Genomic DNA, 40845 nt, shown 5'->3' with positions numbered 1-40845 from the left:
GCACGCCCTCAGACTTACGGTGCCACGGCCATGACCACCGGTCCCGATCGCTCGGGCGCACCGTCTTCCACCTGCGCCGCGCGGCCGGGCTTTCAGGAAAAACCCCCGGACGCCGCATGGCGCTGTACCGTCACCCTCCAATGCCTCACAGGCACGCCCGGCGCACAATGCAAGGAAGCGAAACGAGACACCGGTCCGACAGCGTCTCACCCGCCCCCACGTCGCCGGAGGGAGACCATTTTCCGCGGACCCGGAGGATAAGGTTCTGCGTCTTCCCCTCACACCCCGCGCCGGCCCCGCCTCGCCAGAACACCTCCTGGTGTATCCGAGAGCGGGACAGGCAGATTGTAGGCATGGGGTGAGGAGGCGGGGAAAAATGGAAGGGATTTTTCCCGCCTGTTTTTGCCAAAGCCTTGATTTTCTGTCCCATGCCCTCCTCCACGCCGCCAGACATCTCCCCGCAAGGTGACAAGCGCCACCCGGCCCCTCGCGCCTGCGACGCCGGGACGGGCGTCATGCGCTTCGGAACCGAAAATGGCTTCCCTCGATGGTCAGGAAGTGCACTAATCGGCAATATCATCCTTCATCCTCTGGGAGCGACAACGATGGCCGACATTGCAATCATCGGAGCAGGAGCCATGGGCAGCGGCATCGGCCGCAAGCTGGTCGAAGGCGGTGCGAACGTTCTGACCTATCTCGAAGGCCGCTCGGCCGCGACGCTCGAAAGGGCGAAGGCCGCCGGCATGCAACCTTGCGGCCTCGACAGGATCGTCGATGCCGACATCGTCCTCTCCATCGTCCCGCCTGCCGAAGCCATCGGCGTGGCCGGAAAGTTTGCCGCGGCGGCCAGGGACCGCAAGGAGCCGGTGACCTTCGTGGATTGCAACGCGATCTCCCCGGACACCATGAGGCTGGTGGCGGCGGCCTTCGACGGCAGCGGCGTCGACGTGCTCGACGGGTCGATCATCGGCCTGCCGCCGCAACCGGGCAAGCGCGGCCCCAAACTCTATGTCAGCGGCGACCCGGCGAACCGAAGCGCCTTGCTGGCCGGTCATGGCCTCGACGTGCGCCGCATCGAAGGTCCCGTCGGCGCCGCTTCGGCGCTGAAAATGTGCTATGCCGGCATCAACAAGGGAGTGACCGGCCTCGGCACCGCCATGTTTCTCGCCGCCATCCGCAGCGGCGCGGACCAGAGCCTGAAGCGCGAACTGGAGGAAAGCGCCTCCGATCTCGACCAGAAGCTCTCGTCCGGCATTCCGGACATGTACGCGAAAGCCTATCGCTGGGTGGCGGAAATGGAGGAGATCGCCGCCTTCCTCGGCAAGGACGACCCTGTCGCGCTGATCTTCAAGGGCATGGCCGGCCTCTACCGGAAGATGGCCGAGGACCGGAACGCGGATGGCGAGCTTGCCGCCCAATTGGACGGGCTGCTGGGACGGGAATGAGAAGGAGGAGACGCAATCCCTCCCCCATGGGAGCAGGGCAATTGCATATGGGCGGAATGTTCTGAGACCTCCTGGAATGACGAGACGGGCAGCCTGCTCTTTCTTCCCCCTCGGCGGGGAACCGAAGGACGGGCAAGCCCCGTGGCTCGCCCCGGCAAAGGTGGTCCGAAGGACTGGATGAGGGTGGCGAAGTCAAAATCCAGCGATGCGTTTGCCGCGCGTACACTCCCTTATCGCCTCGCTTTGCCCGGCACGTCTCTCCGCTGGGGAGAAGAGGGGTAGGCCGCGTCCGCTCCGTTCCTCACATGCGATTGCCCTCCCCCATGAGCGGGATGGAAGCATGCCAGCCCTGCTCTTCCCCGGGCTCGGCCTCACTCTGCAGCCAGGAGGGGCTCTTCCTTTTCCTTCTCTTCCGCATCCGCGTTTTCCGCCTTGCGGCGCGAGGCGTGCGCCAGCTCCTGATGGAAACGCCGTTCCTCGTGGACATGCGGCTTCGCGAAGCGGGCAAGCAGAAGATAGGCGACCGGCGTGATGAAGAGCGTGACCAGCACGGCAAAGCCGAGGCCGCCGACGATGACCCAGCCGAGCGCGATACGCGCCTCGGCGCCTGCCCCTCTTGCGAGCACCAGGGGCACGCCGCCGATGATCGTTGCGATCATCGTCATCATCACCGGACGAAGGCGCATCGCGCAGGCGGTCTCGATCGCCTCGCGCACCTCCGCGCCGCGGTCGCGGAGCTGGTTGGCGAATTCCACGATCAGGATGCCGTTCTTCGCCATGACGCCGACGAGCAGGACGAGGCCGATCTGGCTGTAGACGTTGAGGCTCGACCCCGTCAGTACCAGCGCGATCGCGGCGCAGGCAAGGCCGAGCGGGACGGTCGCCATGATGATCAGCGACGACAGCACGCTTTCGAACTGGGCGGCGAGCACCAGGAGGATGATGGCGATCGCAAAGCCGAACGTCATCAGCATGGCGTTCGAGTTCTCGCCGAGCGTCTTGGCTTCCGCCATCGGAATGAGCCGCACGCCGGGCGGCAGGAGCGGCTGGGCAAGCGCCGTCATCCCCTTGACCGCGTCGCCGAGCGCCACGCCGTTGCGAAGGCCCGACGAGATGGACACGGAAGCAAGCTGCTGTTCGCGGTTGAGCTGCGGCGCGACTGCGCCTTCCTTGAGCGTCGCGATGGTGGACATCGGCACCATCTTGCCGTCCGCCGCCTTCAGGAAGATGTTTTCGAGATCGGTAGGGTCGTCGAGCGGCCGGGTCGTGGAGGTCAGCTTGACCGGCAGCGCGTCGCCGTTGACGAAGACGTCGACCACCGAGCGGCCTTCGAGCAGCGACTGCATGGCGGTCGACAGGCCCGCGATCTCGATGCCGAGGTCCGACGCCCGCTCCCGGTCGATCGAGACGGAAAGCTGCGACTGGGTCGGCTCGTTGGTAAGGCGCGGCGTATCGAAGAGCGGGCTCGTCTCCATCTGAGAGACGAGCTTCAGCGCGGTCGATGTCAGGAGGTCATAGTCGTTGCCGACCAGCGCCATTTGCAGGCCGTTGCCGGCGCCGCGGATCTTCAGGCTGTTCGACTGCATCGTGAAGCCGCGCAGCGCCGGCACGCGCGATGTGGCCGCATTCACGTCGGCGGCGATCTGGTCCTGGCTGCGGCTGCGCTCGTCCCAGGGCGCCAGCGTCAGCACCATGAAGCCGCTGTTCTTGTTGCTGCCGAAACCGGAGATCGAGAAGATGTTGGTGATCTCGCCGGAATCGCGCAGCGGCTTGAGGTTCTCCTCGACGCGCTGCATCTGGTCGCGCGTATAGTCAAGGCTGACGCCCTGCGGCGCGGTCAGCCGCAGCATGATCGTCGCGCGGTCCTCGCGCGGCGTCAGCTCGCTCTTGACGAGGCCGAAGACATTGTAGGCCGCGATCGAAAAGATCACGGAAAAGGCGATGACCACCAGCGGCGCATTGAGGCAGAAGCGGAGCGCCACCGCATAGACGCGGGCAAAGGCGCTGCCGAACACGCCGAGCAGCCCGTGCTCCTCCTTGATCGGCTTCGTCAGCATGCGCGAGGCGAGCATCGGGCAGAGCGTCAGCGCCGTGATCGACGACAGCGCCACCGAGAACGCGAGCACGAAGCCGAATTCCTTGAACAGCCCGCCGATCTGGCCGGGCAGGAAGGAGAGCGGAATGAAGACGGCCGCCAGCGTCGCGGTCGTGGCGATGACGGCGAAGAACACTTCCTGCGTGCCGAGCACGGCGGCCGCGCGCGGCCCCATGCCCTCGGCGCGCCTTCGCACGATGTTTTCGAGCACGACGATCGCGTCGTCCACCACGAGACCAGTCGCCAGCACGATCGCCAGAAGCGTCAGGATATTGATCGAGAAGCCGACGAGATAGATCGCCACCAGCGTGCCGATCAGCGCGACCGGCATGGTCAGCGCCGGAATGAGCGTCGCCCGCCAGTCGCGCAGGAAGAGATAGATGACCGCCACGACGACCGTCGCGGAGAGGATGAGCGCGATCTCGACTTCGTGCAGCGCGCCCTGGATGAAGATCGCGTCGTCGCCCGTGACGGCGATGCGCGTCCCCTCGGGCAGCGTCTTCTGCATCTCGTCGACGGCCTTCCTGACGCCTTCGGAAATGTTGAGCGTGTTCGACTGCGCCTGGCGGATGATGCCGAGGCCGACGCCCTGCACGGCGTTGGAGCGCAGCACCGTGCTGCCGTCGTCCGGGCCGAGCGCAACGCTTGCCACGTCCCGCACGCGGACATTCGGGGCGATCAGCACGTTCTCGAAATCCCGCGGCGTCGTCAGGTTCGCCGTGGCGCGCACGACGATGTCCTGGCTGGTGCTCTTCAGCGAGCCGGCCGGCACGTCGAGCGCCGCGCTTTCCAGCGCCTTGGAAACGTCGGCGACCGTCAGCCCGCGCCCGGCGAGCGCCGCCTGGTTGATGTCGACGCGGAACACCTTGTCCTGGTCGCCGTAGAGCTGGACGTCGGCGACGCCCTCCACCGCCGCCAGCCGGTCGGTGATCTCGTTGTCGACGAGTTGGGTCAGGTCCTCCATCGACAATTTCGATGAGGTGACCGCAAGGCGCATGATCGGATCGGAATCGGCATCGGCCTTGATGATGCGCGGCTCGTCGGCATCGTCCGGCAACTGGTTGACAACGCGGCCGACGGCGTCGCGCACGTCGTTGGCGGCATCGGAAAGATCGACCGTGTCGTTGAACTCCATGGTCACCCGGCTGTTGCCGAACTGCGACTGCGAGGAGAGCGCCTTGAGGCCGGAAACGCGCGCCACCGCACCTTCGATGACCTGCGTGACCTCCTGGTCCATCGTCTGCGGCGAGGCGCCGTCATAGGTGGTCTGGACGGTGATGACGGGCTGGTCGACGTCCGGGAGCTCGCGCACTTCCACGCCGGCCAGCGCCGCGAGGCCCGCCACCACGAGCAGCGTGTTCAGAACTGCGGCGAGGATCGGCCTGCGGACGAAGAGCGCGGTGAAGGACTGGCCGGATTTCTCGTCGCCGCCATGATTGGCACCGTTGTGACTGGCGCCGTCATGGCCAAGACCCGGGAGTTCGATCTTCATTGGCTCGCCACCTCCGCCGCGTCCGGCGCGCCCAAGATGCGCACGGGCGCCCCCTCCCTCACGCGCTGCAGGCCTTCCGTCACCACCCTGTCGCCCTCGGCGAGCTGCGCCTCGACGAGAACCGAATCCGGGTTGCGCTGCACGACGCGCACGCGCGCCTTGGCCGACTTGTTGTCCACGACCCGCCAGACATAGGACCCTTCGCCATCCCACTGGACGGCCAACGGGTCCACCGCGGGATATTTCTCGCCGGAAAAGCGCATGCCGACGCTGAACGCCATGCCGGCGCGCAGGAGATCGGACGGATTTTCGACGCGGGCGCGGATGCGCATGGTACGGCTTGCCGGATCGATGCGGTTGTCGATCGCATCCACCTTGCCGGAAAAGACCTGGCCCGGGCGGGCGATAGAGCTCGCCTCGACCGGCTGGCCGGGCTCGATCGCCACCGCGAAACGCTCCGGCGCCCAGAAATCGACGAGGATGGCCGAGCGGTCGTCGAGCGTGACGATGCTGGTCTGGGTCGTGACGTTGTCGCCGATATTGACCGCCACGATGCCGGCGATGCCATCGATCGGGGCGGCGATATCGCGACGCCTCAGATTGAGTTCGGCGGTGGAGAGCGCGAGCTTGGCCGCCTGTTCGGCGATCTGCGCGTCGAGCACGTCGAGGCGCGAGACCGACTGAAGGTTCTTGTAGGAGGCCGACTTCTCCTGCGCGCTCTTCAGGGTCACCTGCGCCTTGTCGCGCTCGATGATCTGCTCGTCGTCGTCGAGACGGGCGAGAACCTGCCCCTTGACGACCTTCTGGCCGGAGGACACCATGATCTCATGGATCGTGCCCGACGCCTGCGGCATGACCACGACGGACTGGATGGCCTCGCTGCTGCCGATGGCCGACAGCCGGTCGTTGACCGTGCCGATCCGGACCGGCTGGACCACCACCGTCGTCGCCCGGTTGCCGCCCTGACCCTGGCCGCGCGGGCCTGCGCCCTGTCCGCTGCCTTGACCACCGCCCTGCCCGCCTGCGGCCTGCGCCTGCTGCCGCTGCCCGCCGGAGGAATTGCCGCCGCCGCCCTGCCCCTCGGCCGCGGGCGTCGCCGCGACCGGACGGATCGCCGCGATGATCTGCCCGGGAACACCATACCTTGCCAGCGTCTCGCCCGCGCCGGGCACCATGAAGGCCCAGAGCCCGAGGGCAAGAACAACGATCGCAAGACAGAGAAGGAACTGTTTCCAAATCCGCATTCAATACTCCGGGCAGGGCAGGCAGGGGGCAAGTCGCGCGGCAAGTATCCTTTTTTGCGTGTGCACAGGCAATGGGAGATTCAGAACCTTACGGAAATGTAACCTCACGAAATCTCACGGGTTTGTTAGGTCGCATGCAGATATGACGCTCGCAGATTGCGGCTTTCTCGCGAAGCAACCCCGCATCCTCCACAATTTGGCCCGCTATTGCGGCGAACCTCGGAATAAAAGAGGAACATTTTCTGGTCTTTCGGGTCCGAATCATTACATTGGCCGCATGAGTGACAGTTTCGACGATATTCCGTTCTTCGACGAGGAACCGGCGCCGCGCAAGGCGCCCGCCCCGCCGCCGGCAGGCAATGGCGGGCTCGGCATTGCCGCGCGCGCCATGGCGGCACGCGACCAGCGCCGGGCGCCCGATTACCTTTCAGGCCTCAATCCCGAGCAGCGCGAGGCGGTGGAAACGCTGGATGGCCCGGTCCTCGTGCTCGCCGGCGCGGGAACCGGCAAGACGCGGGTGCTGACGACACGCATCGCCCATATCCTGGCGACCGGCCGGGCCTTTCCATCGCAGATCCTCGCCGTCACCTTCACCAACAAGGCGGCGCGCGAGATGAAGGAGCGCATCGGCGTGCTCGTCGGCGGCGCGGTGGAAGGCATGCCTTGGCTCGGCACGTTCCACTCGATCGGCGTCAGGCTGCTCCGCCGCCACGCGGAACTCGCCGGACTGCGCTCCGACTTCACCATTCTCGACACCGACGACGTGGTCCGGCTGATCAAGCAGTTGATCCAGGCCGAGGGGCTGGACGACAAGCGCTGGCCGGCCCGCCAGTTCGCCGGCATGATCGACACCTGGAAGAACAAGGGCCTGCTTCCCGCCGACATCCCGGAAGGCGACGCCCGCGCGTTTGCCAACGGCAAGGGCCGCGAACTCTACGCCGCCTACCAGGCGCGGCTGAAGACGCTGAACGCCTGCGATTTCGGCGACCTGCTTCTGCACCCGATCGCGATCTTCCGCCAGAACCCGGATATCCTCAAGGACTACCACGGCAGGTTCCGGTATATCCTCGTCGACGAGTACCAGGACACCAATACTGCCCAGTACATGTGGCTGCGCCTGCTCGCCCAGCGGCCGAAGGGAACGCCCCAGAACGTCTGCTGCGTCGGCGACGACGACCAGTCGATCTATGGCTGGCGCGGCGCGGAAGTGGACAACATCCTGCGCTTCGAGAAGGATTTTCCGGGCGCCAGGGTGATCAAGCTGGAGCGCAACTACCGCTCCACCGAGCATATCCTCGGCGCCGCCGGACACCTGATCGCCCATAACGAAGGCCGCCTCGGCAAGACGCTCTTCACCGACCGGACCGACCCGGAAGACGAGAAGGTAATCGTCCATGCGGCCTGGGATTCGGAAGAAGAGGCCCGCGCTATCGGCGAGGAGATCGAGCGGCTGCAGCGCGGCGATGCCGGCGGCAGGAAACATGCGCTGAACGACATGGCGATCCTGGTGCGCGCCTCCTTCCAGATGCGCGAGTTCGAAGACCGGTTCGTGACGCTCGGCCTCAACTACCGCGTCATCGGCGGCCCGCGTTTCTACGAGCGGCTCGAAATCCGCGATGCCATGGCCTATTTCCGGCTCGTCTGCCAGCCGGCCGACGACCTCGCCTTCGAGCGGATCGTCAACACTCCGAAGCGCGGACTTGGCGATACGACCGTGCGCTACCTGCACGACTATGCCCGCGCCCGCGACATACCGATGCTCGCCGCATCCGCCGAGATCGTCGAGACGGACGAGCTGAAGCCCAAGGCGCGCAAGGCGCTCTTCGACGTGGTGCAGAGTTTCAGGAACTGGCAACAGCAGCTGGAGGCCACGCCGCATACCGAGCTTGCCGAGCAGATCCTCGAAGAATCCGGCTATACGGACATGTGGAAGGCCGACAAGTCGGCGGAAGCGCCGGGCCGGCTGGAAAACCTGAAGGAACTCGTCCGCTCGATGGAGGCCTTCGAGAGCATGCGCGGCTTCCTCGAACACGTCTCGCTGGTCATGGATGCCGAGACCAACGAGAACCTCGATGCCGTCTCGATCATGACGCTGCATTCGGCCAAGGGGCTGGAATTCGACACGGTCTTCCTGCCCGGCTGGGAGGAAGGCCTCTTTCCCCACCAGCGGGCGCTCGACGAGGGAGGGCGCTCCGGACTGGAGGAGGAACGCCGCCTCGCCTATGTGGGCATCACGCGCGCCAAGCACCGCTGCCACATCTGGTTCGTCTCGAATCGCCGCATCCACGGGCTGTGGCAATCCACCATGCCGTCACGCTTCCTCGACGAACTGCCGCAGGCGCATGTGGACGTTGCCGTCGCCGAGAGCAATTACGGCGGTTATGGCGGTGGCCGGGGCGGCTACGGCCAATCGCGCTTCGACAAGGCCGATCCCTTCGCCAATTCCTATTCGACGCCCGGCTGGAAACGCGCGCAGGCCAACAAGACCGACGCCACGCGCGACAACTGGGGCACCCGCTCCGGCCACGCGGTGGAGCGCATCGGTTACGGCGAAAGCGGCCCGCGCGGCCGCACCATCGACGGCGAACTGGTGGCGAAATCCGTGGCCGACAAACCCTCGCAATTCTCCGTCGGAGACCGGGTGTTCCACGTCAAGTTCGGCAACGGCAATATTTCGGCGGTCGAGGGCAACAAGCTGACGATCGATTTCGACCGGGCCGGGCAGAAAAGGGTGCTGGAAGGGTTCGTGGAGCGGGTGTGAACGCCTTGGTTTTTAGCTAAGGCCGCAGTTCAAATCCGCATCCCTGCGAAAAAAGCTGTCCAACGGGGCTCGCAACCACGGATATGCGCGGCATCAGAACCGCGTCGGCCTGCAGATTAAGAATACCACCACAGGTCGCGTCGGATTGGACGCCATTGAAAAACAATACGGAAATCTTTATTTCATAATAATGACTTCCTTTCTTCAATCTCCTGCTTTTTGGATTTAAAACGCTGCCCAGGTCCTGATCTATGATCGATTTATTATCTACGGTTAAACTTAATTCGCTCATAGTCCAATTTACGTTATAGTTGTTCAGACCGAATATGGGATACATCGCGTTTCCCGTAAAAACGGTAAGAAAATCGCTGGACGACGATGAGTCTCCACAAGGATTGCTAACGGAAATATTGTTTCCGGTCCCCGTAATATTGATATTGCAATTTCCATTGTTCGAGATGCCGCCCGTCTGGGCGCGAGCCAAAACCGCCGACATCATTATTGCCGCGAATAATACAATAAATTTATACAGCATTATTTGAACTCAATTTTATTCTGGATGCCGGTGTTGTTAAAATTGCCATTCCCGCTGTTGTTTATATCGCCGGTCGATTGCTTGATGCCACTATCGTCAACCTTGAACGCATCCAGAATGGCCCCTGACATTTTGTCGCTTACGGCGCTCTTGCATTCAACCTGCTTTTCTATCAGCTTCGGAAGATCCGCCTGAAGAACATTCTTGAAGTTCTTGAATTCATATTTTGCGGCTCCCTTGATACCCAAATCCGCCAACTTGGAAACGAGGCCGTTCAACTTCGCCTCTGTTTCACCATCCAGCGTAAGATTGCTGGTTTCTCCAGAAAGGGACATCACACCGCAAATACGGTCCGCATATTCACTGATAATTTGCACTGCTGCGGTGGCGGCTTTCTCTCCCGCGAAAGCAGTACAGGTCGGCGCCAAAGTAATAAGAACTGAAAAGAAGACCGCACGCATATTCCCCCCCATTTAGCCAAGTACTACTAGAAATGACATCTTCCATATGAAATTGCAACGATAGCTCGCACTGCCCGGATTGCATTGCAGCTGAAAAGCCGGCCTTGCCAGCCTCCCTGCGGCAGGATCGGCGTCGGGTGGGGTAGCCAACCGGGGAGCCGAGGTTTTTCCTTGCGAAGCGCCCCTGCCCCGTCTAGCTCTGCGTCAGCAACAAGATGCCAGCACCGGGGGATGAAGGAGCGGCCCATGTTTCTTTCGAACCAGGACGTGATCGAGCTGACCGCGTGGCGGCGCAAGCTGCATGCCATGCCGGAGATTTCCGGCGAGGAGGTCGCGACCGCCGAGGAGGTTCTGGGCTTTCTCGGCGAAACGGGGCCGGACCGGGTCGTTTCCGGGCTCGGCGGTACGGGGGTCGCCGTGGTCTATGACAGCGGCGCGCCCGGCCCGGCGGTGATGTTCCGCGCCGAGCTCGACGCGCTGCCGATCGAGGAGGTGGGCCAGCCCGACCATCGCTCGAAGATTCCCGGCAAGGGCCACATGTGCGGGCATGACGGCCATATGGCCATGCTCGCGGCGCTCGGCCGGCAGTTCGGGCGGCAAAGGCCGAAGCGCGGATGCGCGATCCTGCTTTTCCAGCCGGCGGAAGAGACGGGCGCGGGCGCCGCAGCGGTCATCGCCGACGAAAAATTCGCGGACCTGAAACCGGACTACAGCTTCTCGCTGCACAACATGCCGGGCCTGCCGCTCGGCCATGTCTGGCTGAAGGACGGCATCGCCAACTGCGCCTCGCGCGGGCTGAGGATCACGCTTTCGGGCCGCACCGCGCATGCCTCCATGCCGGAAACCGGCATTTCGCCGGTCCCCGCCGTGGCGAATCTGATGCCGGCGCTGACGGGCCTGGGCAAGGGAAGCATCGCGACGGAGGACCTCGTCCTGGCGACGGTGACGCATGCATCGGTCGGCGAGCCCGCCTTCGGCATCGCTCCCGGCTACGCGGAGGTCTGGGTGACGTTGCGCAGCATGACGGATGCCGGGATGGATTCGCTGGTAGCCGCCGCCGAAGCCCTGGTGCGCGGTGCCGCCTCGGAGGGAGGGCTCGAATATACGCTGGAATACCACGACATCTTCGTCCATTCCGAGAACGACCGGCAGGCCGCCGACCTGCTGCGCGCCGCGATGGACGCCGAAGGCGTCCTGCACGAGCCGGGCGAGACGATGCGCGGCTCGGAGGATTTCGGAAGGTTCGGCTCGGTCTCGAAATCGGCGATGTTCTTCCTCGGTGCCGGCGAGGACATTCCGAACCTTCACAATCCCAACTACGATTTTCCCGACGACCTGATCTCGATCGGCACGCGGATCTTCATGCGCGTCGCGCGGGATATCCTGGGGTGAAAGCTGAATTCTCGACGGAAGGCTTGCCAACCGGACCGAACCGGATGATCGTCACTCCGTCCGTGTAACTGGCGATAAAGATGGGGCACCATCGGGGAGCACGGAACGACAAGCCGCGCGCCTGGGCATCCTAGAGCGCCGGGCGCACTAAGGACGCCTAATTCTTTGAATCTGGAGCATCCTGCGCTCAGGCGATTCCACCTGAACGCAGGATGCTCTGGCAACGAAAGGAGTGCCCCATGCGTACCGATCTCTTTGGCGTCGCAGGCGATCCGGTCGAGATCGTCAACTGGCGGCGCTTGAGCAGCAGGCTGACGACCTCGGGCCAGCCGACCGAAGGCCAGTTGGCCAGTATCAGCAAACTCGCGGTGAGCCATATCGTCAATCTCGGCATTCACAACCATGAAAAGGCCTTGAAGGACGAACGGGCCACGGTGTCCAGCCTCGGCATGACCTATATTCATCTGCCCGTGGATTTCGCGGCTCCGGCCGAAAGCGACTTCGATCGCTTCTGCCAGATCATGGAAGCCACCAGGAACGACCGGATTCATGTGCATTGCATCTTCAATGCCCGCGTTACGGCCTTCCTTTACCGTTATCGGCGCGATGTCCTGAAACTGAACCCGGAAGAAGCTGCCGCGCCCATGGAAACAGTGTGGCGTCCGGGGGGTGTCTGGGCCGTCTTCATCGGCCACAACGGCGACGCCGCGCTGCCGGATCGGTATGCGGGGCGTGATTACTGACCGCGTCGGCGGAACCGGCCGTGCCTGATACGCTTCCATCCTCGCCAGCGAAGCCGGCATAGGCGTCTCTGGCGTCAAAACCGGCCGGATCAGACGTCGTTCCAGATCAGGCGTCGTTGCCGCTGAAGAGCTTGGCGAGGAACCCGCCGCCATTGCCGCGGCCCGGGCGCTTGCCGTCCCATGCGGGCACGATCACCATATGGGTGATCTCGCCGCGCTGGAAAGCCTTGAGGAAGCGGTCGTATTCGGCAAAGGCGACGCAGCCGTGCGAATCGCCGCGCACGCGCAGCAGGAAGCTGTGGGCGAGCAGGCCGGTGCGGCCCTGCGGCGCCTTGCCGTCGACCGGCGTCAGGCGGATCGCGGCCACGCCGTGGAACAGCGATTCACGCATGGAGAGCTTGTAGGTGCCGGGCGGCGTCGGGCCGCGCATCTTCACATGGGTGAACTTGGGATTGTCGCGCAGGCTGCCGATGCCGGAATGAGCCTCGAGCCTGCTGCCGTTCGGCATGTGCACAACCGCGTTGGTGATGTCGTAGACGGCGACCTTGCTGCCGATGCCCGGCCAGTTCGGCGCGGAAGGCGCAGGGGCGGACGGCGTCTCGCGCAGCGGATTGTCGGGCTTGGCGAAGGCCAGCGCGGTGGGCTTGTCATCGTCGGCGGCCCGGCCCGGCTTCTGCGGCGCCACCGCGGCGATGGCGGCAAGCGCAGTCGGCTTGGCCGGCTTCCCGCCGTTTGCCGAGGACGGACGGATGACCGGCAGCGGACCGGCCTTCGGCAGGGCATAGGCAGGGGCTGGCGCCAGCTCCGGGACGAGAGCGGCGGCCTGCTGTCCGCCGGCATCGTCGTCCTCAAGAGCGGTTTCTTCCAGCGCGGCCATCTCGACCGGCTTCATGTCCTTGAGTTCGGCGACCCTCGTCGCCGGCGCGGCGTCCTGGATCAGGTCCGGCATGGCGTCGTCGCCGCGAGGCGCGACGACCACCAGGTTTTCCATCGCGGGGCCGAGCACGGCGCGGATCGCCTGCGCGTCGGGACGGACTTTCTGGAGGGCAGCGAACTGCTGCTCCTTTTCCGTATGACGCGCCGCCTTGGCCATGGCGACGTCGAGCATCTGCTTCACGCTCGACGGGGCCGGCCTGCGGGCTTCGAGGGCGGCCATCTCGGCGCCGGCAAGCCGCTTGCCTTTCGGATCAGCCGGGGAACTGCCGGGCAGGCGGGAGAATTTCGAGACATCGACTTCGCGCCCGGCCAAGACTTCGCGCCCGGCAAGCGTTGCAGCACCCGCCAGCGCGACCGGAGCGGCGAGCGCCGTTTCGAACTTGACGTCGGAGGCGGACTTGACGGCCGTCGCCATGGTCACCACGGAAGCGCCCATCAGGGTCGCGACCGTCAGGCCTATGCCGATTGCGACATTCGCCAGGAGAGGGCGGGATTTCCTGCGGCGCTGCGGCGCTTTACGCACCTGTTTGCCATTCACTGAACCCTGGACAGAACGCGCCATCACTCGTTACCCGAACCGTTACTCACATGGGCGGAACTCGCCTGCGCGAAACCACCGACACAATCCCGGCAAACGCTGAGCAGAGGAAGGAACTGCTCACTGCCGCCAGACGACTGCATGTGAGGATGAACGATTATGGTAACCAATGTCTTTACGCCGCCCCGATTTTGAGTTTCGGTGGTGCACATAAAAGCGCATACCGCCGGAAGTTTAGCCGAAATGCGGCAACGGAATGACCGTTCCCCCAACGCAACAGCGGCAAACAAGCCAGCAACCGTTGCTGTTTAACCATAAAAATCCATGGATTCAAGGCGAATCGTGATTCCGGACGGAGGGCAGCCAATCCGTCGCAGGCACGCTCCCGGGAGAACGATCCCCTCCCCGATCCACGAGGCCGGCGTACCCAACCGTATACCGAAACGCGCGGGCGGGCGGCTTGTCCCCCGATGCCGGAAGATCGCGCGGCGCCGGCATGTTAAGGAACGGTCGCTGGTGATTCGGCGGGTTTCGGGTCTGCGGCATCGCGCCGGACGGACCCGGCAGCGTTTCGATCTTGATCCCGAGGGCCATGCTTGGCATCCTGACGGGAGATGATTTGCGAGGGTGTTCAGATGAAGGCTCTGCTCCTGATCGATATCCAGAACGGCTTCTGCCCCGGCGGCAATCTGCCGGTCGCGCATGGCGACGAGATCGTGCCGGTCGCCAACCGGCTGATCGAGGACGGCGGTTACGACCTGATCGTCGCGTCGCAGGACTGGCATCCGGAAAACCACGGCAGCTTCGCCTCCCGTCATCCCGGCAAGAAACCTTTCGAGATGGGCGAGCTTTCCGGAAGACCGCAGGTCATGTGGCCGGACCACTGTGTACAGGGCACGCCGGACGCGGAATTCCACCCCGATCTCGACATGGAGGCCGTCGACTACATCCAGCAGAAGGGCGAAAACCCGGCCGTCGACAGCTATTCCGCCTTCCGCGATAACGACCAGGCGGCCCTGACGGGCCTCGCCGGCTATCTGAGGGCGCAGCGGGTGACGGAACTGGACGTTTGCGGCCTCGCCACCGACTATTGCGTGAAATTCTCCGCCCTCGACGCCGTCGAGATGCTGCCGGAGGTGAAGGTGCGCTTCATCGAGGACGCCAGCCGCGGCATCGATCCCGAGGGCGTCAGGAATGCGATCGCCGAGATGAAGGCGAAAGGCGTCGGCATTGTCCTGAGCAAGGATATCCTCGCCGATTGAACCGATGGTTCAGCGGAATCGATCGATCCATCAGAGCAATTCGATTGCGTGTCGGAGCGCGGCCCTGTAGGCAGCGTCTCGCGCGTGCATGGATTTCAGTGTCCGGCCGGAGACCTGCTCCAGGCCGGGGTTTCCCGTCACCACCCTCCTGATCGGGACCGGCATCCGTGCCGGGCACTTTTGTTCAAGCCAAGGGGCCGCCCGGCGTCTAGAGCAGGGAATGCCGGAGGACGACATGCCGGAACATCACATCATGCCGGAAGCTCTGCCGTGCCGAAGCACGAGGGGTTTCCGGCCAGACCCGAGGTCCATCCAGGGATGAATCGCAGCGAGTTCAAAGACGGCCTTGGCGGCGGCGGCATCGTCGCCCTCTCCTCCGCCCCCTTCGCGATCCTGTTCGGCGCCGTCGCCGCAGACAACGGCCTGTCCGTGATGGAAGCCGGGTTGATGAGCGCCACCGTCTACGCGGGCGCCAGCCAGCTCGTCGGCATAGAGCTCTTCGGCCAGCATGTCGCGCCCTGGCTGATCGTGCTGTCGGTCTTCGCCGTCAATTTCCGCCACATCCTCTATTCGGCGGCGCTGACGCGGTTCATCGCCCATTACACGCCGGCCCAGAGGTTCCTCACCTTCTTCCTGCTGACCGATCCGCAATTCGCCGAAGCCATCAGGCGCGGGGAAGCCGGCCACGCCGTGAGCTTCGCCTGGTATCTCGGCTTCGGCGGCGCCATCTATTTTCCCTGGCTGTTCTTCAGCATGGTCGGCGCGTTTTTCGGAAGGATGATGGGAGACCCGCGCACGCTCGCGATCGATGTGCTGCTGCCGATCTACTTCCTGGGCCTTGTGATCGGCTTTCGCCGCAGGCCGGGCTTTTATCCGGTCGTGGCGGCAAGCGCGCTCGGCTCCATGCTCGGATATCATTTCGTCGGCTCGCCCTGGCATGTGAGCATCGGCGCCGCCGTCGGCGTCGCCGTGGCCGCCCTGCTTCCCTTGCCGAAGGAACGCGTGCCCGTGACGGCCGCAAGCGAAACGGAGACCTGACATGGCCGATCCGATCTCCATGGACATGGTTTTCCTGATTCTCGCCGCGGCGGTCGCGACCTTCCTCACCCGCATCGGCGGCTACGTGCTGATCACCCGGATGAAGACGATCCCGCCGAGGATGGAGCAGGCCCTGAATGCCGTGCCGGCCGCGGTCCTGACCACGCTGGTCGCGCCGTCCTTCTTCAACGGCGGCTGGGACGTGAAGATCGCCATGCTGGTCGCGCTCGTCGCGGGCCTCCGATATCCCGGGCTGCTGATGCTCGGAGCCGGCTGGGCGACGGCGATGATCTGCCGCCACCTTCTCGGATTCTGACTGGCTCGGATTCTGATCAGGCTCGGGTTCTGGTCAGGCGAGCGGTTCCGTCGCCTGCGCGAGCCAGTCCTTGGTCGCCTGGTCGTCGAGCAACGGCGTCAGCCTGTCACGGACCTCCGCATGATAGCCGTTCAGCCAGGCCAGCTCCTCCGCTGTCAGCAAGGCCGGCAGCACGAGCCGCCGGTCGATGGGGCACCAGGTCAGCGTCTTGAACGAGAGCATCGGCTGGTCGCCGCCCTCGATCTCCTCAGCCGCCTCCACATAGATGAGGTTCTCTATCCGGATGCCGAACGAGCCGGGGCGATAGTAGCCGGGCTCGTTGGAAAGGATCATGCCCGGCAGCAATTCCTGGGTCGCGAGCCGCGAGATGCGTTGCGGCCCCTCGTGCACAGAAAGATAGGAACCGACGCCGTGGCCGGTGCCATGCGCATAGTCGCCGCCCGCCTTCCAGAGCGCGATGCGGGCGAGAGGGTCGAGGTCGCAACCGCGCGTGCCCTTGGGAAAACGCGCCGTGCTGATGGCGATCATGCCCTTCAGCACGAGCGTGAAGAAACGCTTGCGGTCTTCCGGCACGGCGCCCACTGCGACCGTGCGGGTGATATCCGTGGTGCCGTTGACATATTGCGCACCGGAATCGATCAGGAAGAGCTCACCCGCCCCAAGCTTCCGGTTGGTCTCCGTCGTCACGCGGTAGTGGATGACCGCGCCATGCTCACCGGCGCCTGAAATCGTATCGAAAGAAATGTCCCTGAGCGGGTTCTGCATATTCCGGCCGACCCGGACACGGGCCGCCTCCAGAGCCTTGACCGCATCGATCTCGGTGATTGAGCCCGGCGCCTGCCGGTCCAGCCAATGGAGGAATTCGACCATGGCCGCGCCATCCTGCAGATGCGCCTCGGCCGAGCCGCCGAGTTCCTCCCCGTTCTTGCAGGCGCGGGGCAGCCTCGCGGGGTCGGCGGTCTCCACCACCTCCCCGCCGGCGGCGTCAATGGCCCTGGTCAGCGCAAGCGGCGTCAGGTCCGGATCGATCAGGATCTTTCCGCCATTTTTCGAAAGCGCCGCCAGGCGCGTCAGGAGTTCGGACGGCGGCCGCTGCAGCGCAAGCTGGGCCAGATAGGCCTCCGCCTCGATCCCCGTCTTGCGCTTGTCGAGGAAGATTTCGGCCGTGCCTTCGGCGGGAATGATCGCCCGGCTCAGGGGATGGGGCGTATGCGGCACGTCCTCGCCGCGGATATTGAAGATCCACGCGACCGAGGACGGATCGGTGATGAGGACCGCCGCCGCGCCCTTGTCCCTCACCTGGCTTCCGATCTCGGCGATCTTTCCGCTCGCAAGCCTGCCGGCATGTTCCTGCTTCTGGATCGCAACGGCCCCCAGCGGTTCGGCAGGGCGATCGGTCCACAGCGCATCGAGCGGATTCCTCTCGAGCAACACCAGCGAACCGCCGATTTCAGCAAGCGCCTTCTCCAGCCGCCGCACCTCCGCCCCGGCATGCAGCCATGGATCGATCCCGAGGCGAAAACCCTTGGGCGCATGCCGCGTCAGCCACACATGCACAGGCTCGTTGACGAGGTCGCCGCCGGTGAAGACCGTTCCGTCCACCTGTTCCGCGAGCTGGGTGACGTAACGTCCGTCGACGAAGACCACCGCCTCACGCTGCGTGACGAGGGCGATCCCGGCCGACCCGGTGAATCCGGTCAGCCATGCGAGCCTTTCGGCCGAGGCCGGCACGTATTCACCCTGGTATTCGTCGGCACGCGGCACGAGGAACCCGTCGATGCCGAGATCGGCGAACCCGGCCCTCAGCGCGGTGGCGCGCTCGCGGCCGAACTGCGGGGCGGACTTCACTTCGAAAGACTGAAACATAGCTGATGATCCGGACTGGTCTGGCTGCGAGTCATCAACCTAGCCCATCTTCGCCGGCCAATGCCAGCCAAAGCCGAAAACGACCAGCTATTGTGCATTTGCTAACATCGCCTGATGCGGATTGGAGCACTCCATGCAATAGGCGCATAACACCAATGATGGAAGCTCACTCCCTCACCCTCCGGAAGCGATCTATATTGCAACCATCGATGGGCGCCGAACAAGGCCCGTCAGTCGAAGGGATACCGGTATGGCTACCTCTTTTTTCCGTACAGTTCTCAACCGGATGGTTGAAGCCCGTGAACGTCAGGTTGCCCGCTACGTCAACGGCGCCCTGCTGAACCTTGACGACGAAACGCTGAAAGGCCTCGGCACCAGCCGCGAAGAACTGCGCCGCAAGGGCGCGACCAGCTACGTGTTCTGAACGAAGGATCAGGCGGCGATCTCCTCCCTCACCTGCCTGATTTTCAGAATACGTGACCCGCTTGAGCACCTCCTCCTCCCGGCTCGCGGGTAGGCCGGCTCTTCGGAGCCGGTCGCAAGGCGGCACCAAAAGTGCCGCCTTTTTGCTGTCCGCTCCAAAAGCCATGCAGAAGGATCATTGCTGCAACGCAATATCCTTGATGCCAGGCATACAGACCGGACAAAAGCTTCGAACTCCGTGATCGACGCCCAAGTCGTGCGAAACTCGGTCGAGGGAAACCCGCGTCCGGCCTTTTTCGTCCGGCGATCCCGTCAGCCGCGACGCAGGTGGATGGTGACCCAGCCGTTGCGCCAGATCGTGTGGACATGGCGAAGCTTCACGCCGTTATAGGCGGCCAGCACCTTCCAGCGCTGCGCGGCCAGAATGCCCGAGAGAATGACCGAGCCGCCCGGCGCCAGATGCGCGGCAAGCTGCGGCGCCATCTTCATCAACGGCCGGGCCAGGATATTGGCGATGATGAGATCGAACGGCCCCTCCTCGCGAAAGGCCCGCGAATGGAAACCCGGCGCGGTTTCAAGCCGTATCCCCGCAGCGATGCCGTTGCGGCGGACGTTTTCACGGGCGACACGCACCGCGACCGGATCGATATCCGTTCCGAGCACCGGAATATCGCGCAGCTTGCGCGCGGCGATCGCCAGCACGCCGCTTCCGGTCCCAAGATCGAGCGCGCGGCGGACCGTCCGGGCGCGCATCACCTCCTCGATCATCTCCAGGCAGCCCGCCGTGGTGCCGTGATGGCCGGTTCCGAAAGCCTGACCGGCATCGATCTCGATGCCGATATCGTTGGCCTTCACCTTGTCGCGGTCATGCGAGCCATGCACGAGGAACCGCCCGGCCCGCACAGGCTTCAGGCCTTCGAGCGATCTGGCGATCCAGTCGACGTCCGGGATCACCTCCCGCTCGATCGCCGCATCCGGAAAGGCGTGGCGGATGCCTTCGGCGATCCGCTCGCGCACCGCCTCCTCTTCGTCGGCCATCATGTAGACGGAGGCTTCCCAGATATCCCGTTTCTCATCCACCTCGGTGGTGGCGATGGCGAAATCCTCCTCGCCGAAGACCTCCGACAGGATATCAAGGATCTGCGCTGCCCCCTTTTCGGTGGACGTGACGTAAAGGCGGATCTCGCTCAAGGAAATGGTCTCTCAGCTGCCGCTTGCCGCCCTGATGCCGGAACCGGCCTCGGGATGGCGACATGCGAAAATGAACGAAACCGAAGCGCCACCGGACAATCCGGCCGGGTGCCGCGCGCTTCGGTGGCGGGTAGCCGGGAGGATTGCCACAGAAACGGGGGAGGCTTCAACCGCGAAGGTGTCAGCCCTTGATCAGATTTTCGAGCTTCTTGACGGCGACATCGGGATTTTCGCCATAGGCGATCGTGCCGGCGAAACGCCCGCCGTTGGAGAGCAGGAAGACCGAGGCCGTATGGTCCATCGTATAATCGCCGTTCGGGTCCTTCTCGTCGACCGGCACCTTCTTGGCATAGACCTTGAAGCCCTTGATCATCTCGCCGACCTTCGCCGGCGGCCCGGAAATGCCCTTCACCCGGTCGGTGACATTGGAGATGTACTGGCCGAGCAGTTCCGGCGTATCGCGTTCCGGATCGACACTGACGAAGAAGCCGTTGAGCTTCGTGCCGTCCGGATCGACCTTGTGCAGCCAGCCGTTGAGCTCGAAAAGCGTCGTCGGGCACACTTCCGGGCAATGGGTGAAACCGAAGAAGAGCGCGGTCGGCTTTTCCTGGAACGCCTTTTCGGTGATCGCCTGGCCGTTCTGGGCGACGAGCTGGAACGGCACGCCGAACGGCCCCTCGGCCAGTTCCTGCTTGGAGCGCGTCACCTCGAAAGTGAGCCACGCCAGAATGCCGGCAAGCGCCGCCACGGCGATCCAGAGGATGGTACGAAAGGTCTTCATCGGCATTCTCTTCGAATCTGATCCCGGGAACTCGATGTCCCGGTTGCCGGACCGATAACCCCGACCCGGGCGGCTGGCAATTCAAGAAGATGTTTTCTCAGGCGATCGCGCTGATTTGTCCCAGACGCGGCGACAGGTTTCAGAGGCACCAGGAAAGGCCAGTCTCGCCGAGCGAAAGGAGGATCGAAGAGCCGAACCGAAGCCAGCCGTAGAAGGCGGCTCCCGAGACCCCGAGGGCGAGTAGGCCCATGGCGGCGGCAAGAGGCAGATTGTGGCTGGCGCTGGAAGTCCGGTTCATGCCCGGCATTCTATGTCCAGTCGAAATTTTTCGAAAGCCCCCGCAAACGCGGGACAAGATTAGCAGAGGATTAATATCTCTCTGAGAGCTTATGAAAGCGAAAGCGGTTTTACGAGTCGATCCGACGGCCGGTGTCCGGTGCGGCATGCACCCGGGAGGATTCCGGGCATGTCCACGACCCGGCCCCGCCAAGACATGACGTCACCGACAACGGTTCGCCCCTGTTCCTGCATCATCCACCAAAGTCCGCCGGTCGCGTCCGGTGACCAGGGAACCCGAGCAGCATGACAAGCAAGCCGTTCCACAAGACATTTTCTGTGAACCAGCGCCTCTGGACATTGGCTGGCGCGGCATTCGCCGGCATAGGCGCCATGCTGTTCGTCGGGTGGCATGAAGGACGGCAGCTCGACCAGGCGCTCGCCCGGGCAACCGAGGTCCAGCATCTGGTGGACGTCGCGAACGAACTCCGGATCGCCAACCTGCGCCTTGTCCTCGCGGCCATGGATACGATCATCGACGCGGATGAGCGGCAGATCCAGCCCGACCGGCTGCAGGCCATCAACGAGGGGGTCAGGCAACTGTCCGAAGGCGGAGCGGACCTGAAGACGCTCGCCGGCGCTGTGGGAAATCCCACGGTGGTTTCCTCCTATGACGCCGACCTCAAGGAAGTCTCCAGGGCCATCCAGGTCGACCTCAAGAACCTCGTCGAAAACGGCGCGCCCGAAGAGGAATACGCCAGGCTCGACGACGCCATCGACGGCGCGGGCGAACGCCTCACCAAATTGCTGGCCGATCTTGCCAATGCCGGCGACGCGCTTGTCAATGCGCGCGTCCAGGAAGCGAACACGCTCTCGGCAACCTCGCTCTACGTGCAGATCGGCTGCGGCCTGATCGCTCTTGCCGTCATGGCGCTCCTGCAGGCGGTCCACGGCGGAGCGATCCGCCGGGGCGTCGACGGCGTCCGCGCCAGCATGCAGCGGATCATCAACGGCGACTATGCCACGCCCGTCGACGGCACCGACCGCGGCGACGAGATCGGCGAAATGGCGCGCGCAACCGATGTCTTCCGCCTCTCCGCCGTCGAACGCCAGACGCTCGAGACCAGTCTCGAGGATGAGCGCCACCAGAACGAACGTCGCCGCCAGACCCGCGACGAGGAGCAGAAGGCCGACGCCGAGGCGCTTCACTTCGCCGTCGATTCGCTGGGCGAGGCGTTGAACCGTCTCTCCGAAGGCGATCTCTCCGCGATGCTGAGCCGCCCGTTCCGCGACGACCTCGAACGCCTGCGTCACGATTTCAATCGCGTCGTCGACCGGCTGCGCCACATCATGACGGAGGTCTCCAGCAGCTCCAGCTCGATCGGCGCCAACGCCAACCAAATGCGCTCCGCCGCCGACGACCTCGCCAAGCGTACCGAACGACAGGCCGCATCGCTGGAAGAGACCTCGTCCGCCCTCGAACAGATCACCGCAACCGTCCGCAACGCGACGCATCGCGCCGAGGAAGCGAGCGAGATGGTGGGCCATGCCAAGGACTATACGGAACAGTCCGCCGCGGTCGTCCGCGACGCGACGTCCGCCATGGGGCGGATCGAGGATGCCACGGCGGAAATCGGCAAGATCATCAACGTCGTCGACGAGATCGCCTTCCAGACCAACCTTCTGGCGCTGAATGCCGGCGTCGAGGCGGCCCGCGCCGGCGAGGCCGGCAAGGGGTTTGCCGTCGTTGCCCAGGAGGTGCGCGAACTGGCGGGACGCGCAGCAGGCGCCGCCAAGGACATCAAGGCGCTGGTGAGCCGCTCCAACCAGGAGGTCAAGACCGGCGTGGACCTCGTAAAGGCGACAGGCGAGGCGCTGACCCGCATCGGCGACGACGTGCTGAAAATCAACGACCACGTTCACGCGATCTTCACTTCTGCGCGCGAACAATCGACCGGACTGACGGAGATCAACAACGCAATCGGCCAGATGGATCACGCAACCCAGCAGAACGCCGCCATGGTCGAGCAAAGCACCGCCGCAAGCCACTCGCTGGCAAGCGACGCGGAAAGCCTCAACAGGCTGATCAGCCAGTTTCAGATCCGTGGCGGCAATGGCCCGCGCACCGTCGACATGGCGGAAGCCTCCACGTCAGCAAGCCCCTCCCCCGCACTGAACTTGATGAACAAGCTCGCGGGAGCCTTCAGCAATAGCCCGGCCTCCGCCAAAAAGGCCTCGGGCTCCTCAGACAAATGGGAAGAGTTCTGACATGACGAATGCCATCAAGCAGTCCGGCGCCTATCTCGAAATCGTCTCCTTTCATCTCGGAGACCAGGAATTCTGCATCGACATCATGGCGATCCGCGAAATCCGCGGCTGGGCGCCGGTGACCCCGATGCCGCACACACCGCCCTACGTTCTCGGTCTCATCAACCTGCGCGGCGCGGTGATCCCGGTCATCGACATGGCCTGCCGCCTCGGCATGAAGATGACCGAGCCTTCCGAGCGTTCCGCGATCATCGTCACCGACATCGCCGGCAAGCTGGTCGGCCTGCTGGTCGAACAGGTCTCCGACATGATGACCATCCGCAGCGAAGACCTGCAGCCGGCCCCGGAAATCATCCCGGAAGCCCAGCGCGCCTTCTGCCGCGGCATCGTCGCGCTCGAAAAGACCATGGTCTGCTTCCTCAACCTCGACACGGTGATCGCAGACGAGCTGGCGCGCGAAGCAGCCTGATTTTGCAGCGCAAACAAACACTTGGAATCTTCCGCCGCGGCGAACCGCGACGGAAGATTAACTTCCTGTAATCATTACATAATTCATTACGAAATCTTAAGAATAAAATCAGGAACCGCCTTTCCGCACCGCGGGTTCTTCTGTCGCAAAACGCCCAACCGAACCGCTTCAAGGCTCCTTCGGCTGGTTACGAAGATAGGAGAATGACCATGAACAAGGCTTTTGCACTTGCAGTCCTGATGTCCGCCGCCACGATGGGAAGCGCCTATGCCCGGGAGATGGGCGGCATGGCGACCCCGCTCCAGGGCGATGTCCGCATCGTCTATACCGATCCCGAAGCGGATGACAGCGCCCGCTTCCTCAGCATTCCCGATACGTTTGCCCATCCGAGCGAAGCGACGGTCAGGGCCGCCCAGAACGAGGTCAGGACCGATTCCGGACTGCGTCGGACGCTCGTCGGCCAGAACGTCGAACTCAACAACGTCGTCGGCATCGACACCGCCGCCGACGGCAGCAGGATCGTTTACGTCCGCTGATCTTCCGGCGGAAATACTCCAGCACCGGGCTCGCCAGTCGAGCCCGGTTTTTTCATCGCCCCCGCCACCGTTGACTCGCATTGCACGGTATGGCTGTATCTCCGTGGGAAAACACGGCGGAAATGCCGTGATCACGCTTTGGGAGGAGCGTGGGTGAGCGATGTTGCCGACGCCATCGTCGTGGGTGCCGGACTGGCCGGCCTTGTCGCAGCAACCGAACTCGCCGACGCCGGGCGCAGGGTGGTCGTCGTCGACCAGGAGCCGGAACAGAATCTCGGCGGCCAGGCCTTCTGGTCGCTCGGCGGATTGTTCCTGGTCGATTCGCCAGAGCAGCGGCGCATGGGCATCCGCGACTCCTTCGATCTTGCCTGGCAGGACTGGCTCGGCACCGCCGGTTTCGATCGGGAGGAGGACCATTGGCCGCGCGCCTGGGCGGAAGCCTATGTCGCCTTCGCAGGCGGCGAAAAGCGCTCCTGGCTCCGACAGATGGGCCACCGGATCTTTCCCGTCGTCGGCTGGGCGGAACGAGGCGGCTGGGCCGCGACCTCGCACGGCAACTCGGTGCCGCGTTTCCACATCACCTGGGGAACCGGCCCGGGCGTCGTCAAGCCGTTCGAGCGCCGGGCGCGCGACGCCGAAAAGGCGGGAAAAATCCGCTTCCTCTGGCGGCATCGGGTGGACCACCTGATCAGGACGGGAAACGCCGTCACAGGCGTCTCGGGCGCCGTCCTCGAAGCGAGTTCCGCCATCCGCGGCGCGGAAACCTCAAGGACGCCGGTCGGTGACTTCGAGATCCATGCGCCCGTCGTGATCGTCGCGTCCGGCGGCATCGGCGGCAATCAGGATCTGGTGCGGCAGAACTGGCCGGAACGGCTCGGCCGCCATCCGGCATTCATGGTGTCCGGCGTGCCCAAGCATGTCGACGGCCGGATGATCGGCATCGCCGAGCGCGCGGGCGCAAGCGTGATCAACCGCGACCGCATGTGGCATTATACGGAGGGGTTGCGGAACTGGAGCCCGGTCTGGGAAAACCACGGCATCCGCATCCTGCCCGGCCCCTCCTCCCTGTGGTTCGACGCGACGGGAAGACGCCTGCCCGCTCCCTTCTTTCCCGGTTATGACACGCTCGGCACGTTGCAGCACATCATGGCGAGCGGCTACGACTATAGCTGGTTCGTGCTGAACCAGAGCATCATCCGCAAGGAATTCGCCCTTTCCGGCTCCGAACAGAATCCGGACCTCACCGGCCGCGACTGGAAACTCACGGCCCGGCGCGCCATCGGCAGACGCGCCACCGGCCCGGTCGAGGCCTTCAAGAAGCACGGCGAGGATTTCGTGGTCGCCGGAACGCTTAGCGATCTGGTCGCCGGCATGAACCGCCTCTCCGGCACGGATCTCCTGAAACTGGTGGATATCGAACGCGAAATCCGTGCGCGAGACCGGGAGATCGGCAATCCCTTCTGCAAGGACGCGCAGGTGATGGGCATCCACAACGCCCGCCGGTCGCTCGGCGACAAGCTGGTGCGTACCGCAAGGCCGCACCGCATCCTCGATCCGACCCATGGACCGCTGATCGCCGTCAGGCTCAATATCCTGACGCGCAAGACGCTGGGCGGGCTGGAGACCGACCTTTCGGCCCGCGTCCTCGCCGGGGGCGGCGAGATCGTTCCGGGCCTCTATGCGGCGGGCGAGGCCGCCGGCTTCGGCGGAGGCGGCATGCACGGCTATCGCTCGCTCGAAGGAACCTTCCTCGGAGGCTGCCTGTTTTCCGGCCGTGCCGCGGGCCGGGCGGCGGCCGAAGCGGTCGCCTGACCTATTGAGGCTTGCCCTTCGTCCACGTCACCTGCTGGCCATAGAGCGGAACGGTGGAAATGGCCATCTTGGCTGATCCTTCGACGATCTGCCGCGAATGCGCGAGATAGATCAGGGTATCGTTCGCCTTGTCGTAGATGCGCTTCACGAGAAGATCCTTCCAGATCAGCGAACGGCCCTCACGGAAGACCTCCTCCCCGCCTCTCGACAGGCTGATGTCGCCGATCTCGATCGGGCCTGTCTGGCGGCAGGCGATCGAGCTGTTCGACGGGTCCTCGAACCAGTTGCCCTGCTTCAGGCGGTCGATGATCGAACGGTCGAAATAGGAGACGTGGCAGGTCACGCCCTTGATTTCCGGATCGGCGATGGCCTCCACCACGATATCGTTGCCGATCCAGTCGACGCCGACCTTGCCGACCACCTCGGCGGATGCGGGAATGGAGAGGAAGCCGGCGGACAGGGCAGCGGCGGATGCGAGACGGGTCAGGCGTTTCATGGGCTTGGGCTCCGGTAAACAATCCGTGATCTGAGATAAGATGCGCCCGCGGAGTTACAAGCCACAATGCCCATGTCGAGCGATCTACTTCAGGCGAAGCGTGCAGGGAGTGTAACCGCCGGAAAAGAGCCGGCCGGCCTGCATGCCGATCATCGCCGGAACATCGCGGACATGCGAAGCCCTGAGCGACCGCGCGATGGCGATGGCCGCCTCCGCGCAGATCGCCGCATCCTCGGCCGCGTTGTGATGCGCGAAGCGGAGCCCGAGATGATCGGCCAGCACGTTGAGCTTGTGCGAGCCCAGATGCGGCCAGACCTTGCGGGCCATCTTCACGCTACAGAGATACGACAGTTCCGGATAGGCCTGCCGGTGAACATCGAGGCAGGCGCGCCAGACGCTGAAGTCGAAGGCGGCGTTATGGGCGATCATCGTCGCGCCGCGGAAATCGTCGATGAACTCGTCCATCACTTCCGAAAACTCGCCCGCATCCTCGACATCCTCCGGCCGGATGCCGTGGATGGCGATGTTGAAGGACGAAAACCGCATGTCCCTGGGACGGATCAGCCGCTCCTCCACCCGCACGACCCGGTCGCCCTCGATCCACGCCAAGCCGACCGAGCAGGCGCTGCCGCGTTGCTCGTTGGCGGTCTCGAAATCGATGGCGATGGTCTTCAAACGCTGCTCCGGCTGGGTATCGGCGACTACTACTACCCGCAATTCGATTCGGCAAAGAGCAGATGGCATTCCCGATCGTGCTTGACGTCTCGTCCCGCCTCTGGCTTCATGACGCCCATGACCCGCTTTGCCGCCCACATGCACCTTACCATGACCATTCACCCCGCAGGGTGCGTGGCGGTCTTGGCGCGTTAGCCGGTCATCCGTCCACCAACCCTGCCGAAAGATGGCAGGGTTCGGGTCGCTCCGCTCTGCCTCGGCAAACCGAAGGAGAGCAAGATGAAATCCCGTGAAGACGTCCGCGAAAAGCCTCCCCGATCCGAACGGCCGGAAGGGGTCGTGATCCGCTCAGCCGCTCCCGGCGATGCGGAAGCGCTCGCAGCGCTCGCCAACATGCCCGGTTACCGCTACGGCACGTTGCGCCTGCCCTTCCAGTCCATCGAGGAGACACGCAAGGGGCTGGAGACGATCGCCCCCGGAGCAAGGAGGCTGGTCGCGGAGTTCGATGGCCGGATCGTCGGCGACATCTTCCTCGGACCGATGCTGGGGCGCAGGCGGCATGCGGCGTCGGTCGGCATGGGCGTGCACGACGATTTCACGGGCCGCGGCATCGGCAGCGCGTTGATGGCGGCGATCCTCGATATCGCCGACAACTGGCTGAACCTGCGCCGCGTCGAGCTGACGGTTTTCACCGACAACGCCAATGCGATCCGGCTCTACGAAAGGAGCGGCTTCGTGAAGGAAGGCCACTTCCGGAAATTCGCCTTCCGCGACGGCGCCTATGTCGACGCCTATTCGATGGCGCGGCTGAGGGCGTGACGATCAGCCGCCGATGAAGGCCAGCCACTCGTCCTCGTCCATCACCTGGACGCCGAGCTCCCTCGCCTTGTCGAGCTTGGAGCCGGCGCCCGGGCCTGCCACCACATAGTCGGTCTTCTTGGAGACGGAACCCGCCACCTTCGCGCCGAGGCTTTCCGCCCGCGCCTTGGCCTCGTCGCGGGTGAACTTTTCGAGCGAGCCGGTGAAGACCACCGTCTTTCCGGCGACCGGACTGTTCGAGGCCGTGGCCTGCTCCGCCGGCATCGGCGTGCCGTCCTTCAGCTCTCCAACCAGATCATCGATGACCTTTATATTGCGCGGCTCCTTGAAGAATTCGACAATCGCGCGCGCGACGATCTCCCCGATGCCCTCGATATTGTTGAGCTCATCCCAGGCGTCGCCGGAGAAATCGGCAGCCTCCTTCATCGCTGTCACGAAGGCCTCATACGTGCCATAGGCGCGGGCGAGCAGCTTTGCGTTCGTCTCGCCCACATGCCGGATGCCGAGCGCGTAGATGAAGCGATTGAGCGAGATTTCGCGGCGGCTGTCGATAGCATCGAAGAGTTTCTTCACGCTCACCTTGCCGAAACCATCGATATTTTCGAGCTTGGTCAGGGGAGATTCTTCCTGCCGTTTCTTCAACGTGAAGATATCCGGTGCGGTGCGGACCTGCAGAGCCGGGTCCTCGCTTTCGAAGAAGAAATCGATCTGCTTCGAGCCGAGCCCCTCGATATCGAAAGCGTTGCGCGAGACGAAGTGTTTCAGGTGCTCGACCGCCTGGGCGCGGCACACGAAACCGCCGGTGCAGCGGGTCACCGAATCGAGCTTGCCGGTCTTCTCGTTCTTCTCCCGCACCGCGTGGCTGCCGCAGACCGGACATTTCCTCGGAAATTCGTAGGGCACGGCGTCCGCGGGGCGCTTTTCCATGACGACATCGAGCACCTGCGGAATGACGTCTCCCGCCCGCTGCACGATGACCGTGTCGCCGATGCGGATGTCGTGCTCCTCCTCGCGGATGCGTTCGCCGGAATTGCCGATGCCCTTGATATAGTCCTCGTTGTGCAGCGTCGCATTGGTGACCACCACGCCGCCGACGGTGACGGGCGTAAGCCGGGCGACGGGCGTCAGCGCGCCGGTGCGCCCCACCTGTATGTCGATCTTCTCCACATGGGTGAAAGCCTGCTCGGCGGGAAATTTGTGCGCCGTCGCCCAGCGCGGGCTGCGGGAGCGGAAGCCGAGCCGAGCCTGCAGGTCGAGCCGGTCGACCTTGTAGACGACCCCGTCGATCTCGTAGTCAAGGTCCGGACGCTGCAGTCCGATATCCTTGTAATGCGCGATGATATCCTCGACCGAATGCAGCCGCCGCATCAGCGGGTTGACCGGGAACCCCCATTCCCCGAACTTCTCCACCATGCCCATCTGGGTATCGGCGGGCATTTCCGACATCTCGCCCCAGGCGTAGGCGAAGAATTTCAGATTGCGGCTCGCCGTCACCTTCGGGTCGAGCTGGCGAAGCGAGCCCGCCGCGGTGTTTCGCGGGTTGACGTATGTCTGCTTGCCTTCCGCCGCCATCTGTTCGTTGAGCGCCAGGAAATCGCTCTTGCGCATATAGACCTCGCCGCGCACCTCGACGATGTCGGGCGCGCCGGCCGGCAGGCGATCGGGGATTTCCTTGATCGTCCTGATGTTCTCGGTGACGTTTTCGCCTGTCGTGCCGTCGCCGCGGGTCGCCGCGCTCACCAGCCTGCCCTGCTCGTAGCGGATCGACATCGAAAGCCCGTCGATCTTCGGCTCCGCCGTGAAGGCGATCGAACCGTCCGGCAGTTGGCCGAGGAAACGGTAGACGGAACCGACGAAATCGCGCACGTCTTCATCGGAAAAGGTATTGTCGAGCGACAGCATGGGCCGCGAATGCGTGATCGGCGCGAATGTCGGCAGCGGCGCCGCCCCGACGCGGATCGACGGGCTGTCGGCGCGGACGAGCTGCGGAAAACGCTTCTCGACGGCATCGTTGCGCCGCTTCAGCGCATCGTAGTCGGCATCCGAAATCTCCGGCGCGTCATGGCCGTGATAAAGCTCGTCGTGACGGGCGATCTCGGCAGCCAGAAAGGCCAGCTCGGCTGCGGCCTGTTCCTCGGTCAGATTCTCGACGGGCGTTTTTTCGGCGGACATGCTGTTTCACTCCTCGGGTATCGAGGAGTCGTTTTGTAGAGCAATTTTTGCCGATGGGAAGATCGCCCCGCCTTGCTCCCAGTCCAATGCATTGCGAAGCCTTATACCACTGGCATGGAGACTGGTCTCCCATAGCGGCTTCAATGGCTTCAGACTGTCGACGACCCGAAGCTCCACGCCACGGGACGCGAATTCACGGTCGAGCCCTGACATCGCTGCAAGAGCTTTCGGTATGACGCTCCTGCGCGCCACCCACATACCCGCATCATCGAGATCCTCAAACTCATCTGCGGGCATCTCATAACGATAGATCGTCTCGTGGCCCAGGCGGTCAAGCCATGTACGCTCGATATAGGCCACCCCGCGCCAGTCTCCGAGCCATCTCTGGCGATCCCCTACAACCGTGTCAGGCTTTGCCCAGATCAGAATGCGCGGGCAGTCCCGCGGGAAAAGGTACATGAAGTCATGCGCCTCATCGACCGCCCAGACGAGCGGACCGTTGAGCCATTCCCGCCCCTGTGCTCGCGGAGATGGCACCCGCACCGGCTGCGGTTCGAAGCGCTCGATTGCGGGGTCGTCGCTGAAATGGAAAAGCCGCACGGGAGCGCTCAGCCATTCCCCGCAAGCAGCCGCTTGGCCGCCGCGCGCGCCTCGTCGGTGACGGAGGCACCCGCCAGCATGCGGGCGATCTCCTCGGTGCGGTGTTCCGGCTCCATGGTCGCAACGCGGGTGGCGATCTTGTCGGACCCTTCGCCCGCCGGCCCCTTGGAGATCAGGAGATGCGTCGCGGCGCGGGCCGCCACCTGCGGCGCATGGGTGACGGACAGAACCTGCACCTTGTCGGAAAGCCGCTTCAGGCGCTGGCCGATCGCATCCGCCACCGCACCGCCGACGCCGGTGTCGATTTCGTCGAAGACCAGCGTCGGCGCGGAGCCGCGGTCTGCAAGCGCCACCTTCAGCGCCAGCAGGAAACGCGACAGCTCGCCGCCGGATGCGACCTTCATGATCGGGCCGGGGCGCGTGCCGGGGTTGGTCTGCACATGGAATTCGATCGTGTCGATGCCTTCGGCCGCCGCCTGCTCGGGATCGCTTGCGACCTCGACCATGAAACGGGCGCGTTCGAGCTTGAGCGCCGGCAGTTCGGCCATCACCGCTTTCGCCAATGCCTCGGCGCCGTGCCTGCGCTTGCCCGACAGGGCAGCCGCCGCCCGATCGTATTGCGCCTTCGCCGCCGCCGTCAGCTTTTCGAGTTCGGCGAGCTTCTCCTCGCCGGCATCGAGATCGGCGAGATCGGCAACCATTTTCTCGGCAAGCGCCGGCAGGTCGACGACGGCGACGGAATATTTGCGGCCGGCAGCGCGAAGCGCAAACAGCCGCTCCTCGACCCGCTCCAGCTCGCGCGGATCGAATTCTGTCTTCCTCAGCGCGGCCTCGATCTCCATCTGCGCATTGGAGAGATGGTTGAGCGCTGCGTCGAGCAGCTCGACCGTCTCCTCCAGCAATCCGGGCGCTTCATGGCTCTTCCGTTCCAGCCGGCGGACGAGCGAGCCGATCAGCGGCACGGGCGACGTATTGCCGTTCAGGAATTCCGAGGCCTCGGAAATGTCGCCGGCGATCCGCTCGGACTTCTGCATGCGGGATCGCTGCTCGGCAAGTTCGTCTTCCTCGCCATCCCTCGGGGAAAGCGCTTCCAGCTCCTCGACCGAGGCACGGATATAGTCGGCTTCCCGGGCGGCGGCCTCTACCCTGGCGCGATGCGTCCTGAAAGCACGTTCCCCATCCTTCCAGGCCCGGTAGAGGCCCGAAAGCTGCAGCACCTCGTCGCCCAGGCCGGCGAAGGCATCCAGAAGCGTGCGATGCGCATCGGTGTCGATCAGCGCCCGGTCGTCATGCTGGCCGTGGATCTCCACGAGAAGCTGGCCCGCCTGGCGCATGAGCTGCACGCTCACGGGCTGATCGTTGATCGAGGCGCGCGTTCGGCCGTCGGAAGACTGGATGCGGCGGAAGATCAGGTCGCCGTCGTCATCGATGCCGTTCTCGCGCAGCAGCCCGCGGACCGCATGATTGCCGGCCACGTCGAAGACCGCCGTGACCTGCCCCTTTTCCTCGCCATGGCGCACAAGGCCGCCATCGCCGCGGCCGCCGAGCGCCAGCGAGAGACTGTCGAGAAGGATGGACTTGCCCGCACCCGTTTCGCCGGTCAGCACCGACAGGCCGGTCTCGAACGAAAGATCCAGCCGCTCGATCAATACGATATCGCGGATCGACAACTGGATCAGCATGTTTCCCCGATCTTGCGCTCCGCTTACGCGCCTACGAGCTTGCCCGCAGCGCGCGAAATCCACGAACCCCGATTTTCACGAGGCTCGACGCCTCCGGAATGCAGCAGCTTGTAGGAATCGGCGTACCACTGGCTGTCCGGATAGTTGCGTCCGAGAACCGCCGCCGCAGTCTGCGCCTCTTCCACGATGCCCATCGCATAATAGGCTTCGGTGAGTCGCGCCAGCGCCTCTTCCACCTGGTTGGTGTTCGGATATTGCTCGACCACGTTGCGGAAGCGGCGGACGGCGGCAAGATATTCCTTCCGCTCCAGATAGTAGCGGCCGATCTGCATTTCCTTGCCGGCAAGCTGGTCGCGGGCGAATCGGATCTTGGCCTGCGCGTCTTCGACATATTCCGAGTTCGGATAGTCCTTGACGACCTTGGTCATGGCGTCGATGGTTCGGGTCGCGGCCTTCTGGTCCTGCGTCACGTCGGCGATCTGCTTTGAATAGGCAAGGCCGATCAGGTACTGCACATAGGCCGAATCCTGCGACTGCGGATACTGGCTCATGTAGCGGTTGCCGGTGGAGATCGCGTCTTCGTTGCGGCCAAGCCGGTACTTCGTGAAGGTGCTCATGACGAGCGCCTTGCGGCCCCATTCCGTGAAAGGGTTCTGCTTGTCGATCGAATCGAACTTGCGTCCCGCCTCGGCCATGTTGCCTGCCTTCAGGTTGGCGAGCCCCTGATTGTAGAGCACTTCCGGCGGATCGGTCTCCATGCCGAGCTTGGTGATATCGATATCCTTGTCCGATTGGCAGGCGGTCATGCCAAACCCGGCGCCGATCAATACCAGCGAGACAAGCGTCAATCTTGCCGTCCTACGCATTCCCACAGACCCTACATGGTTCATTCGACAGTTCCTGATCGTCCCGCGCGTAAAAAGCCCGCTCCCCAAGAAGGCCGTTCTAGCCATAAAAGCAAAGGGAGAGCAACGCAATGGTGCCGCATTAATGCATTTTTGTGGCATCGCACCGGTTATCTCCAAAAGAAAAGGCCGCTTCCGGGGAAGCGGCCAAGGCAATCGACAAAGTCGACCGGGTCAAACTTTTTCAGGCGAACCAGGAAGCCAGCTCCGGCGTGCTGACCGGCACGAACTCCCGTGCCCGCACGCGCGCGGCGCGCGACGACGGAGCCTCGACCACTTCATAGGCCGTCGGGTCGTTCATCAACGCCTTCAGCGCATTGGCGTTCATCTTGTGCCCGCCGCGATAGGACCGGTAGCAGCCGATGAACTGGGCGCCGGCAAGCGCCAGATCGCCCACGGCGTCCAGCGTCTTGTGGCGGACGAATTCGTCTTCGTAGCGCAGGCCCTCGACATTCACGACCGTGTCGTCGTCCGAGATGACGACGGAATTCTCAAGCGAGGAACCAAGCGCGAAGCCCGCCGCCCAGAGGCGCTCCACATCGCGCATGAAACCGAAGGTGCGGGCGCGGGAAAGCTCCTGCTTGAAGGTCGCGGCCGTCAGCTCGCCCTTCCAGCCCTGCCGGCCGATCAGCGGCGAGGAAAAATCGATTTCCACTTCGAAACGGGTGCCGTCATGGGGACGGAACTCCGCCCAGGATGCTCCCGATTCGATGCGCACCGGCTTCAGGACCCGGATGTAACGGCGCTTGATGCCGAGGTTGACGATGCCCGCCTGCTCGATCGCCTCGATGAAAGGATAGGAGCTGCCGTCCATGATCGGCATTTCGCTGCCGTCCACCTCGACCACGATATTGTCGATGCCGAGCGCATAAAGCGCGGCCATCACATGCTCGATCGTCGCCACCCACTTCGAGGGCGAACTGCCAAGAACCGTGCAGAGATCCGTAGGTCCGACATGGGAGGAAACGGCACGGTATTCGACCGAGCCTCCATCCTCGAAGACGCGGGCGAACACAATGCCGGTGCCGGCTTCGGCAGGCTGGAACGTGATGCCGACCGGAGCCCCAGAATGAACGCCTATCCCCTTCAGAGATACCGGGGCGGCGATGGTGGTCTGGAAACCGAGCAATCCGATGGTCATTCCTGCTGCCTTTTTCTTGCCGGACCCGTGAAGCACAACGGCCCGGATTTTCTTGACGCCTCTCAATCAGCCGATCCTGTGAATCGGCGGTCCCGTTCGGGCGTCTTTCACCATCCTACATACGCAGCCGTCTAGTACATTCCAAATCACTGTTCGTTTCGGATTGTTACGTTGTTAACTCTGCGTCTTGATTAACAAAACACGGAAAGGCCCGGATCTGTGATCCGGGCCGTTTCACATTTCGTGACCGCCGTTAACTCAGTTCGACTGGCGGCGCAGGAAGGCCGGAATTTCGAGCTGGTCGTCTTCGTGATGGGCCTGCGGAACCGCACGGCCGTGATCGTCGAGATTGCCCCGGCGCGGCGCATAAAGGCTTGCCTCCGGAGAAAGCGGGCGGCGCTGCTGCGAAGCGGGAGCCGGCGCCGGAGCGGTCATGTCGGCGTTGACCGGTTCTTCCTCTTCACGGCGACCGAGCGAGTTGGTGATCCGCTTCAGGAGGCCCATCGGGCCGCGTTCTTCCTGCACATGCTGGACCGGCTGGGAGCGGCGATCCAGCTCGGCCTTCACGACCGGAGGAAAGTCCTCGACCTTCGGCATGCGGACCGGCTCCATGACGGGCGAGGCCGACGGAGCGACCGGCTCGTGATGGACCGGCTGCGCCATCCGCGGCGCCGGCTGGCTCATCACCGGAGCGGGCTGCGGCTGCACATGGGCGTGGACCGAAGCAGGCTGCGGAGCCGGACGGTTCACGACCGGTGCCGGAGCTTCAGCCGGGGCCGCGAAGAGACGGCTCTGCGGGCGGAACTCCTCATGGACCGGCTGCTGGGCAACCGGCTGGGGTGCCGGAGCGGCCAGCGGCGGCTCGGCGATCGCAAGCTCGCGTTCCATCTGGGCTTCCGCAAGACGGATCTGCTCGGCGACCGGATCGAAGGCCGGCTTCTGGACGGGAGCAGGCGCGGACTGCATGACCGGAGCAGGCTGTAGAACCGGCTGCGCCACCGGAGGAGCCGGAGGCACGGCTGCGGAGGGCCGAATGATCGGCTTTGCGGCAGCGCGCATCTCGGCGGCGCGGATATCGATCGACTGGGCGCCGCGATCGATGCCGGTTGCGACGACCGACACGCGGATCAGGCCTTCGAGCGCCTCGTCGAAGGTCGCGCCGAGGATGATGTTGGCGTCCGGATCGACTTCCTCGCGGATGCGGGTCGCAGCCTCGTCGACTTCGAAGAGCGTGAGGTCGCGGCCGCCGGTGATCGAGATCAGCAGCCCTTGAGCGCCCTTCATCGAGGTCTCGTCGAGGAGCGGATTGGCGATCGCGGCTTCGGCGGCCTGCATGGCGCGGCCCGGACCCGACGCTTCGCCGGTGCCCATCATCGCGCGGCCCATCTCGCGCATCACCGAGCGGACGTCGGCGAAGTCGAGGTTGATCAGGCCTTCCTTGACCATCAGGTCGGTGATGCAGGCAACGCCCGAATAGAGAACCTGGTCGGCCATCGCAAAGGCGTCGGCGAAGGTCGTCTTGTCGTTGGCGATGCGGAAGAGGTTCTGGTTCGGAATGACGATCAGGGTGTCGACCGACTTCTGCAGTTCCTGGATACCCGATTCGGCAAGGCGCATGCGGCGCTGGCCTTCGAAGTGGAACGGCTTGGTGACGACCCCGACGGTCAGGATGCCCTTGGAGCGGGCGGCCTGTGCGACAACCGGAGCGGCGCCCGTGCCCGTGCCGCCGCCCATGCCGGCGGTGACGAAGCACATATGCGTGCCGTTCAGGTGATCGACGATCTCGTCGAGGCATTCCTCGGCGGCGGCGCGACCGACTTCCGGCTGCGAACCGGCGCCGAGACCCTCGGTGACCCGGACACCCATCTGGATGATCCGTTCGGCCCTGGTCATCGTGAGCGCCTGGGCATCGGTATTGGCGACAACGAAATCGACGCCTTCCAACCCGGCCGTGATCATGTTGTTGACGGCGTTGCCGCCGCCGCCGCCGACGCCGAATACGGTGATGCGCGGCTTCAGCTCGTTAATTTCCGGCTTTTGCAGCTTGATGGTCATTGCAGCAGTTCCTTCTTCTTCAGGCCGCATCGCCGCCGGCCAATTCATTCCAACTCTTCTCTGAGGCAGCGGGCCAAAGCCCCTGCATCAAAAACTTTCCTTCAACCACTGGCCCACGCGGGCCAGCCTTCCATTGCCGCTGCCGAGCGAGGCCATCAGGCCGCTCTGGGGAGCGTGTGTTTCCAGGTCCGCGACCTGCGGATAGATCATCAGGCCGACGGCCGTCGAAAAGGCCGGACCCTTCGCCGCCGCCGGCAGGCCGGAGACGCCCATCGGACGGCCGATGCGGACATTGCGCGCCAGGATGCGGCGGGCCGTTTCCGAAAGGCCGGTGAGCTGGCTTGCGCCGCCCGTCAGCACGACACGCTTTCCGACGATCGGGCTGAAGCCCGATTTCTGGATGCGGTCGCGAATCAGTTCCAAGGTTTCCTCGATGCGAGCCCGCACGATGCGGGTGACGAGCGAGCGCGGCACCTGGGTCGGCTGATCGCGATCGTCCTCGCCGATCGGCGGAACGGAAATCACGTCGCGCTCGTCGGCGCCGTTCATCAATGCCGAACCATGCACGACCTTCATGCGCTCCGCATCCTCGATGCGGGTCGAAAGACCGCGCGCCAGGTCGGTGGTCACATGGTGGCCGCCGAGGCTGATCGCATCGGTATGCACGAGCTTGCCTTCGGCGAAGACCGAGATCGTCGTGGTGCCGCCGCCCATGTCGATTGCCGCGCATCCGAGCTCGACCTCGTCGTCGACGAGCGCCGCGAGACCGCTGGCATAAGGCGTCGCCACCATGCCCTCGACGGAAAGATGCGCGCGGTTGACGCAGAGCTCGAGGTTCTTCAGCGTCGCGCGTTCGGCGGCGACCACATGCATGTCGACGCCCAGCTCGTCTCCGAACATCGCCAGCGGATCGCGGATTCCGCGCTCGCCATCCAGCGAAAAACCGGTCGGCAGCGAATGCAGGATCGCCCGATCCTGACGCAGCGACTGGTGGCTCGCCGCGACCAGAACCTTCTTGAGGTCCGCCGCCTCGACTTCCTGACCGCCGAGATCGATCGTCGCGGTATAGACGTCGCTCGCCAGCCGGCCGGCGGACACGTTGACGATGAGGCTGTCGACCGTGAGGCCCGCCATGCGCTCGGCCGCATCGACGGCAAGCCGCACGACGCTTTCGGCCGCATCGAGATCGGCGATCACGCCGGACTTCACGCCCCGCGACCGCTGATGGCCGATGCCGATGATCTCGATATTGTGGGTCCGGCCCGGCAGGACCTGGCTTTCCTGGCGCGGCGTCAGCCGGGCGATCATGCAGACCACCTTGGTGGAGCCGATATCCAGGACGGACACCACATGCGAACGCTTGGAAGACAGGGGCTTCATGCGCGGCAGGCCGAAATGGGAGGAACCGAAAACACTCAAATCTGCTCTCCCGACTTCTTCAATGCCTTGGCCCTCGCCTCCAGCGCCTGCTTGCGACGCTCGGTGGCAGCGCCGGTGAGCTGGATGGTCGTGCGATCCTCGAGGCGCAGATCGACAGCCGCGATATCGCGCCCCAGAACGCCCTGCTCCTTTTCGAGACGGGCGAGTACGGCGAGCGCCTTTGCGACATTGTTTTCCGGCAGTTTCAGCACGACGCCATTGTCGAGATGCAGGTCCCAGCGGCGGCCAGCCACCCGGACATAAGCCTTCACCCGGCCCTTCAGCTCGGGCCAGCCGGACATTTCGTCCTCGAAGGAGGCGGCGGCCACTTCGGCGTCGCGACCGACGAAGAGCGGAAGCGAGGCGAACTTGTTGTCGCGCAGCGGCGCGATCACGCTGCCGTCCTTCTCGATCAGCGAGAGCTCGGAACCGTGCTGCCAGATGCCGAAAGCCCGACGCTCCTTGAGCATCACCTCGATCGTCTTCGGATAGATCTTCCGAACCTCCGCATACTGCACCCAGGGAAGCTCCGAAAGCTTGCGCCGGGCCGCATCGATGTCGAGCGCCACCAGCGATGTCGTGCCGTCGAGACCGAGAAGCTGGAGGATATCGATCTCGGATGTCTGATCGTTGCCGGAAACACGAACGTCCTCGATCGCAAACCCCGCGGCCGCGGTCGTGGCCTGGGCGACCGTCTGGGTGTGCCCGCCAAGCGACATGCCGTAAAGACCGACGACAGCGAAGAAGCCGAAAGTGGCGATCGTACCCGTATGCTCCGGAATATAAATCCGCCCCGTCGCGAGACTGACACAGAAGCGCACGACGCGCCGCAGCGGACGCGGCAGGACACGACGCTCCTCGGCACCGGGATAAAGCCCCTGAGAACGACCGCGCGATCCACCCGCTCTATTGCCGATCAACGCAAACACGTAGCGTCCTCCACCATCCAACGGACAAGCTCACCAAAGGAACGGCCGGCATGCGCGGCCATCTCGGGCACCAGCGACGTCGGGGTCATGCCGGGCTGCGTATTGATCTCCAGCCAGATCACTTCCCCATCCTCGGAAAAGCGGTCGTCGTAACGGAAATCCGAACGACTCACGCCCCGGCAACCCATCGCCTGATGCGCCTTGAGCGCTAGTGTTTGAATCTTTTGGTAAATATTCGGTGAAATTTGCGCCGGAATGACGTGTTTCGAGCCACCCGCGGCATATTTCGCATCATAGTCGTAAAACGCATGGCTCAGCGGCACGATCTCGGTCACGCCCAGCGCCACATCGCCCATGACCCCGCAGGTGAGTTCCCGGCCATGGATGTAACGCTCGACAAGCACCCGGTCGCCGTAACGCCATTCCGGGGAGGTTATGACCTGCGGCGGATGCGACTGATTCTCCTGCACGATCACGACACCGAAAGACGAACCTTCGCGAACCGGTTTCACCACATAGGGCGGCTCGATCGGATGCGTATTTCCGATGTCGAACCGGCTCATCACCCTTGCCTCGGCGACCGGAACGCCGGCAGCCTTCGCGACATGCTTGGCCTGCCCCTTGTCCATGGCGAGAGCGGAAGCGAGCACGCCCGAATGCGTGTATGGAATCTCCAGATATTCAAGAATGCCCTGGATCGTACCGTCCTCGCCGAAAGGCCCATGCAAGGCGTTGAAGGCAACATCCGGCCTGAGATCGGCAAGAACCGCAGCGACATCCCGCCCGACATCGACACGGGTGACGCGATATCCTTCGCCCTCAAGGGCATCGGCGCAGGCATTGCCGGAGGACAGGCTGACAGGCCGCTCGGAGGAAAAGCCTCCCATCAGGACAGCCACATGCTTGTCACTCATCGATCACTCCTGAAAAAGTCTTCACTCTATGCCGAGACACTTGCGCCAACCTTGCTCCACAAGCGATTCCCGCCGGATATAAGGTACGCCTGCATTAGTGCACCAATATGGTTAACAAACCGTTTACCTTGATTAACCATCACAACCAAAGGCATGAAAACAAAGGAAAAATCGAGTCGCCAATCGTTAACGCGACCTGCCGGGACAAGCGCGAACTCCCATGAGGCAGGCAACGGCCCCTCGAATCCCCGGGCATTTCGCGGCCGTCAGTCCAGGATCGTGCCACCGCACGCAACCCTCTCCGCTCCCCTGAGTCAAAGCCTCGCCCCAACCGGATTCGAAACGACAAAAAAGCCCGCGAAGCTGATGACTTCGCGGGCCTTTCTTCAGGCACGACGTGCCTTGACGTCGGTTATTCCGAGTCGTCCACCAGCTTCCATGCCAGGGCGCCGAGAACGGCGCCGACGATCGGGGCCACCCAGAAGAGCCAAAGCTGTCCGAGCGCCCAGCCGCCGGCGATCACGGCCACGCCCGTGGAGCGGGCCGGATTGACGGACGTATTGGTAACCGGGATCGAGATCAGATGGATCAGCGTCAGCGCCAGGCCGATCGCGATCGGCGCAAAGCCGGCCGGAGCCTTCGGCCCGGTCGCCCCCAGGATGATGAAGATGAAGAAACCGGTGAGAACCACTTCCGCCAGCAACGCGGACGTCAGGGAATAACCACCGGGAGAATGCTCACCATAGCCGTTGGACGCGAAGCCGCCGAGCTGGAAATCGGCTTTTCCGGACGCGATGAGATAGAGCACCACGGCCGCGACGATCGCCCCCACCACCTGGGCGATCACATAGGGCAGCAGGCTCGAGGCGGGAAGCTTCCCGGCGACCGTCAACCCCACCGACACGGCCGGATTGAAATGCCCGCCGGAAATGCCGCCGACGGCATAGGCCATGGTCAGCACCGTCAGGCCGAACGCCAGCGCGACGCCGACGAAACCTATTCCCAGATCGGGAAACGCCGCAGCCAGAACCGCGCTGCCGCATCCACCGAAAACAAGCCAGAATGTGCCGAAGAACTCGGCTGAAAGCTTCTTAAACATGCGATAATATCCCCTAATCGCGCGCCCCCGACACGTCCGCCGGACCAGACACGACTCGC

At 64.0% G+C, this 40845-nt stretch carries 34 protein-coding genes and 1 riboswitch; of the genes, 13 read left to right on the top strand and 21 right to left on the bottom strand.

The window, feature by feature from the left end; genetic code table 11:
- The first annotated feature begins 605 nt into the window (after positions 1-605).
- Positions 606-1445 carry an NAD(P)-dependent oxidoreductase gene (locus ACFFP0_RS23495; RefSeq protein ID WP_377264637.1) on the top strand — a complete coding sequence of 280 codons (840 nt, stop codon included), beginning with the start codon at positions 606-608 and terminating at the stop codon, positions 1443-1445.
- Between the two features lie 371 nt (positions 1446-1816).
- Here ACFFP0_RS23495 and ACFFP0_RS23490 read toward each other — a convergent pair whose 3' ends face one another.
- Both ACFFP0_RS23490 and ACFFP0_RS23485 read right to left on the bottom strand, forming a co-directional pair.
- Positions 1817-5032 (bottom strand): efflux RND transporter permease subunit, encoded by a 3216-nt coding sequence (locus tag ACFFP0_RS23490; protein ID WP_377264636.1) that lies wholly within the window; start codon positions 5030-5032, stop codon positions 1817-1819.
- On the bottom strand, positions 5029-6276 hold the full coding sequence (locus ACFFP0_RS23485; protein WP_377264635.1) for an efflux RND transporter periplasmic adaptor subunit: 1248 nt from the start codon (positions 6274-6276) through the stop codon (positions 5029-5031). Before ACFFP0_RS23485 ends, ACFFP0_RS23490 begins: the two co-directional genes overlap by 4 nt.
- A 277-nt stretch (positions 6277-6553) precedes the next feature.
- Between ACFFP0_RS23485 and ACFFP0_RS23480 the strand changes: the two genes are divergently transcribed.
- A complete protein-coding gene (locus tag ACFFP0_RS23480; RefSeq protein ID WP_377264634.1) occupies positions 6554-9037 on the top strand; it encodes an ATP-dependent helicase in 2484 nt (827 codons plus the stop codon).
- Between the two features lie 16 nt (positions 9038-9053).
- Here the strand turns inward: ACFFP0_RS23480 and ACFFP0_RS23475 are convergent, their stop codons facing one another.
- Both ACFFP0_RS23475 and ACFFP0_RS23470 read right to left on the bottom strand, forming a co-directional pair.
- The gene (locus ACFFP0_RS23475; RefSeq protein WP_377264633.1) at positions 9054-9572 is read right to left on the bottom strand and encodes a hypothetical protein; all 519 of its coding nucleotides are present in this window, start codon (positions 9570-9572) and stop codon (positions 9054-9056) included.
- Positions 9572-10033: a hypothetical protein gene (locus tag ACFFP0_RS23470; protein ID WP_377264632.1), complete on the bottom strand. Its 462-nt coding sequence runs from the start codon at positions 10031-10033 to the stop codon at positions 9572-9574. The genes ACFFP0_RS23475 and ACFFP0_RS23470 overlap by 1 nt, the downstream gene beginning before the upstream one ends.
- A 246-nt stretch (positions 10034-10279) precedes the next feature.
- On the opposite strand from ACFFP0_RS23470, the gene ACFFP0_RS23465 reads away from it, so the two are divergent.
- Positions 10280-11425 carry an amidohydrolase gene (locus ACFFP0_RS23465; protein WP_377264631.1) on the top strand — a complete coding sequence of 382 codons (1146 nt, stop codon included), beginning with the start codon at positions 10280-10282 and terminating at the stop codon, positions 11423-11425.
- A gap of 54 nt (positions 11426-11479) precedes the next feature.
- Positions 11480-11559, top strand: a riboswitch (ZMP/ZTP riboswitch).
- A 105-nt stretch (positions 11560-11664) separates the two neighbouring features.
- Positions 11665-12168, top strand: coding sequence for a protein tyrosine phosphatase family protein (locus tag ACFFP0_RS23460; protein WP_377264630.1), 504 nt, complete (start codon positions 11665-11667; stop codon positions 12166-12168).
- 106 nt (positions 12169-12274) lie between these two features.
- Here ACFFP0_RS23460 and ACFFP0_RS23455 read toward each other — a convergent pair whose 3' ends face one another.
- On the bottom strand, positions 12275-13666 hold the full coding sequence (locus tag ACFFP0_RS23455) for a DUF2778 domain-containing protein (protein ID WP_377264629.1): 1392 nt from the start codon (positions 13664-13666) through the stop codon (positions 12275-12277).
- A gap of 611 nt (positions 13667-14277) precedes the next feature.
- On the opposite strand from ACFFP0_RS23455, the gene pncA reads away from it, so the two are divergent.
- The 3 genes from pncA (at position 14278) to ACFFP0_RS23440 (ending at position 16258) form a co-directional block, all read left to right on the top strand.
- Positions 14278-14904: a bifunctional nicotinamidase/pyrazinamidase gene (pncA, locus tag ACFFP0_RS23450; protein ID WP_377264628.1), complete on the top strand. Its 627-nt coding sequence runs from the start codon at positions 14278-14280 to the stop codon at positions 14902-14904.
- 318 nt (positions 14905-15222) lie between these two features.
- Positions 15223-15942: an AzlC family ABC transporter permease gene (locus ACFFP0_RS23445; protein WP_377264627.1), complete on the top strand. Its 720-nt coding sequence runs from the start codon at positions 15223-15225 to the stop codon at positions 15940-15942.
- Position 15943: 1 nt separating this feature from the next.
- Complete coding sequence (locus ACFFP0_RS23440; protein WP_377264626.1) at positions 15944-16258, top strand: branched-chain amino acid transport AzlD family protein; 315 nt, start codon at positions 15944-15946, stop codon at positions 16256-16258.
- Positions 16259-16291: 33 nt separating this feature from the next.
- Here ACFFP0_RS23440 and ACFFP0_RS23435 read toward each other — a convergent pair whose 3' ends face one another.
- A complete protein-coding gene (locus ACFFP0_RS23435) occupies positions 16292-18124 on the bottom strand; it encodes an aminopeptidase P family protein (RefSeq protein WP_377264625.1) in 1833 nt (610 codons plus the stop codon).
- Between the two features lie 250 nt (positions 18125-18374).
- Here ACFFP0_RS23435 and ACFFP0_RS23430 point away from each other — a divergent pair, with 250 nt between their 5' ends.
- Positions 18375-18548: a hypothetical protein gene (locus ACFFP0_RS23430; protein WP_377264624.1), complete on the top strand. Its 174-nt coding sequence runs from the start codon at positions 18375-18377 to the stop codon at positions 18546-18548.
- 311 nt (positions 18549-18859) lie between these two features.
- Here ACFFP0_RS23430 and ACFFP0_RS23425 read toward each other — a convergent pair whose 3' ends face one another.
- The 3 genes from ACFFP0_RS23425 to ACFFP0_RS23415 form a co-directional block, all read right to left on the bottom strand.
- Positions 18860-19738 (bottom strand): 50S ribosomal protein L11 methyltransferase, encoded by an 879-nt coding sequence (locus tag ACFFP0_RS23425; protein ID WP_377264623.1) that lies wholly within the window; start codon positions 19736-19738, stop codon positions 18860-18862.
- 181 nt (positions 19739-19919) lie between these two features.
- The gene (locus tag ACFFP0_RS23420; protein WP_377264622.1) at positions 19920-20519 is read right to left on the bottom strand and encodes an SCO family protein; all 600 of its coding nucleotides are present in this window, start codon (positions 20517-20519) and stop codon (positions 19920-19922) included.
- 139 nt (positions 20520-20658) lie between these two features.
- On the bottom strand, positions 20659-20817 hold the full coding sequence (locus tag ACFFP0_RS23415) for a hypothetical protein (protein WP_377264621.1): 159 nt from the start codon (positions 20815-20817) through the stop codon (positions 20659-20661).
- Positions 20818-21101: 284 nt separating this feature from the next.
- Between ACFFP0_RS23415 and ACFFP0_RS23410 the strand changes: the two genes are divergently transcribed.
- The 4 genes from ACFFP0_RS23410 (at position 21102) to ACFFP0_RS23395 (ending at position 25880) form a co-directional block, all read left to right on the top strand.
- Positions 21102-23063, top strand: coding sequence for a methyl-accepting chemotaxis protein (locus tag ACFFP0_RS23410; RefSeq protein WP_377264620.1), 1962 nt, complete (start codon positions 21102-21104; stop codon positions 23061-23063).
- A 1-nt stretch (position 23064) separates the two neighbouring features.
- Positions 23065-23532, top strand: coding sequence for a chemotaxis protein CheW (locus ACFFP0_RS23405; RefSeq protein WP_377264619.1), 468 nt, complete (start codon positions 23065-23067; stop codon positions 23530-23532).
- Positions 23533-23741: 209 nt separating this feature from the next.
- Complete coding sequence (locus tag ACFFP0_RS23400) at positions 23742-24068, top strand: hypothetical protein (RefSeq protein ID WP_377264618.1); 327 nt, start codon at positions 23742-23744, stop codon at positions 24066-24068.
- A gap of 153 nt (positions 24069-24221) precedes the next feature.
- Positions 24222-25880 carry an FAD-binding dehydrogenase gene (locus ACFFP0_RS23395; protein WP_377264617.1) on the top strand — a complete coding sequence of 553 codons (1659 nt, stop codon included), beginning with the start codon at positions 24222-24224 and terminating at the stop codon, positions 25878-25880.
- A gap of 1 nt (position 25881) precedes the next feature.
- On the opposite strand, the gene ACFFP0_RS23390 is transcribed toward ACFFP0_RS23395, so the two are convergent.
- Both ACFFP0_RS23390 and ACFFP0_RS23385 read right to left on the bottom strand, forming a co-directional pair.
- Positions 25882-26376: a CreA family protein gene (locus tag ACFFP0_RS23390; protein ID WP_377264616.1), complete on the bottom strand. Its 495-nt coding sequence runs from the start codon at positions 26374-26376 to the stop codon at positions 25882-25884.
- An 84-nt stretch (positions 26377-26460) separates the two neighbouring features.
- Positions 26461-27051 carry a 3'-5' exonuclease gene (locus tag ACFFP0_RS23385; RefSeq protein WP_377264646.1) on the bottom strand — a complete coding sequence of 197 codons (591 nt, stop codon included), beginning with the start codon at positions 27049-27051 and terminating at the stop codon, positions 26461-26463.
- A 279-nt stretch (positions 27052-27330) separates the two neighbouring features.
- Between ACFFP0_RS23385 and ACFFP0_RS23380 the strand changes: the two genes are divergently transcribed.
- The gene (locus tag ACFFP0_RS23380; RefSeq protein WP_377264615.1) at positions 27331-27870 is read left to right on the top strand and encodes a GNAT family N-acetyltransferase; all 540 of its coding nucleotides are present in this window, start codon (positions 27331-27333) and stop codon (positions 27868-27870) included.
- Positions 27871-27873: 3 nt separating this feature from the next.
- Here ACFFP0_RS23380 and ligA read toward each other — a convergent pair whose 3' ends face one another.
- The 10 genes from ligA to aqpZ form a co-directional block, all read right to left on the bottom strand.
- Positions 27874-30042 (bottom strand): NAD-dependent DNA ligase LigA, encoded by a 2169-nt coding sequence (gene ligA, locus ACFFP0_RS23375; protein ID WP_377264614.1) that lies wholly within the window; start codon positions 30040-30042, stop codon positions 27874-27876.
- A gap of 6 nt (positions 30043-30048) precedes the next feature.
- Positions 30049-30642, bottom strand: a complete 594-nt coding sequence (locus ACFFP0_RS23370; protein ID WP_377264613.1) for a DUF6886 family protein — start codon at positions 30640-30642, stop codon at positions 30049-30051.
- A gap of 8 nt (positions 30643-30650) precedes the next feature.
- On the bottom strand, positions 30651-32324 hold the full coding sequence (gene recN, locus ACFFP0_RS23365) for a DNA repair protein RecN (protein WP_377264612.1): 1674 nt from the start codon (positions 32322-32324) through the stop codon (positions 30651-30653).
- 23 nt (positions 32325-32347) lie between these two features.
- Positions 32348-33214, bottom strand: coding sequence for an outer membrane protein assembly factor BamD (locus ACFFP0_RS23360; RefSeq protein ID WP_377264611.1), 867 nt, complete (start codon positions 33212-33214; stop codon positions 32348-32350).
- A gap of 199 nt (positions 33215-33413) precedes the next feature.
- The gene (gene lpxC, locus ACFFP0_RS23355; protein WP_377264610.1) at positions 33414-34370 is read right to left on the bottom strand and encodes a UDP-3-O-acyl-N-acetylglucosamine deacetylase; all 957 of its coding nucleotides are present in this window, start codon (positions 34368-34370) and stop codon (positions 33414-33416) included.
- A 258-nt stretch (positions 34371-34628) separates the two neighbouring features.
- Positions 34629-36425: a cell division protein FtsZ gene (gene ftsZ / locus ACFFP0_RS23350; protein WP_377264609.1), complete on the bottom strand. Its 1797-nt coding sequence runs from the start codon at positions 36423-36425 to the stop codon at positions 34629-34631.
- A gap of 87 nt (positions 36426-36512) precedes the next feature.
- The gene (gene ftsA, locus ACFFP0_RS23345; protein ID WP_377264608.1) at positions 36513-37844 is read right to left on the bottom strand and encodes a cell division protein FtsA; all 1332 of its coding nucleotides are present in this window, start codon (positions 37842-37844) and stop codon (positions 36513-36515) included.
- Positions 37841-38773, bottom strand: coding sequence for a cell division protein FtsQ/DivIB (locus ACFFP0_RS23340; RefSeq protein ID WP_377264607.1), 933 nt, complete (start codon positions 38771-38773; stop codon positions 37841-37843). The genes ftsA and ACFFP0_RS23340 overlap by 4 nt, the downstream gene beginning before the upstream one ends.
- Positions 38761-39687 carry a D-alanine--D-alanine ligase gene (locus tag ACFFP0_RS23335; protein WP_377264606.1) on the bottom strand — a complete coding sequence of 309 codons (927 nt, stop codon included), beginning with the start codon at positions 39685-39687 and terminating at the stop codon, positions 38761-38763. Before ACFFP0_RS23335 ends, ACFFP0_RS23340 begins: the two co-directional genes overlap by 13 nt.
- A 412-nt stretch (positions 39688-40099) precedes the next feature.
- The gene (aqpZ, locus tag ACFFP0_RS23330; RefSeq protein WP_377264605.1) at positions 40100-40786 is read right to left on the bottom strand and encodes an aquaporin Z; all 687 of its coding nucleotides are present in this window, start codon (positions 40784-40786) and stop codon (positions 40100-40102) included.
- Positions 40787-40845: the final 59 nt, after the last annotated feature.

The organism is Neorhizobium puerariae, assembly GCF_042429745.1.
GTDB lineage: Bacteria > Pseudomonadota > Alphaproteobacteria > Rhizobiales > Rhizobiaceae > Neorhizobium > Neorhizobium puerariae.
The sequence above is the reverse complement of the archived record's forward strand: the minus strand, read 5'-3'. Positions and strand labels throughout refer to the sequence as shown.

What these genes read in the sequence shown, in the direction of transcription:
- ACFFP0_RS23495 (WP_377264637.1), top strand. Translation starts at nt 606, where the DNA reads ATGGCCGACATTGCAATCATCGGAGCAGGAGCCATGGGCAGCGGCATC.
- ACFFP0_RS23490 (WP_377264636.1), bottom strand. Translation starts at nt 5,032, where the DNA reads ATGAAGATCGAACTCCCGGGTCTTGGCCATGACGGCGCCAGTCACAAC.
- ACFFP0_RS23485 (WP_377264635.1), bottom strand. Translation starts at nt 6,276, where the DNA reads ATGCGGATTTGGAAACAGTTCCTTCTCTGTCTTGCGATCGTTGTTCTT.
- ACFFP0_RS23480 (WP_377264634.1), top strand. Translation starts at nt 6,554, where the DNA reads ATGAGTGACAGTTTCGACGATATTCCGTTCTTCGACGAGGAACCGGCG.
- ACFFP0_RS23475 (WP_377264633.1), bottom strand. Translation starts at nt 9,572, where the DNA reads ATGCTGTATAAATTTATTGTATTATTCGCGGCAATAATGATGTCGGCG.
- ACFFP0_RS23470 (WP_377264632.1), bottom strand. Translation starts at nt 10,033, where the DNA reads ATGCGTGCGGTCTTCTTTTCAGTTCTTATTACTTTGGCGCCGACCTGT.
- ACFFP0_RS23465 (WP_377264631.1), top strand. Translation starts at nt 10,280, where the DNA reads ATGTTTCTTTCGAACCAGGACGTGATCGAGCTGACCGCGTGGCGGCGC.
- ACFFP0_RS23460 (WP_377264630.1), top strand. Translation starts at nt 11,665, where the DNA reads ATGCGTACCGATCTCTTTGGCGTCGCAGGCGATCCGGTCGAGATCGTC.
- ACFFP0_RS23455 (WP_377264629.1), bottom strand. Translation starts at nt 13,666, where the DNA reads ATGGCGCGTTCTGTCCAGGGTTCAGTGAATGGCAAACAGGTGCGTAAA.
- pncA (WP_377264628.1), top strand. Translation starts at nt 14,278, where the DNA reads ATGAAGGCTCTGCTCCTGATCGATATCCAGAACGGCTTCTGCCCCGGC.
- ACFFP0_RS23445 (WP_377264627.1), top strand. Translation starts at nt 15,223, where the DNA reads ATGAATCGCAGCGAGTTCAAAGACGGCCTTGGCGGCGGCGGCATCGTC.
- ACFFP0_RS23440 (WP_377264626.1), top strand. Translation starts at nt 15,944, where the DNA reads ATGGCCGATCCGATCTCCATGGACATGGTTTTCCTGATTCTCGCCGCG.
- ACFFP0_RS23435 (WP_377264625.1), bottom strand. Translation starts at nt 18,124, where the DNA reads ATGTTTCAGTCTTTCGAAGTGAAGTCCGCCCCGCAGTTCGGCCGCGAG.
- ACFFP0_RS23430 (WP_377264624.1), top strand. Translation starts at nt 18,375, where the DNA reads ATGGCTACCTCTTTTTTCCGTACAGTTCTCAACCGGATGGTTGAAGCC.
- ACFFP0_RS23420 (WP_377264622.1), bottom strand. Translation starts at nt 20,519, where the DNA reads ATGAAGACCTTTCGTACCATCCTCTGGATCGCCGTGGCGGCGCTTGCC.
- ACFFP0_RS23415 (WP_377264621.1), bottom strand. Translation starts at nt 20,817, where the DNA reads ATGAACCGGACTTCCAGCGCCAGCCACAATCTGCCTCTTGCCGCCGCC.
- ACFFP0_RS23410 (WP_377264620.1), top strand. Translation starts at nt 21,102, where the DNA reads ATGACAAGCAAGCCGTTCCACAAGACATTTTCTGTGAACCAGCGCCTC.
- ACFFP0_RS23405 (WP_377264619.1), top strand. Translation starts at nt 23,065, where the DNA reads ATGACGAATGCCATCAAGCAGTCCGGCGCCTATCTCGAAATCGTCTCC.
- ACFFP0_RS23400 (WP_377264618.1), top strand. Translation starts at nt 23,742, where the DNA reads ATGAACAAGGCTTTTGCACTTGCAGTCCTGATGTCCGCCGCCACGATG.
- ACFFP0_RS23390 (WP_377264616.1), bottom strand. Translation starts at nt 26,376, where the DNA reads ATGAAACGCCTGACCCGTCTCGCATCCGCCGCTGCCCTGTCCGCCGGC.
- ACFFP0_RS23380 (WP_377264615.1), top strand. Translation starts at nt 27,331, where the DNA reads ATGAAATCCCGTGAAGACGTCCGCGAAAAGCCTCCCCGATCCGAACGG.
- ligA (WP_377264614.1), bottom strand. Translation starts at nt 30,042, where the DNA reads ATGTCCGCCGAAAAAACGCCCGTCGAGAATCTGACCGAGGAACAGGCC.
- recN (WP_377264612.1), bottom strand. Translation starts at nt 32,324, where the DNA reads ATGCTGATCCAGTTGTCGATCCGCGATATCGTATTGATCGAGCGGCTG.
- ACFFP0_RS23360 (WP_377264611.1), bottom strand. Translation starts at nt 33,214, where the DNA reads ATGAACCATGTAGGGTCTGTGGGAATGCGTAGGACGGCAAGATTGACG.
- lpxC (WP_377264610.1), bottom strand. Translation starts at nt 34,370, where the DNA reads ATGACCATCGGATTGCTCGGTTTCCAGACCACCATCGCCGCCCCGGTA.
- ftsZ (WP_377264609.1), bottom strand. Translation starts at nt 36,425, where the DNA reads ATGACCATCAAGCTGCAAAAGCCGGAAATTAACGAGCTGAAGCCGCGC.
- ACFFP0_RS23335 (WP_377264606.1), bottom strand. Translation starts at nt 39,687, where the DNA reads ATGAGTGACAAGCATGTGGCTGTCCTGATGGGAGGCTTTTCCTCCGAG.
- aqpZ (WP_377264605.1), bottom strand. Translation starts at nt 40,786, where the DNA reads ATGTTTAAGAAGCTTTCAGCCGAGTTCTTCGGCACATTCTGGCTTGTT.